We start from the raw sequence: 57671 nt of genomic DNA, 5'->3' as shown, positions 1-57671 counted from the left end.
CTGTCGGCATCCCTTTCGACGGCGGCATTTGCCCAGGCAGGGCGTGGCACGGACTCCGAGCAGAAGGCCTGCACGCGCGATGTGCAGAAGTTCTGCCGCCCGGTCATCGATCAGGGTGATTTCACCATCCTGGCCTGCCTGAAGGAGAACCGGGCCAAGATCTCGCAGGCCTGCGACCAGGTCCTGAAGAACCACAACCAGTAAGCTCGGCCACTGGCCCACAAGGGTGGCCCCCGGGCCGCCTTTTCGGGCCAGATCCGCCAAGGGCAGCCATCGACAGACAGGATTGGTTTTGCGGCCGTATTCCCCTATATGGGGGCCGCGGCGGCACCGCCGGCACGGGCCCGCGCGAGCAAAAAGCCCTTCCTGTCCAAACGATTGTTGACCAGCCCTCGATGACCTCTGCGAGCGAATTGCGATCCGGCAAGGGTGACCGCGACGAGAATTTTCCCGTCGCGTCCTGGATCATTCATCCGCGTCATCGCGCGCTGATTCTGGCCTATTACAATTTCGTCCGCACCGCCGACGATATCGCCGACCACGCGACGCTGCCGCCCGACGAGAAGCTCCGCTTGCTCGACCTGTTCGAGGCGGAACTGCTAGGCAAGGGCGATACCCAGGCCGAAGCCGTCACCTTGCGCCGTGCGCTGGCCGAGCGCGGCATGGCCCCCCGCCACGCGCTCGACGTGCTGATCGCGTTCCGCATGGACGTGAACAAGCTGCGCTACGAGACCTGGGACGAGGTCATCCATTATTGCCGCTACTCGGCGATGCCGGTCGGCCGCTTCATGCTCGACGTCCATGGCGAGAGCACCTCGACCTGGGCCGCATCGGATGCGCTCTGTGCAGGCCTCCAGATCAACAACCACCTCCAGGATTGCGGCAAGGATTTCCGCGAGCTCAACCGCGTCTATCTGCCGCGCGATGCGCTGGCCGCGAGCGGCGCCTCGGTCGAGCAGCTCGGGCTTGCCCAGTCGCCGCCGGAGATGCTGGCCTGCCTTCAAGCGCTCGCCGTGCGCAACGAAGCGCTGCTCGACGAGGGCAGGTCGCTAGCTGCGGAGATCCGGGATGTCCGCCTCGGCGTCGACGTCGCGGTGATCCAGGCCTATGCCGATCGCATCGTGCGCCTGCTCAGGGTGCGCGATCCCTTGCGGGAGCGCGTGCATCTGAACAAGTTCGAGCTCCTCATTTTCAGCCTCGCCGGCATGATCGGCGAAGTCGGCCGCCGCGCGATCGGGCGCAAGGCCATTTCCAGACCGGGGACTGCACATGACGCTTGAGGCGACCTCGCCCGGCGCCAATTATGGCTCGAGCGCATCCGGCAGCTCCTTCTATGCCGCGATGCGCATCCTGCCGCGCGACCAGCGCGAGGCGATGTTCCAGATCTACAGCTTCTGCCGACAGGTCGACGACATCGCCGATTCCGACGGCCCGCGCGACGAACGGCTCGCCGCGCTTCAGGAATGGCGCCACGACATCGATGCGCTCTATCAGGGCAATCCACCGCCGCGCCTTGCCGACTATGTCGGCTCGGTGAAGGCCTTTGGCCTCAAGCGCGAAGATTTCCTGGCCATCGTCGACGGCATGGAGATGGACGTGCCGCAGGACATCCGCGCGCCCGACATGGCGACGCTGGATCTCTATTGCGATCGCGTTGCGAGCGCGGTGGGACGATTGTCGGTGCGGGTGTTCGGCCTGCCCGAGGAAGACGGCATCCAGCTTGCGTATCATCTGGGCCGCGCGCTCCAGCTCACCAACATCCTGCGCGACATCGATGAGGACGCCGGCCTCGGCCGGCTCTATCTGCCGCGCGAGGCGCTGCTGCATGCCGGCATCACCTCTGATGATCCGAACCGCGTCATCACCGAGCGCGCGCTGCCGAAGGTCTGCCTGCCGCTGGCCCAGCGCGCGAAAGTCTATTTCGAGAAGTCGGACGAGATCATGAACCGCAACAGGCGCCGCGCCGTGCGCGCGCCGCGGATCATGTCGAAATACTACCATTCCATTCTGGACCTCCTGATCGCGCGCGGTTTCAACGCGCCGCGCGAGCCGGTACGTGTGTCGAAGGTCACACGCATCCTGATCCTGCTCCGTTACGCTTTCATCTGATGCAAAAGACAGCTCACATCATCGGCGCCGGAATTTCCGGCCTCTCCGCCGCCGTGCGGCTCGCCAATGCCGGCTTCAAGGTCGCCGTGCACGAAGCGACGCACCAGGCCGGCGGCCGTTGCCGTTCCTATTTCGACGGCGCGACCGGTCTCACCATCGACAACGGCAATCATCTGCTGCTGTCGGGCAACAGTCACGCGCGCGCCTATGCGCGCTCGATCGGCACCGAGGCGGGCCTCGTCGGCCCCGAAAGCGCGCAGTTTCCGTTCGTCGATATCAAGACCGGGCAGCGCTGGCAGATCGATCTCGGCGCCGGCCGGCTGCCGACCTGGGTGCTCGACGAGAGCCGCCGCGTTCCCGATACCGGGCTCACCGACTATCTGAAGCTGGCGCCGCTGATCTGGGCGTCGGAGGAGACGCTGGTCGGCAAGTCCATTCCCTGTGAAGGCACTCTCTACCAGCGTCTGGTGCAGCCGCTGCTGCTCGCAGCGCTCAACGTCGATCCGCCCGAAGGCTCGGCCGGGCTTGCCGGCGCGATCGTGCGCGAGACGCTGCTCGCGGGCGGGCAGGCCTGCCGTCCGCTGATCGCGCGCGACGGCCTCAGCGCCGTCTTGATCGAGCCTGCCGTGACGTTTTTGACTGAGCGCGGTCACTCCGTTCAGCTCGGTCACGAATTGCGTTCCTTCGTCAGCAATGACGGCAAGGTCGGCGCGCTGAATTTCGGCGGCGAGGATGTGATCCAGCTTGGCGCCGGCGATGTCATCGTGATGGCGGTGCCGCCGCGCTCCGCTGCGAGCTTGCTGCCGGGCCTGAAGACGCCGACCGAGTTCCGTGCCATCGTCAACGCGCATTTCCGCATTGAGCCGCCGCCGGGTTCGGCACCGATCCTCGGCGTGATCGGCGGCGTCGTGGAATGGCTGTTCGCGTTTCCGAACCGGCTGTCCGTCACCATCAGCAACGGCGACCGTCTCGTCGACATGCCGCGCGAGGAACTCGCGCAGGCGATCTGGAACGACGTCTGCAAGGCCGGCGGCGTGTCCGGCGAGTTGCCTCCCTGGCAGATCGTGCGCGAGCGCCGTGCGACGTTTGCCGCCACGCCGGCGCAAAATGCCCTGCGCCCGGGGCCGGTCACGGCGCTGAAAAACCTGTTTCTTGCCGGCGACTGGACTGCTACGGGATTGCCTGCAACCATCGAGGGATCGGTCCGGTCCGGTGATCGCGCCGCCGATCTGGTTCTGGCCGCCAAGGGATCCTGACGAGCGGCCCTGACGGGCATTGGTCCAAGTCACTTCAAGACAACTCAATTCAAATCAACTATCGGAGTAATCGAGCGAGATGGATTCCGTGAACGCGACCGCCCGCGAGGTCCTGGAATCGAGCATTGCGTCAGCCACGCAAGGCGTCCTCGGCTTTCAGCAATCCGACGGCCATTGGGTATTCGAGCTCGAGGCCGACTGCACGATTCCGGCCGAATACGTCCTGCTGCGCCATTATCTCGCCGAGCCGGTCGACACCGTGCTCGAAGCCAAGATCGGCAATTATCTCCGCCGCGTGCAAGGCGCCCATGGCGGCTGGCCGCTGGTGCATGACGGCGAGTTCGACATGAGCGCCAGCGTAAAGGCTTACTTCGCGCTGAAGATGATCGGCGATTCCGTCGACGCCCCGCACATGGTGCGTGCGCGCGAGGCGATCCACGCCCGCGGCGGCGCCATCAACAGCAACGTCTTCACGCGCTTCCTGCTTGCGATGTTTGGCGTCGTGACCTGGCGCGCGGTGCCGGTGCTGCCGATCGAGATCGTGCTGCTGCCGTTCTGGTCGCCGTTCCACATCAACAAGATCTCGTATTGGGCGCGCACCACCATGGTGCCGCTGATGGTGATCGCCGCACTCAAGCCGCGCGCGAAGAATCCGCTAGGCGTCGGCATCGACGAGCTGTTTCTGCAGGATCCGCGTTCGATCGGCATGACCGCGAAGGCACCGCACCAGAGCATGGCCTGGTTCGTGCTGTTCCGCGCGCTCGACGGCATTTTGCGCGTGGTTGAGCCGATGTTTCCGAAGAGCCTGCGCCAGCGCGCGATCGATGCGGCGCTTGCCTTCACCGAGGAGCGGCTCAACGGCGAGGACGGCATGGGCGCGATCTATCCGCCCATGGCCAACATCGTCATGATGTACGATGCGCTCGGCAAGGACGAGAATTTCCCGCCGCGCGCGATCACGCGCCGGGGCATCGACAAGCTGCTCGTGATCGGCGACGACGAGGCCTATTGCCAGCCCTGCGTCTCGCCGGTGTGGGACACGACGCTGACCGCCCACGCGCTGCTGGAAGCCGGCGGCGACAAGGCGGTGCCTGCCGCCAGGCAGGGCCTCGACTGGCTGATCCCGAAGCAGGAGCTCGAGGTGAAGGGCGACTGGGCGGTGAAGCGGCCCGACGTGCGCCCGGGTGGCTGGGCCTTCCAGTACAACAACGCCCATTATCCCGATCTCGACGACACCGCTGTCGTGGTGATGTCGATGGACCGCATGCGCCGGGAGCACGGCACTGCCGGGTATGACGCGGCGATCGACCGCGCCCGGGAGTGGATCGAGGGGATGCAGAGCGACGACGGCGGCTGGGCGGCCTTCGACGTCAACAATCTCGAATATTACCTCAACAACATCCCGTTCTCGGACCATGGCGCGCTGCTCGATCCGCCGACCGAGGACGTCACCGCCCGCTGCATCTCGATGCTGGGTCAGCTCGGCGAGACCGAGAAGACCAGCAAGCACGTCGCCGACGGGGTCGCCTATCTCAGGAACACCCAACACCCCGAGGGGTCCTGGTATGGCCGCTGGGGCATGAACTTCATCTATGGAACCTGGTCGGTGCTCTGTGCCCTCAACATGGCCGGTGTCCGCCACGACGACCCCATGATGCGCAAGGCGGCGGCCTGGCTGGCCTCGATCCAGAATCAGGACGGCGGCTGGGGCGAGGACGCCGTCAGCTACAGGCTCGACTACAAGGGCTGGGAAGCGGCGCCCTCGACGGCCTCGCAAACGGCATGGGCCTTGCTTGCCCTGATGGCAGCTGGCGAGGTTGATCACCCGGCCGTCGCCCGCGGGGTGGAGTACCTGATTGCAACACAGAACGAAAAAGGACTGTGGGACGAGCAGCGGTACACCGCCACAGGCTTTCCCCGTGTATTCTATCTACGGTATCATGGTTACCCTAAGTTCTTCCCGCTGTGGGCGTTGGCGCGGTATCGGAACTTGCGGAACACCAACAGCAGGGTGGTAGGGGTCGGGATGTGACTTTGGGGACGGGGGACTATGTTACCGCGGGCAATGCCATTGATCCGCGGCCCATATTGATCGTGACCGGTCTGGTTCAGGAGGCCCGCATCGCTGCCGGGCCCGGAATGGCGGTCATTTGTTCGTCGAGCAGCCCGACCCAGTTGCGGGCGCTCTTGACGGTCGTGGATCCCGAAACGATTCGCGGCGTGATCTCGTTCGGCGTCGCCGGCGGGCTCGACCCGACCTTGCGCTCCGGCGACGTCGTGCTGGCGACCGAGGTGCTCTCCGGAGACACCCGCTGGGCCGCCGGCCTCTCGCTCGGCGACGACCTGATCGACCGCCTGACATCCGACCGCCGCCGCGTCGTGCGCGGCAGCCTCGCCGGTGCTGAGGAAGTGGTCACCGGACGCTCCTGCAAGGCGGCGCTGCATTCGGAGACCGGCGCCTCCGCCGTTGACATGGAAAGCCACATCGCGGCCGCCTACGCCGCCGAGGCCGGGCTACCCTTCGCCGCCGTCCGCGTCATCAGCGATCCCGCCCATCGCGCGCTGCCGGCGCTCGCCCGCGCCGCCATCAAGCCGAACGGCCAGATCGACCTCGCCGCCGTCCTGCGCGGCATCGTCCGCAACCCGACCACGCTGCATGCCCTGGTCTCCACCGGCATCGACTTCAACCGCGCGCTGCGCTCCTTGCGCGGCTGCCGCGATTATCTGATCGGGACGGAACTCGTGGAGAGCGAGACCATGGTCTCCAAGGCGGCCTGAGCGATTTCCTTTCGGCAAAGAAAAAGGCCCGGTCGCCACTGGTGACCGGGCCTTTTCTATGGTTCGTGCCGGATGAAGCGAAGCCGCGTCGGTAAATTGCGTCAGGCGTGACCGTCAACTCACGTATAATAATTTCCAGCGACCGTAACGTCTCCCGCATGGCCACCGTAGAGATGTCAGGGAATGCCCGTTTCGCGTATCTGGAATGCATCTGAGCCATGCTCGCGCTCGCAGCGAGACCGGTCGGGTTCAGTCCGCTTCCTGGTCCATCAAGACTGCAAGCGGAGTTGGGATGAACAAACAGATCGTTGGAGAACCCTTGAATTCGGCACGGCTCTCACTTGAAAAGGCAATGCAATTCCATGCCGCCGGCAATTGGGTACGTGCCGAGCAGCACTATCTGGAGGTGTTGCTGGACGACTATCGCACCACGGATGTTCTCCCGCTCCTCGCAGCTGTCGTTGCCAATCGCGGACTTATCGACCGCGCCATCTATTACTGGGACACGCTGCTTTCGATGGAGCCGCATCACTTCAACGCCCTGGCTGCCAAGGGTGGGCTGCTCTACAGCAGCGGGCGTTTGGCCGAAGCGCTGAGCTGCTTTGAAGCCGCGGCCAGCCTCGCTCCCGACGATGCGCTCATCCGCAACAATCTCGCCGTTGCACTGGCCGATAGCGGGCGAAAGGATGAAGCGATCGTCGCGTTCGGCCATGTCCTTCGGCTTCAGCCGGATAATGTGAACGCCTACCACCAGCTGCGCCGGTTGTCGTCCGCTGTCGTTCCCTTCTGGCACATCCCCATGATGAACGACACGCGGCGCAACGACTGTTTCGAATTGGCGATCCGTCGCGCGCTGGCGATCCGCGGTTCGAGCGCGCAAATCCTCGACATCGGCACGGGCAGCGGTTTGCTGTCGATGATGGCGGCGCGCGAAGGCGCCACCAACATCGTCACCTGCGAAACGGTTCCGACCATCGCGCGCGTTGCGCAAGAGATCGTTGCCGACAACGGATATGGCGAGCAGATCACAGTCATCGGCAGATCCTCGACGGGTCTTTCCGTCGGCGAGGATATCCCGGCGAAAGCCGACATCCTGATCTCCGAGATCCTGTCCAGCGATCTCCTGGCCGAGGATGTGTTGATCACGTTCGAAGATGCGCGGCGCCGGCTGATTGCCGAAGATGCGATCGTCATTCCAAAGGCGGCAGCGGCCGTGGGCTGCCTGGTGGCAAGCGAAACGCTCGCCGCGTACAGCCATGTCAAAATGGCGTCCGGCTTCGACGTTTCGCGGTTCAACGGCCTTGCCCCGCTGCGTCTGCCCATCCATGGAACGATGACCGAATGGTCAAGGCTTTCGAACGATTTCGAAATCGTATCGCTGGATCTGACCTCTGATGCACATGAACCGGAACTGCGGGCCGTCTCGATCCCCGTGATCGCGTCCGGGACCGCCGTCGGCGTTGTGCAATGGATGCATGTCGATCTCATTGACGATATCGTCTTCACCAACCATCCGGACGACTATCATGACGGCGGCTGGCTCCAGGTGCTCCATGTCTTCCCAAGGCCGATGCCTGTCGAAGCGGGGGCGGTCGTGGATCTTCTTCTCGGCCATGACAGGTCCACGCTCATCGTGCTGCCGGCCGGCTTCGCAATCTCATGAGCGAGCAGGGCTTCGGAGCCGATGAGCTGCGGAAATCCGGTCTCATGCGATGGAAATCGGGAGAGCTGGACCTTGCGATCCAGTCGTTCGAGGCCGCCCTGGTCCTGGAGCCGGAACGTGCCTTGATCTGGGAGGACCTTTGCGGCGTGCAACTCGCCTCCAACAACAGCGACATGGCGCTTGGCTCGATCAGAAGAGCGATCGAGATCGATGACCGGCGCGCTCAATCCTGGCTGATGCTGGCAACCGTCCTCGACCGGATGCAGGATCAGGATCAGGCGGCGTCGGCCTACAGCAAGACCATCATGCTCGACGAAACCATTGCGAGTGCCCATTTCGGTCTCGGCATCATTCACCTCAGGAACGGAAAACCGGCGCAGGCCCTGCCATGCCTGCAGCAGGCCGTCACGCATGATCCGCAGAACGCCATCGCGCATCTTTGCCTTGGCCACGCCTGTTATGCGACCGGCGATTTTGTCGGTGCGGCGCAGTCGCTCGAGGCCGCCGGCAAGTTTGGCCCGCTGGATCCGGACAGCGCATTGGTCCACATCAAGGCGACGACCTTCCAGGCGATCATCGAGGGCAAGGTCGACGACGCTCTCGCAAATTACAGCCGGCTCGCCGACGCGGGTGATGGACCCCTCGACATTTCGCAGGAAGCATTTGCGCTGCTCAACGTGCACGGATACCAGGATGCCGCGCGCCTGGTCGGCCAATTTCGGCTTCGACGCGACCCCGATGACGTGGTTCAGCGCTATATGAACAGTGCGGTGGCCGGTGAACAGTTGCCCACGGCCCCCGCGGACTATGTCGAACGGCATTTCGATGGCCTGGCGCCCAGTTTCGACAGGAAACTCGTCGACTCGTTGCAATATCGCGGGCCCGAGATCATGGCGCAGATGATCGCCCCGCACCGCCGTCGTTTCGATCATATTCTCGATCTTGGCTGCGGCACCGGCTTGGCTGCAAAGCCCCTCTCTCGGTTTGGCGGCACGGCAATCGGCGTCGATCTCTCGGGAGCGATGCTGCTACAGGCCGAGGAGCGCCGCTTCTACAGGGAGTTGATAAAAGCCGAGGCCATCGGGTTCCTGGCGACGAGACCGGCAAACTTCGATCTCGTCTTTGCCGCCGATGTCCTGGTCTACATTGGTGACCTCGGGGCGTTTTTCAGTGCGGTCGCCGACGCCCTTGTAAAGGACGGCATCCTGGCGCTCAGCATCGAGACGACGACCGTTGCGGATTTCGAGCTGCGGGCATCTGGACGTTTCGCGCACTCCGTCTCTTATGTCGAGAGATTGGCGTCCGACCATTTCGCAAAACTGGAAGCGTTGACGGCGCCGCTTCGGCTTGAAATGCGACGTCCGATCGAGGGCGCGTTCATGATCTTTCGGAGGAGATAGTCGTTGCGTTGGAGAGGGCCAATGGAGTTTTGTTTCGGCCATTGATCAATTTCAAAGTGTCGAGAAGGTCATTTCTCTTCAGTTTTGCGCATATGCCCCACGATCGAGCAACGAGGTTGGCCGACGCCGCCTGAGGCGTCGGGCAAAACACCGGAACACCCGTCAATCCCCGTTTGCAAAAATATTCCACTTTTCAGAAATTCGGATTTGTGGCATAGAGCGGCCATCCCGGCCTCTGCTGGAGGGGCGCTTCGCGATCGTCACGAGATGCGGGCCGGGTTGCGGTGGACGCGGTAGCGCCGGCGCGGAGGCGATGGCAGGGCGGGCAACCCCGTGAGTCATGCGTGACGCGATACGACACGGCGCGGTCAAAGCGGCCAGGCTGGATATCGGGGGCGAGCACACGCGAGCCCCCGATGTTTCCGGCAGGGCCGTCCGCGGACGGAGAAGTCGTGTGGTCCCGGCGCCCGGGGTTCTGGCGCCAAACCTCGCGGTGATGTGGCAGCTAACCGGCTCGCGCATCGATCAGCGGCGAGGCGACGGGGGCAATAGTGCAACGCTCCCCGAGGAGAGCACGAAGGACACCGTTAAAACCATCCGCGCAGGGAAGGCCGGGCGACCGGCAACACCTGTGATCCACCCCGTGTGCATTTCTGTTGCGCACGGATTGCGGGTGCCGCCGGCGCCCGGTCTTCCCTGCGCCCTCTGGTCTTTCAAGGGCGGTGAACCGCAGCAGGCCCCGGGCGAAACGCGCCGCGGGACCGCGAAGGTGTGTCTGCGATGGAGAGAGGATTGCAAGAGCAGCCTGGTGCCACATACTCCGTCATTGCGAGCGCAGCGAAGCAATCCAGGCTGCCTCCGCGGAACGATTCTGGATTGCTTCGCTGCGCTCGCAATGACGATCGGACGGACAGTGTGGCTCAAACGCCAATCGAAAAGGCCCGATCGCATCAGCGACCGGGCCTTATTCGTTCGAACTTGCTGCCGCCCTTACGCCGCAGTCGAAGCCTTCCGAGCCGCCTTCTCCTGCGCAGCCGCCGCCTCGTCCTTGCGGATCTCCGACAGGCGCTTCTGCACTTCGGCCGAGAAGATGTACTGCGCCGGACGCTGCTTGCTCATATCGATCTCGGGCGCCATCGGACCGGTGGTCCTGATGCCGCGCAGCGACACCCACATCGCCTTGATCGGGTTGTTGAGCGCTGCGGTGGCCGCCGTCGGCTCGTAGCCGCAATGGGCCATGCAGTCGGCGCACTTCTCGTACTTGCCGGTGCCGTAGGTTTCCCAGTCGGTGGTGTCCATCAGCTCCTTGAAGGTTTTTGCGTAGCCTTCACCGAGCAAATAGCAGGGCTTCTGCCAGCCGAAGATGTTGCGCGCGGGCATGCCCCAGGGTGTGCACTCGTATTCCTGGTTACCGGCCAGGAAGTCGAGGAACAGGCCGGAATGCATGAAATTCCACTTCTTGCCCTTGCCCATCGCAAAGACGTCGCGGAACAGCTTCTTGGTCTTGGTGCGGTTGAGGAAGTGCTCCTGGTCCGGCGCGCGCTCATAGGCGTAGCCCGGCGACATCGAGACGCCGACACCGAGCTCGACGGTGAGGTCGAGGAATTTGGCGATCTCCTCGGCCGGATGGCCGTCGAAGATGGTGGCGTTGACGTTGACGGTGAAGCCGCGGGCCTTCGCCGCCTTGATCGCGGAGACGGCGCGGTCGAACACGCCCTTCTGCGACACCGCCTTGTCGTGATGGTCCTTCAGGCCGTCGAGATGCACCGAGAAGAACAGATACGGGGAGGGCGTGAACAGATCGAGCTTCTTCTCGAGCAGCAGCGCGTTGGTGCAGAGCGAGACGAACTTCTTGCGCTCGACGAGGCCGCGCACGATCTCGCCGATCTCCTTGTGGATCAGCGGCTCGCCGCCGGGAATGGCGACCATCGGCGCGCCGCACTCGTCGGCCGCGTCCCAGCACTCCTGTGCGGTCATGCGGCGGTTGAGGATCGCATCCGGATAGTCGATCTTGCCGCAGCCGACGCAGGCGAGGTTGCAGCGGAACAGCGGCTCCAGCATCAGCACGAGCGGATAGCGTTTGCGGCCAAGCATCTTCTGCTTGAGCAAATAGCCGCCGATACGCATTTCCTTGAAGAAGGGGATAGCCATTACAAAGTTTCTTTCTGGGCTTGGAATTCGGGTGGGTCAGCTCGCGGCCAATTGGGCCGGAAGCCGGAATTCGATGTTTTCCTCGCGGCCCGGCAGCACCTGGACCTTGACTGGTCCGATCCGCCGCATCGCTTCGATCACGTCATCCACGAGTACCTCGGGCGCCGAAGCGCCGGCCGTGACGCCGACGGTCCTGGCATCTTTCAACCACTCCGGATTGAGCTCGCTGCCATCGGCAATCAAATAACTCGCGACGCCGGCCTCAGTGCCGATTTCGCGGAGCCGGTTCGAGTTCGAGCTATTGGCAGCGCCCACCACCAAGATCACGTCGACCAGCTTGCTCAAGTCCCTTACCGCAGATTGGCGGTTCTGTGTCGCATAGCAGATATCCCGGATATCCGGGCCTTGAATATCTGTAAAGCGGGCCTGGAGGGCCGAAATGATGTCCCTGGTGTCGTCCACCGACAGGGTGGTCTGGGTGATGTAGGCCACTGGCGTATCCGCCGGCAGCGTCAGGGCCTTAACCTCTTCAACGCTTTGGACAAGCAGTACGGGGGCGGGAACCTGGCCCATCGTGCCCTCGACCTCGGGGTGGCCGGCATGGCCGATCAGGACCAGGGTGCGGCCCTTGGTGATGTAGCGCTTCCCCTGATTGTGAACTTTCGTGACCAGGGGGCAGGTGGCATTGAGCACCGGAAGGTCGCGCGCGGCGGCCTCTTCCTCGACGCTGCGGGCGACGCCATGGGCGCTGAAAACCGTCACCGCTTTCGGTGGAACCTCGGACAGCTCCTCGACGAAGATGGCGCCTTTGTTCTTCAGGCTCTCGACCACGTATTTGTTGTGCACGATCTCGTGGCGCACGTAGACGGGCGGGCCGTACTTCTCCAGCGCCCGCTCCACGATCTCGATTGCACGCACCACGCCGGCGCAGAAGCCGCGCGGTTGCGCTAGATAAACTTCCATAGGACGCCCATCACGCAAGTTGCACCAATCCGCTTCTTAGGTCCCCAGCGGCACCTCGATACTGACCAATGAGCTGCAATAACCGCACCATTGGCCTCGCGCACGCGGTAACCGCCCACCCCAACTGGGCCCAGCGCATGGAGGCACAGCACTTTGTGTCAAAAAATCGGCAGAAAGGAAAGTCGAATGAACCTTGGGTTCCCTATCGCCTCAGCACCGCGGTACTATAGTATGGGAATTGTCCTGAGCAAAATGGCGACATTTGTGCTCACCCCTTCGTCACTTTCCCGCCTCAACTCACCGGCTATACCGACCGCCCCGCATGATTTTGCCACGGTCTCCCGGCGTTTACTTCGAACCTTGTTCCCGTGAGAACCACTCAAACAGCAATAGGTTTCGCCCGGGAACTCCGATAAACAGCGGGCGTTTCCGGCAAGCTGTTAACACCAGAAAGAAAAGAAGTGCTGCAAAGCGTCGTCGTTGCCATCGTCAGGGCCTGCACCCGGTTTGCCTCCCTCGTCGTCGTTCTCGGGCTCCTGCTTTCGGTGGGGGCCGGCTATTACACGGCCCAGCACTTCGCCATCAACACCGACATCAATTCGCTGATTGCCCAGAATCTGGACTGGCGCCAGCGCGACCAGCAGTTCGACCGTGCCTTCGACCGCGACGCGACGATTCTCGCGGTCGTCGAGGCCAGGACGCCGGAGATGGCAACCGCAGCAGCGGATGCGCTCTTCGCCAAGCTGAAGGACAACAAGACCGACTTCCAGTCGATGCAGCAGCTCGGCACAGGCGAGTTCTTCGAGAAGAACGGTTTGCTGTTCCTGCCGACCGAGGAAGTCGGCAAGATCACCAGCCAGTTCGAATCCGCAGCGCCCCTGATCGAGATCATGGCGGGCGATCCCTCGATCCGCGGCCTGACCGGCGCGTTGGAAACGGGACTTGCCGGCGTCAAGCGCGGCCAGGTCAAGCTCGACAATACCGCGCGGCCCTTCAACCAGATCGCGCAGACGGTCGAGACCGTGCTCAACAAGGGCAATGCCAGCTTCTCCTGGCGTGAGCTCGTCAGCGACGAGCCGCTGTCGGATTCCGACAAGCGCGCCTTCATCGAGTTCAAGCCGATCCTCGACTACAACGCGCTGGAGCCCGGCAAGGGCGCGACCGACGCGATCCGCAAGGCGGCCGTGGATCTGGATTTTGCGACCAAATACCAGGCGCGCGTGCGGCTGACCGGTCCAGTCCCGATCGCCAACGAGGAATACGCCACCGTCCAGGAAGGCGCCGTCGTCAACGGCGTCGGGACTGTGCTGGTCGTGCTGCTCATCCTGTGGCTGGCGCTGCATTCGTCGAAGATCATTTTCGCGGTCTTCGTCAATCTCTTCGTTGGCCTTGCGCTGACGACCGCCGCCGGCCTGATGATGGTCGGCTCGTTCAATTTGCTGTCGATCGCGTTCGCCGTGCTGTTCGTCGGCCTCGGCGTCGATTTCGGTATCCAGTACAGCGTCCGCTACCGCTCTGAGCGCTACAAGCATAACGATCTCTCCGGCGCGCTGGTGCTTGCCGCCAAGCGCTCCGCGGTGCCGCTGTCGCTGGCGGCAATGGCGACCGCCGCCGGCTTCCTCTGTTTCCTGCCGACCGATTACAAGGGCATCTCCGAGCTCGGCCAGATCGCCGGCGTCGGCATGCTGGTGGCGTTCCTCTCCAGCATCACCGTACTGCCCGCGATGCTGAAGCTGTTGAACCCGCCCGGCGAGCAGGAGCCCGTCGGTTACGCTTTCCTGGCGCCGCTCGATTACTTCCTGGAGAAGCACCGCGTGCTGGTCGTGGGCGGCACGTTGCTGCTGGCGGTCGCCGGCCTGCCGCTGCTCTACTTCCTGAAGTTCGACTTCAACCCGATGAACCTTCGCAACCCGAAGGCCGAGTCGATCGCGACCTTCCTCGACCTGCGCAAGGATCCGAACACCGGCGCCAATGCCATCAACGTGATGACCACGTCCGAGGAGCAGGCAAAGCAGATCGAGGCGAAGCTGGAGAAGGTGCCGGAAGTGCTGCGGGTGATGTCACTCAACAGCTTCGTGCCTGAAGACCAGCAGCCGAAGCTGAAGCTGCTCGCGCAGGGCGCCAAGGTGCTGAACCCCGCGCTCAACCCTGACCAGGTCGATGCAGCGCCGACGGACAAGGAAAACGTCGAGGCGCTGAAATCCTCGGTCGACAATCTGCGCCGGACCGCCGGTGACGCCAAGGGCCCGGGCGCCGTCGCCTCGCGCCGGCTGGCGGACGCGCTCGAGAAGCTCGCCAATGGCGACGAGGCCTTGCGCAACAAGGCGCAGGACGTGTTCGTCACGCCGCTGAAGATCGTGTTCGATCAGCTCAGGAACGCGATGCAGGCCAGCCCGGTTACCCTGAGTTCGCTGCCCCCCGAGCTCGTCAGCGCCTGGAAGAGCAAGGACGGCATCATCCGCGTCGAGGCGCAGCCGAAGGGCGATCCCAACGACAACGACACGCTGCGCAAATTTGCGGCGGCGGTGCTCAATGCCGAGCCGACCGCGATCGGCGGGCCGGTCTCGATCCTGAAATCCGGCGATACCGTGGTGAAGGCGTTCATCCACGCCGGCATCTACGCGCTATTGGTGATCGGCCTGCTTTTGTGGATCACGCTGCGTCGGTTCGTGGACGTGCTGATGACGCTGGTACCGCTTCTGGTTGCCGGCGCGGTCACGCTCGAGATCTGCGTGCTGATCGGCCTGCCGCTCAACTTTGCCAATATCGTCGCGTTCCCGCTGCTGCTCGGCGTCGGCGTCGCCTTCAAGATCTATTATGTCGTGGCCTGGCGCTCGGGCAGGACAAACCTGCTTCAGACCAGCCTGACACGCGCGATCTTTTTCAGCGCGCTGACGACGGCGACCGCGTTCGGCAGCCTGTGGCTGTCGAGCCATCCCGGCACGTCCAGCATGGGCAAGCTGCTCGCCCTCTCGCTGGTGACGACGCTCGCCGCCGTGCTGCTGTTCCAGCCAGCCCTAATGGGCAAACCCCGCAATCTCAGGGAGTAGGCAGATATCGCCGACAGGGTCGGCGGCGCCTTTCTGCCCGGGCTTGGCTGCGGTGGCAGTCTTCGGGGCTGCTGCTGCAGGCGCAGGCGGTGTGGCACCCGTCGTGGCTGCCGCACCTTGGGCTCCCTGGGCTTTCGGCGCCGCGCCGGTGGGCTTTGGTGCGCCTTTGGCCATGGCGTTGGCGGGGCTCAGGGGAATCGGCGGGCCGACCCGGGTCCAGGTCTCGCCGCCGCAGAGGAAACCCATCACGCAGCCCTTGATCTCGAGCTGGTCGCTCCCGCTGGGCGTGATCGTCGCGCTGTAGAGCTGGCCGTCTTTTGCGTTGTAGACCTGTCCCTCCCACTGATCGGCGCCGGGCTTTTTCTTCATGTCGATCAGGGTCGGCATGCCCAATGTCGGCCTGTTCTGTTTCGAGACATCCGGATTGTTCTCGTCACGGCCGCCGGGCTGCTTTTCCCAGGAAACGGCGCCCCACATGCTGCCATTGCACTGGGCGACACGGATGTTGGCGACGCCGTCGGCGACCCGCCAGTCGCCGGTGGGATCGGCGGCGAGCGCAGGAGTCAGGCCGGTGTAGCCGCCAGCCAGTAGTATTCCGGTGTAAAGGGCCAAACGCATGAGTGTTCCTTGGCAGTGCAACATGGTTTAAAGCTGTGCTTGCGAAGATGGTCCGAAAAAGGGCAAAAGGCCGCACAGACCGTTTTCAGGAACGGTCCGTTTTCAGTTGACGAGACGGCCCTCAACCGAAGTATGTAGCGGATGCACAGCCCAAATCCAGACATGTCTCAACTGTTCGCGGACCGTCAGGCCCAGCGCAGTGCCCTGCATAATCGGCATCTGAACGAGCAGTTCGTTCGGGTCCTCAAGACCATCGGCTACGATGTCGGCTTCCAGAAGGGGCAGGGGCAGTACCTCTATGACCGCGACGGGGCGCGCTATCTCGACCTGTTGTCCGGATTTGGTGTGTTTGCGATCGGGCGCAATCATCCTGTCATGCGCGAGGCGCTCAAGAGCGTGCTCGATGCCGACATGCCCAACCTCGTCCAGTTCGACGTCTCGACGCTCGCCGGCGTGCTCGCCGAGCGGCTTTTGAAGTACGTCCCCTATCTCGACAAGGCGTTCTTCGCCAATTCCGGCGCCGAATGCGTCGAGGCCGCGATCAAGTTCGCGCGTGGCGCCACGGGGCGTCCCGGCATCGTCTATTGCGCCCACGGCTATCACGGCCTGACCTATGGCGCGCTGTCGCTGACCGGTGATTCGAATTTCCGCACCGGATTCGAGCCGCTGCTGCCGGGCTGCACCTCGATCCCGTTCAATGATCTCGCCGCGCTCGAAAAGGCGCTGGCCTCGCGCGAGGTGGCGGCCTTCGTCGTCGAGCCGATCCAGGGCAAGGGCGTCAACATGCCCACCGACGAGTTCCTGCCTGGTGCTGCCGCGCTCTGCAAGAAATACGGCACGCTGTTCGTCGCCGACGAGATCCAGACCGGCATGGGCCGCACCGGCCGCTTCCTCGCGGTCGAGCACTGGAACGTCGAGCCAGACATGGTGCTGCTGTCGAAGTCGCTGTCGGGCGGCCATGTGCCTGTTGGCGCGGTGCTGACGCGCAAGAGCATCTTCGACAAGATCTTCAACCAGATGGACCGCGCCGTGGTGCACGGCTCGACCTTCTCGAAGAACGACCTCGCGATGGCCGCGGGCATTGCCACGCTCGACGTCATGGAATCCGAGAAGCTGATCGAGTCCGCCGCCAAGCGCGGCGCCGAGCTGCGCCTCGCGCTGACGCGCATGGTGCCCGGCTACGAGCTGATGAAGGAAGTCCGCGGCAAGGGCCTGATGATCGGCGTCGAGTTCGGTCCGCCGAAGTCGTTGCGCCTGCGCGCGTCGTGGAACGTGCTCGAGGCCGCCAACAAGGGCCTGTTCTGCCAGCTCATCACCGTGCCGCTGTTCAAGGATCACAAGATCCTCACGCAAGTGGCCGGTCACGGCAGCCATACCATCAAGCTGCTGCCGCCGCTCACCATCACCGAGGAAGACTGCGGCTGGATCGAGCGCGCCTTCGACGACGTCATCGCCGGCAGCCACAAGGTCCCCGGCGCGATCTGGTCGCTCGGCAAGACGCTGGTGGACAACGCGGTGCGGCGGTCGGCATAATCTTTCGCCGACTACGTCGATTAGCAGCGCCCGGCGTAGTCCCAGATATGAAGCATATTCAGCGTGATCAGGCCGGCAAAGCTGGCAATGACGGACAGGAGCGCGAACCAGATCCATTGCTTGCGCTCCTTGAAGGCCAGCAATGCGCCCGCCGCGAACATCGATGGGAGCGTGGCGCAGATAATCAGTGACGGAACCATGTCTGTCCTCCTTGTGGAGCTGCAATCTGCCGAATTGCGCTCGCGAGGACTGTGAGAGGCGTCACCTCTCTGAACCATGGCGCGGAGCTTCGCCCGCTGCCGGCGATTACCCCTCCACATTCGCCTTCATTGCCGCTTCGAACTTGTCGACGAACTCGGTGAGCTCGTCGCCGCCGATGTCGCTGACGGCCCAGAAGTTCAGGCCGCGCTCGCCCCAGCGGCGGCAGTTGAAGCCCTGCATGGTCTGCGTCTTCGGCGGCCGGTGTTCGGTGCTCGAGGTCTGCGATACGAACAGGTTGATCACGTGCTGCCGGCGCTTGTAGACGACCGCGCCGATGGCGCGGGCGTCGATATAGTCGAGCCGGCCGCCGACCAGCGTAAAGCCTTGCGCGGTGAGATCGATCACGGGCGGGGCGACGTCGAGCTTGCCGTTGAACCAGGGCTTGACGGTGTGCTGGTCGGTCGAGACCACGTCGATGAGGTGGCCGGCCTGGAGCGAGCGCAGATGCGCGGAGACGACCTCCGACAGGATGCGCTGCTGGTCGTCCTGGCGCAACACCAATGCGACGACGCCGGAGGCGGCGAGCGCGGAGACGGCCGAGCCCATCGCAAAGCCGCGCAGCACGGAGCGGCGCGTCGGCTGCACGCGCTGCGGCTGCGGCAGCGAGGCCTCGATCCGGCTGCGCAGGCTTGCCGGCGCGGTGTAGCGCAGATTGGTGTCGGCGAGCACGCGCTGCATGTCGCGCTGTGCGGCAAGCTCCGCGGCGCAGTCCGGGCAGCCGGCGATATGGGCTTCGACCTCGCGCGCATGGCCGGCATCGAGCTCGTTGTCGAGCAGCGCGTGAAGCAGGATCTTTGCTTCGTCGCAGGTCATCTTGCTTGCTCCTCTTCCGCCGTCCAGGCCGCACGCAGCATGGCGCGGGCGCGGGCGAGGCGGGACATCACGGTGCCGACGGGCACGCCTGCGGCCTCGGCGATTTCACGATAGGACAGGTTGTTGATCTCTCGCAGCACGAAGGTTTCCTTGAACGGCTCGGCGAGCGCGTCGATCAGCTTGCGGATGGCGCCGGCATCGCGGCTGCGCAGCACTTCGGTCTCGGGGCTCGCCTCGCTCTCTTGCCAGATCGGCGTCTGGTCGGCGGCGCCGGGCGTATCCTCGATTGCGCTCGGCCTGTGTGCGCGCCGTGCATATTCGGCATTGCAGACGTTGCGCAGGATCGCGAACAGCCAGGGCTTCATCGCCGGTCCGCGATAACTGTCAAAATGCTTCAGCGCGCGCAGATAGCATTCCTGCACCGCATCCTCGGCATCGGAGGCGTCGCGCAGGAGATAACGCGCGAGCGTGTAGACGTCGTCGAGATAGGGCAGCGCCGCCTCGCGGAAGCGTTGCGCCTTCTGCAAATCGTCGCTCACGGGCATCGCTCCTCGCTTTGCCTCTTGTTCTCGTCGTTGCGTCGTTTCGTCCCCGATCGGGTCGTCCCTGTGTGTGACGGAAGGCACACGAGCCCGGCCGGCGTGGGACCACCGGCCGGGCAAGACGTTGATGCCTTGGTTGGAGACGTTACTCAACCTTGATCATCCCCGTCATGTGCGGGTGCAACGAACAAAAATATTTGTAGTCGCCCGCGTTGGTGAAGGTGAACGAGAACTTGTCGTCGGTGTCCAGGGTCTTGGACCTGAACTTGCCGGCCGACACCACGGTGTGGGGGATGTCGTCCCGGTTGGTCCAGGTCACGGTGGTGCCGAGCTTGATCTTGAGCTCGGCCGGTTGGAAAACGAAATTGTCGATATGCACTTCCATGTCGTCGGCAGCCCGGGCAGTTGTTGCGGGCAGCAGGATGGCCGCGGCCACAGCGACACCGAAGTCGCGGCGATTGAGTATCTTCATTGTCAGCTTCCGTTCAGCCTGCATCAACCCTGGATCGGCGTGTCGATGATCGCCAGCCGCTGCTCGTTCTGCTTGAAGTTGATGCTGGCAACGCCGAGCATGGAGCGCAGTTTTGCATCCTCGACCTTCATCGGTCCGGGAGAGGGAGCTGCCCCCGGCGCCGGCTGCGGGAAGGCGGTCGAGCGCGCGGTGTGGAAGGTGACGTTGCCCTCGACCTTCTGCATCACCTGGTGGATGTGGCCGTTCAGCACGGTGACCGAGCCAAAACCCTTGACGTATTCCAGTGCGCGGCCGCCGTCCTCGGTGCCCCAGCCCCACTCCGGATAGACGGTCCAGAGCGGAATATGGGCAAACAGCACGACCGGGGTGGATTTCGACTTGCCGCGGAGATCGTCCTCGAGCCAGGCCAGCTGCTCGGCGCCGAGATTGCCGAGGCCGCCAGCCTTGAGGTCGACCACGTTGACGAGCCCGATGAAGTGCACGCCGCCGGCGTCGAACGAGTACCAGCCCTGGCCCTTGGTGCCGCGGCCGTAGCGCTCGCGATAGAACTTCACCTCCTCGTCGAGGAAGTCATGCTCGCCGGGGACGTAGTGCACGTCGAGCTTGCTCTGCGAGATGATGCGATCGGCATTGTCGAACTCGGCGGCCTTCGACAGATGGGTGATGTCGCCGGTGTGGATCATGAAGGACGGCTTTGCCGGCATCGCGTTGATCTTGCCCACGGCTTCCTCCAGCGTGCCGAGCGCGTTGGGATTGGCCGGCTTGTCGAAGCCGACATGGCTGTCGCTGATCTGGAGGAAGGTCATGCCGGGCGCCGCTGAGGTCGCGGCCTGCGCGGAATCGATGATGCCGAGCGAACGCGGCACGCCGCCCGTGATGGTCCAGAGTACCCCGGTGCCGGCCCAGGTCATGCATTCCAGCACCTTGCGTCGGCTGACGCCGTCGTCCCCGTGATCGTGTCCGCTCATCCCACGTCTCCACTTCGCCCGGAATTGGGCTTCGGGGAGGTGATTGGGGGAGGGAGGGACTTATTCCCGGTTGTGATGACGTTTTCGTGAGGAGGGGGCTCGTGTCCCGGACGCGCTGTAACGCGTAGCGTTGCTGTGCAGAGCCGGGACCCAGGAAACCGCATGAGACGTGGTGAGATGGGCCCCGGCTCTGCGCAGCAGCGTTGCACGCTGCAGCGCGTCCGGGGCACGAGACCTATTTCGCGAATTCCCGCACGGCCTCTACCACAGCTGCCGGCACTTCCTGTGCCGCGCAGTGCCCGGCATTCTCAAAAACCATCGTGCTGGCGTGCGGAATCAGCGATAGGGCGCGTCGCGCCATCTCCCAGTAGATCGGCCCGGACTTCGCGGCGGTCGTGATGCGCACCGGGCAATCGATCTCGGCGAAGGCTCCAAACGGATTGCCGCGGGCATCGCCGGTATAAACCTGCGCCATCGCTTCGTAGATCGGCCGTAATATCGCGGACTCGATCTCGGGCGTGCAGCAGAGCCGGACCCGGCCATCGCCGAGCGGCACGAAGCCGTGTTGCACATAGGCCCGGAGCGAGGCCTCGGTCCAGTCGGCAAAGGCCGGCGCCGTGCGGTAGCGCTCGAACACGGCGGAGGCACTGTCGAACTCGGAGCGTCGGCGCAGCGTGCCCTCGACGCGGGCGAGAGAGTCTTCGTCCAGTCCTCCGGAGCGCGCCGCGCGCGGATCCATCACCGTCGGCTCCATCGCGAACAGGCGCGTGAAACGTCCGGGCCGGAGTCTCGCCGCGAGCAGGAGATCGGTCGCGCCCGCGCTGTGGCCGATGCCGTAGATCCCGCGCAATTCGAGCGCGTCGATCACCCGGCAGATATCGTCGGCGAAGTCGAGGAAATGAAAGGAGCCGGGCTTGTGGCTGGCGCCGTGGCCGCGGCGGTCGAGCGCATAGACGGTGTAGGTCGATGCAAGCTCGCGCGCGACCTCGTCCCAGACGTCGGCGACAAATCCGGTGCCGTGCACGAGCAGCGCGGGCGGTTTCCCACTCTCGCCCCATTGCAACATGGCGATCTCTGCGTCGGCGGGGCCGATTGAAAAGCGATGCTGACTGGTCATGGCTGGGACGCTACTTTGCATCCTCCAAAATCATCCCCGCACCCTTTTCCGCGATCATCGCTGTCGGTGTATTGGTGTTCCCCGATGTGATCGTCGGCATGATCGAGGCATCGACGATGCGCAGGCCGGAGAGGCCGTAGAAGCGCAGGCGCTCGTCGACCACCGCCATCGGATCGCTCGCTGCGCCCATCTTCGCGGTGCCGACGGGATGGAAGATGGTGGTGCCGATATCGCCAGCTGCTTTTGCGAGCGAGGCATCGTCGTCGCCGACGGTGGGGCCGGGCAGATATTCGATCGGGCGGTATTTTGCCAGCGCCTTCTGCTGCATCAGGCGGCGCGTGGTGCGAATGGCGTCGGCGCCGACCTGGCGGTCGTCGTCGGTCGACAGGTAGTTCGGCGCGATGATCGGTTTCTCGTCCGGCGTCGCCGCGCGCAACCGCACGGTGCCGCGCGAGGTCGGCTGGAGATTGCAGGCGCTCACCGTGATGGCGGGGAAGCGGTGCAGGGGATCGCCGAACTTGTCGAGTGACAGCGGCTGCACGTGGAACTGGATGTTGGCGCGCGCGCGTGTCGCATCGGAGCGGGTGAAGATGCCAAGCTGTGACGGCGCCATGGTCAGCGGACCTCGGCGGCGGAAGGCATAGTCGAGCCCCATCAAGCCGCGGCGGAACAGATTGTAATAGGTCTCGTTCAGCGTGCGGACGCCCTCGACCTTGTAGATTGCGCGCTGCTGGAGATGGTCTTGCAGATTGCGGCCGATTCCGGGCTTGTCCATCACGATGTCGATGCCGAGCGGCGACAGCCAGTCGGCGGGGCCGATGCCGGAGCGATGCAGCATCTGCACCGAGCCGATGGAGCCTGCCGAGAGCACGACCTCGCGTTTCGCACGCGCCTCGATGACCTCGCCGTTCTGGATGAAGCGCACGCCGACGGCGCGGCCCTGCTCGATGATGAGACGGTCGACCAGCACGTTCTTCTCGAGCCGCAGGTTGGGGCGGTTCAAGGCGGGCTTGAGGAAACCGCGCGCCGACGACCAGCGCCGGCCGCGCTTCTGGTTGACGTGGAAATAGCTGGTGCCTTCGTTGTCGCCGGTGTTGAAATCCGGGATGCGCTTGATGCCCATCTCCTCGGCGGCATCGCCGACCGCATCGAGAACCTCCCACGACAGCCGTGGCGCCTCGATGCGCCAGCCGCCGCCGGTGCCGTGATGCTCGCTCGCGCCAAGGAAGTGATCCTCCAGCCGCTTGAACACAGGCAGCACGTCGGCATAACCCCAGCCGGTCATGCCGAGCTGGCGCCAGTGGTCGTAATCGGCAGCCTGTCCGCGCATCGAGATCATGGCGTTGATCGCCGAAGAACCGCCGATCACCTTGCCGCGGGGATAGGAGAGCGAGCGGCCGTTCAGCCCGGGCTCGGCTTCGGTCTTGAACATCCAGTCCGAGCGCGGATTGCCGATCGCGAAGAGATAGCCGACCGGGATGTGGAACCAGATCCAGTTGTCGTCGCCGCCGGCTTCGAGGATGAGGACGCGGTTTTTCGGATCGGCCGAGAGCCGGTTCGCAACGATGCATCCCGCCGTGCCTGCCCCGACGACAATGTAGTCAAACTCACCTTCGAGCCGCCTTGGCATTCTGATTCCACCCGGATGGTCACTTAACGTTCTGCCCTAATAGGCAGACGCGGCGGACCGGGACAAGCCTGGCCATGCCGAGAGGGCAGGGCTACCCCCGATCCACGGTGGTTAGGTGGACTGGTGCTTGCATGGTAGACAGTCCTGTATTCCCAACAAAGCTCGAGACCTTCCATGCCCATCGTGAACCGCGTCGCCGATCTCCAACCCGATATTCAGGCCTGGCGCCGGGACATCCATGAGCACCCCGAACTGCTGTACGACGTCCACCGCACTGCAGCATTTGTCGCCGATCGCCTGCGCGAGTTCGGCTGCGATCAGGTCGTGACCGGCCTCGGCCAGACCGGTGTGGTCGGCGTGATCAAGGGCAACAAGCCGGCCGGTGACGGGCTCAAGGTGATCGGCTTGCGCGCCGACATGGACGCCCTGCCGGTCGATGAGCAGACCAACCTGCCTTACGCATCCAAGACGCCTGGCAAGATGCACGCCTGCGGCCATGACGGCCACACCGCGATGCTGCTCGGGGCGGCGCGCTACCTCGCCGAGACCCGCAACTTCGCCGGCGATGCTGTCGTGATCTTCCAGCCGGCCGAGGAGGGCGGCGCCGGCGGCGCAGCCATGGTCAAGGACGGGCTGATGGAGCGCTTCGGCATCGAGCAGGTCTACGGCATGCACAACGGCCCGGGCATCCCGATCGGCTCGTTCGCGATCCGGCCGGGCCCGATCATGGCGGCGACCGATGAGGTCGATGTCATGATCGAGGGCCTCGGCGGCCATGCCGCGCGTCCGCACAAATGCATCGATTCCGTGCTGGTCGGTGCACAGGTGATCACGGCCTTGCAGTCGATCGTCGCGCGCAGCGTCGATCCGCTGGAATCGGCCGTGATCTCGATCTGCGAATTCCACGCCGGCAACGCCCGCAACGTCATTCCGCAGACTGCGACGCTGAGGGGCACCATCCGCACGCTGTCGCCGGAGGTGCGCAAGCTGGTCGAGAAGCGCGTGCATGAGGTGGTGGCGGGCGTGGCGCAGATCACCGGCGCCAAGATCGACCTGCATTACAAGCGCAATTATCCTGTGGTGGTCAATCACGCCGCGGAGACCGAGGTGGCGAAGCGTATCGCCAAGCAGGTCGCGGGCGAGGCCAATGTGCACGAGATGCCGCCGCTGATGGGCGGCGAGGATTTTGCCTATATGCTGGAAGCGCGCCCCGGCGCCTTCATCTTCTGCGGCAACGGCGATAGCGCCGGCCTGCATCACCCCGCCTACAATTTCAACGACGAGGCGATCGTGTTCGGCACATCCTATTGGGTCAAGCTGGTCGAGGAATCGCTGGCTGCGTCGTAACCGTCGAGCTCGAAGCATAAATGAAAAGGGCCCGTGCATCGCACGGGCCCTTTGTCTTTGCGGGATCTGCGCGGCTCTTAGAAGATCCGCGAGAAGATCACGTACAGCGTGCCTGACAGCAGGATCGCGACCGGCAGCGTCAGCACCCAGGCCATCAGCATGTTCCTGAGGGTGGCGAACTGCAGGCCTGAGCCGTTGGCGGCCATCGCGCCTGCGACACCCGACGACAGCACATGCGTGGTCGAGACCGGCAGGCCGAACATGTCGGCGGCGCCGATGGTGGCGGCGGCGACGAGCTCGGCGGACGCGCCCTGAGCATAGGTGAGGTGGGTCTTGCCGATCTTCTCGCCGACGGTGACGACGATGCGCTTCCAGCCGATCATGGTGCCGAGGCCGAGCGCGATCGCCACCGCCACCTTCACCCAGGTCGGGATGAATTTGGTGGCGCTGTCGAGCCCGCCCTTATAGGCGTTCAAGGTCGCGACCTCTTCCTTGCTGAGGTCGTTTTCCTTGTCCTTCATCAGGAAGCGGATCGCTTCCGAGGTCAGGTACATGTCGTTACGGGTGTTGCCGACCACTTCTGCCGGCACCTTGTTGAGCGAGCCGTACTTTGCGACCTGATCGCCGACATCCTTCACCAGCACCGACAGCGAGGGATAGGTGCCTTCGCTGATGTGGTGCGAGGTGATGTACTGCGTGACCGCAGGACGGGGGTCGCCGATGATCGCGTGGCCGGCACCCTTGGCGGCAACCACCTTGGAGGCGGCGTCCGAGACCTTCTGGAACTGGGCGACCTGCGATTCCGGCAGGGCGCGGTTGAGCGCGTAGGCGGTCGGAACGGTGCCGATCAGGATCAGCATGATCAGGCCCATGCCCTTCTGGCCGTCGTTCGAACCGTGAGCGAAGCTGACGCCGGTGCAGGTCGCGATCAGCAGGCCGCGGATCCAGAGCGGCGGCGGCTTGTGGCCGTCCGGCGCGGCATACAACGCCGGGTTCTTGACGATCGTCTTGAGCAGCAGCAGGAGGACCGCGGCACAGATGAAGCCGACCAGCGGCGACAACAACAGCGCGTAGCCGATTTCGGTGGCCTTGCCCCAGTCGACGCCGGAGGTGCCGTCGCGGCCGCGCATCAGCGCGTTGGCAACGCCGACGCCGATGATCGAGCCGATCAGGGTGTGCGAACTCGACGCCGGCAGGCCGAAATACCAGGTGCCGAGATTCCACAGGATCGCAGCGATCAAGAGCGCGAACACCATGGCGAAGCCGGCGCTGCTGCCGACCTGGAGGATCAGCTCGACCGGCAGCAGCGAGACGATGCCGAAAGCGACCGCGCCGCTCGAGGTCAGGACGCCCAGGAAGTTGAACAGGCCGGACCACATCACCGCGGCTTCCGCCGGCAGCGAGTGAGTGTAGATCACGGTCGCGACCGCATTGGCGGTATCGTGGAAGCCGTTGACGAACTCAAAGCCGAGGGCAATCAAGAGCGCGACGAACAGCAGCATGTAGGGCAGATAGCTCGTGACCCTGGTGCCGGTCGCATCGACGTCGGCATAGATGCTGTAGGAAACGTACAATATGCCGGCGGCGAGGATCCCGAAGAACAGGATCATGGTCAGCGGGTTGAAACCCTTGTCGAGATTGGGCCGGGAGGCCGGCTGGATCGGCGCGCCATCGGCTACCGCCCCGTCAAATGCTACATCGGTCATGTCTGGACGCCCCTTAACTTTCTGTAAGGGCTATTGTCGGCGATGGATTTGAAGGCTGGATGACAAGCGGGGGTTGAAAGCCGTTTTCCCGCGTTATTTACGCGGCGCGCGCGGATTTCTTCTGCAAGCCGGCGGCAATCTTTAAATCTTCCACAAAGCGCTGATATTCCAGGACCTTGGCCTCCGGATCGGGCAGCCGCAGCAGATAGGACGGGTGCACCGTCACCAGCGCCTTGCGGCCGTCGGGCAGGTTTATGAGCCGGCCGCGGGTCTTGCCTATAGGGGTGATCTTGCCGAACACGCTCTGCGCGGCGGTGGCGCCCATCGCCACGATGAGATCGGGCTGAACGGCCGCCAGCTCCCGCTCATACCATTGCCGACACGCATTGATCTCCGGCGTCGCCGGTTTCTGGTGCAGGCGGATCTTTCCACGCGGCACGAATTTGAAGTGCTTCACCGCGTTGGTGACATAGACCGTCTTGCGGTCGACGCCGGCCTCCTCCAGCGCACGGTCGAGCATCTGGCCGGCCGGGCCGACGAAGGGATGGCCGGCGAGGTCTTCCTTGTCGCCGGGCTGCTCGCCGATCAGCATGATGGTGGCATGCTTCGGGCCTTCGCCGAACACGGTCTGGGTCGCGTCCTTGTAGAGCGGACAGGCGCGGCAATGGGCGGCCTCCTCGCGGAGGGCTTCGAGATCGTCGGCAGCAAGCTTGCGTGTCATCGGAGCCTCCGGCCGCTTCTGAGGCTTGTGCGGATCGGTTGCGGCATTGGCGATCATGGCGCCGGTCATGCGCTCGGCGTCCTCGATCAAGGGCTTAATGATCGAGGCCTCGGGCAGGTTCCTCCAGTATTTCTTCGGCATCTCCGTCTGCATCGCCTTCACTTTCAAGCGGGCCGGATTGAAGATGCTGGCATAGTAGCGCCGCCAGGTTTCCTCCAGCCGGTCTTCGCCCGGCGCCTCGCTCTTGCTCACGCCCGGCGTGAACGTGAGCGCGTGGCCATCCCAATGCGCGCAGAGGTCCGGCGTCAGGATCGACCAGGGCATGTCGGCAAAGCGTTTGGCGAAGAACGGCGCGGCGAGCTCCACGATGTGGTGCTCCGGCTCGAACCAGGCGACGTAATGCGCGGCGCGCTCGCGGCCGATCTCGCGGAAACGTACGAAGGCGTGCATCTTGTGCTCGTCGCGATGGACCGCTCGCGCCATTGCCGTGACCTGCGCAACATCAGGATCGGTCGCGACCTCGATGAGGTCGTGATTGTCCTTCAGCCGGAACAGCAGGCGATAAAGGATCGCAAAACGCTCGACATCGCGGTGCAGGATCGCGGCCTGGGCGAGGTCGACGAATTTGCCTGATACGTTGAACGTGCCCTCGTTCACCTCGAGAATTGAAGACGGCGCGGGCGGTGCGAACAACTCCGCTTCGCCGCCTTGCACGGTCCAGGTGACATCGGTGGGCTGCACATGATGAAGCACGAGGCTGCGTGCGGCTTTGCGCCAGCCGTCGAAATCGGTCTCGGTGTCGAGAGTGATGTACTGCATCAGAATCCAAACCCCAATTGTGTTGCCTTCGGCTTGAACCGTTCGATGAGCCCGGCGGCATCGAGACGATGCGGGGCGGGCCGGTGGTCGCTGAGGACGATGAACGGCAGTGCCTTGTTGCGGGGCACGTGCAGCCGCGCCAGATCGCAGAGGCGGATCGTCGTGGTGCGCCGCGTCGCAATGATGCGTTCGACCGCCTTGGTGCCGAAGCCCGGCACACGCAACAATTCCTCGCGGCTGGCGCGATTGACGTCGAGCGGAAAACGGTCGCGGTGACGCAGCGCCCAGGCGAGCTTTGGATCGATGTCGAGCGGCAACATCGCGCTGTCGTCGACGATCTCCGCAACGTCAAAACCGTAGAACCGCATCAGCCAGTCAGCCTGGTAGAGCCGGTGCTCACGCAGCAGCGGCGGCGCGCGCAGAGGAAGTGCGCGGCTGGCATCGGGGATTGGGCTGAAGGCGGAGTAATAGACGCGCCGCAGCCTGTAGGAGCCGTAAAGATTGGCGCTGGTGTGCAGGATGGTGTGATCGTTGGCCGCATCGGCGCCGACGATCATCTGCGTGCTTTGTCCTGCTGGTGCGAAGCGCTGCGGCCTTGCCTTCGTCTTCGTTGTACGGTCTTCCTCGGCCTCGTCCAGCTTCAGCCGCAGCCGGCCCATGGTGCGGCGGATCGCGCGCACGTCTTTCTCCGGTGCGAATTGCTGCAGGCTCGTCTCGTCCGGCATCTCGATGTTGATGGAGAGGCGGTCGGCATATTTGCCGGCTTCCGCGATCAACGCGTCGTCGGCCTCGGGAATGGTCTTGAGATGGATGTAGCCGCGGAAGTGATGCTCCTCGCGCAGCTTTCGCGCGACGCTGACCACCTGTTCCATGGTGTAGTCGGGGCTGCGGATGATGCCGGAGGAGAGAAACAGCCCCTCGATGTAATTGCGCCGGTAGAAGTCGAGCGTGAGCTTGACCACCTCGTCCACGGTGAAGCGGGCGCGCGGCACGTTCGAGGAAGCGCGGTTGACGCAGTAGAGGCAGTCGTAATTGCAGGCATTGGTCAGCAGCACCTTGAGCAGCGAGATGCAGCGTCCGTCCGGCGCGTAGGAGTGGCAGATGCCCATGCCCGGCGCGGTCGAACCCATGCCCTTGCCGTCGCTGGAATCCCGCTTCTCGGTGCCGCTGGAGGCGCACGACGCGTCGTATTTGGCGGCATCCGCCAGAATCTCCAGCTTGCGTTGTACATCCATCCCAGAATCCATTTGATTCAGCTCATGAATCCGGATGAGCACCAATTCGATTGACTCACCCGATCCCGTTAGCTTTATATTAGAACATATCATGAACAAATGAGCCAGCCGCAGGTTCTTATTTTTGAGAACCTCGGCAATCACCCCTGAAGGAGCGGCGAGCATGAGCGGCGCACGGATCAGCGCGCTTGCGACCCTGCGCGGCCAGATCGAGCGCATCGAGACGGCGGAGGTCGTGCATCAGCACGATCGCGTCGCGCTGGGCCATCGCGAGGTCGACAACGCGCTGAAGGGCGGGCTCGCGCGCGCGGTGATCCATGAGGTGTTTTGCGAGGGGCGGCAGGGGACGGCCGCGACGGGTTTCGTCATGGGTCTCGCGGGGCGCGTATCGGCGCGCCGGCCGCTGCTGTGGGTGCGGCAGGATTTTTCGGAACTGGAAACCGGCGCGCTGTCGATGAGCGGGCTCGTCGAGCTCGGCCTCGATCCGCGCCGCGTGGTGATGGTGCGCGCCGCCGATGTCGAGAGCGCGCTGCGCAGCTCGGCCGACGCGCTCGCCTGCGATGCGCTCGGGGCCGTCGTGCTCGAGCTCTGGGGCGAGACCAGACAGTTCGATCTGGTGGCGAGCCGCAAGCTGACGCTCGCCGCGCAAGGCTCCGGCGTCACCGGCCTGATGCTGCGCATGGCGGCGCAGCCGCTGCCGTCGACCGCGGAGACACGATGGATGCTGCGCGCGGCGCATTCGCCGCCGGGATCAGCATGGAGTGGCTGGGGTGCGCCGCGCTTCGATGCCGAGCTGTTGCGCAATCGTCATGGCCCGTGCGGCCGGTGGATCATGGAATGGAAATGTGATGAGTGCCAGTTCAGTGAACCGTCGGCGTATCCTCAGCCTGTGGCTGCCGCGCCTGCCCATCGACCGGATCCAGCGTTTCTTCAACAACGCCGGGTTGGGTAGGGCTAATGAGCCCAGCATCGTCGTCATCAAGGACAACAATGCGCTGGTGATCCACGCGCTCGACGATGCGGCGTCGCGTTTGGGCCTGCATATCGGTCAGCCCCTGGCTAATGCGCGGGCGATGTGTCCGGACTTGAAAGTGTTTGACGCCGATGTCGTGGCCGATGCCAAGACGCTCAGCGACATCGCCGACTGGTGCGACCGTTTCACGCCGCTGGTGGCGCTCGATCCGCCGCACGGGCTGTTCCTCGACATCACCGGCTGCGCGCATCTGTTCGGCGGCGAGGCGGCGCTGTTGCAGACGCTGGTCCGTGCGCTCGGCCGGCAGGGTTTTGCCGTCAGCGCGGCGATTGCCGGCACCTCGGTCTGCGCGCGTACGCTGACGCGGCAGACGTCCGGGACCATCGTTGCCGATGGCGGGGAAGCCGCGGCGATCGACCGGTTTCCGGTGTCCGCGCTCGGTGCCGGCAAGGCCATCACCACCGGTTTGCGCCGTGCGGGCCTGAAAACCATCGGCGATGTCGCCTCGCGCGCGCCGGGCGAGATCACGGCGCGGTTCGGCGCGCGGTTCTCCACGCTGCTCGCGCATGCGCTGGGGCAGGGCGATGCGCCGATCAATCCGCGCAAGCCGCTGCCCGACTACATCGTAGAGAAGCGTTTCGCCGAGCCGATCGCGACCGACACCATGATCGCGATGACGCTGTCGCGGCTTGCGGACACGCTGATCGCCTCCATGGAGAAGCATGGCAAGGGCGCCCGGCGGCTGGAGGCCGCCTTCTTCCGCACCGACGGCGTGGTGCGCGCGATCATGGTGGAGACCGGGCGGCCGGTGACGCGAAGTGCGGTGATCGACCGGCTCTTCCGCGAGCGGCTCGATGCGCTCGCCGATCCCCTCGATCCCGGCTTCGGTTTCGACATGGTGCGCCTGTCGGCCAGCCGCACCGAGATCGTGGTGCAGGAGCAGCGCGATCTCGACGCCCATGTCCATGACAATGACGAGCTCGCCGGGCTGATCGACCGCATCGCCGCGCGGATCGGCGGCAAGCGCGTCGTCGTGCACCTGCCGCAGGATACCCATATCCCTGAATGCGCGGTGCTGGCCGCGCCGGCGCAGCATCATCTCGCCGCCGCCATGCAGGCCGAATGGCCTGATCGTGTCGAGAGCGAGCCGCCGCTACGCCCGTTGCGATTGTTTGAGAAACCGGAGCCGATCAAGGTGCCGTTCGCGACCGTGCCTGATGGCCCGCCGCATCAATTCACCTGGCGCCGCGCGCTGCATGCGGTGGTGCGGGTGGAAGGGCCCGAGCGCATCGCGATGGAATGGTGGCGGCAGGACGGCAAGCAGCTGACGCGGGATTATTTCCGTATCGAGGATGCCGAAGGCCTGCGCTTCTGGATCTTTCGCGATGGTCTTTACGAAGGAGAAGTGTTCGACGGCGACGGCAAGCCCGCCTCTCCCGGCTGGTATGTGCATGGTCTCTTCGCATGAGTGCGCCAGCCTATGCCGAGATCGGCATCACCACGAATTTCTCCTTCCTGCGTGGCGGCTCGGATCCGCGTGCCTATGTGCATCAAGCGAGCAAGCTCGGCATTCCCGTGATTGGTATTGCCGACCACAACACGCTTGCCGGCGTGGTGCGGGCCTACAAGGAGCTCGACAATGACAAGGTGCTGCACAAGCCGAAGCTGTTGATCGGCGCGCGCATCGTCTTCATCGACGGCACGCCTGACATTTTCGTCTATCCGCGCGACCGCGCCGCCTATGGCCGGCTCTGCCAGCTTCTGACCCGAGGCAAGCGCGGCGACGACATCACGCGGATCGAGAAGGGCGAATGCCATCTCACTTTCGCTGATCTTCTCGCGTTCTCGGAAGGCCAGCTCCTCATTCTGACGCTGCCGCATCGCTTCGAGCCGGCACAGGCGTTTGATGTTCTTGCAAAGCTGAAAGCAAGCCGTGCCGAGGGCGTGTGGCTGGCGGCGAGCCTGATCTACCGTGGCGACGACCGCCGCCGCCTGGCGCGGCTCGACGACCTCGCGACGACGGCAAAGGTGCCGCTGCTTGCGACCAATGAGGTGCTCTATCACGATCCCGGCCGCCGGCCGCTTCAGGATGTTCTGACCTGCATCCGGGAAAAGACCACGATCGAAGCTGTTGGGCGGAAGCTCGAGGCCAACGCCGAGCGGTTCCTGAAAACGCCCCGTGAAATGGCACGGCTGTTTCGCGATTTCCCTGACGCGATCGCGGAGACCATGCGCTTTGCGAACCAAATCGACTTCTCGCTCGACCAGCTCAAATACCAGTATCCGGACGAGCCGGTGCCGCCGGGCAAGACCGCGCAAGGGCATCTGGAGGATCTGACCCGGGCGGGTGTACAAAAATACTTCGGCGGCGAGATCGACGACAAGCTTCGTACCACCCTCAAGAAAGAGCTCGCGCTGATCGCCGAGCTGAAATACGCGCACTATTTCCTCACCGTCCACGACATCGTCCATTACGCGCGCAGCCAGAACATCCTGTGCCAGGGCCGCGGCTCGGCGGCGAACTCGGCCGTCTGCTACGTGCTTGGCATCACCTCGGTCGACCCGACCAAGGTCGATCTGTTGTTCGAGCGCTTCATTTCCAAGGAGCGGCTGGAGCCGCCTGACATCGACGTCGATTTCGAGCATTCGCGGCGCGAGGAGGTGATGCAATATGTCTATCGCCGCTACGGCCGCCATCGCGCTGCGATCATCGCCACCGTCATCCATTACCGTCCGCGCAGCGCCATCCGCGACGTCGGCAAGGCACTGGGCCTGACCGAGGACGTCACGGCCGCGCTCGCCGATACGGTCTGGGGCAGCTGGGGCAGTGGTCTCAACGATATGCAGGTCAGGCAGGCCGGGCTCGATCCCAACAATCCCATGATCAACCTCGCGGTCGAGCTTGCGACCGAGTTGATCGAATTCCCGCGCCATCTCTCCCAGCATGTCGGCGGCTACGTGCTGACGCAGGACCGGCTCGACACCTATGTCCCGATCGGCAATGCCGCGATGGACGACCGCACTTTTATCGAATGGGACAAGGACGACGTCGACGCGCTCAATATGATGAAGGTCGACGTGCTCGCACTGGGCATGCTGACCTGTATCAGAAAATGCTTTGATCTGATCGCCGATCACAAAGGTGAGCGTTACGAGCTTGCGGACATCAAGGGGGAGGATGATGACGAAGTCTATCAAATGCTGCAGCGAGGAGAGTCGCTCGGTGTGTTCCAGGTCGAGAGCCGCGCCCAGATGAACATGCTGCCGCGCCTGAAACCGCGGACGTTCTACGATCTTGTCATCGAAGTCGCGATCGTGCGGCCGGGGCCGATCCAGGGCGACATGGTGCATCCTTATCTGCGGCGGCGGAACGGCCAGGAGAAGGTGAGCTATCCCTCGCCGTCGCCTGAGCATGGTCCCGCGGACGAGCTCTACAAGGTGTTGCACAAGACCAAGGGCGTGCCACTGTTCCAGGAGCAGGCGATGCGCATCGCGATCGAGGCTGCAAAGTTCACCTCCGAGGAAGCCAATGGCCTGCGCCGGTCGATGGCGACATTCCGTAATGTCGGTACCATCGGCCAATACGAGGAGAAGCTGATCGGCAACATGGTCGCGCGGGGCTACGATCCCAATTTCGCCCGAAGCTGCTTTGATCAGATCAAGGGTTTTGGCTCCTACGGTTTCCCGGAGAGCCATGCCGCAAGCTTCGCGCAGCTCGTCTACATCTCGTCATGGCTGAAATATCATCATCCTGATGCCTTCTGCTGCGGCCTGCTGAACTCGCAGCCGATGGGCTTTTACGCGCCGGCCCAGATTGTCAGCGATGCCCGCAAGAACGGCGTCGAGGTTCGCGACATCGATGTGTCCTACAGCTTTGCGCAGAACACGCTGGAGGAGGGGGGCGGCAAATACTGCGCGGTGCGCCTCGGTTTCCGCCAGATTGACGGCTTCCATTGGCTCGACCCTGATGAGGAACTGCTCAAAGAGCAACAGGCCGAGCGCCAAGGAAGAGAATATAAGCGTCCGGAAGACTGGGCCGACCGCGTCATTGCCGCGCGCAGCCGCGGTTCTTTCACCTCTCTGGAAGACTTCGCCCGCGACACCGGCCTGCCCAAGCGTGCGCTGATCCTGCTCGCGGATGCCGACGCCTTCCGCTCGCTCGGGCTCGATCGCCGCGAGGCGCTATGGCAGGTGCGGCGGCTGCCCGACGATGTGCCGCTGCCCCTGTTCGAAGCGGCCACCGCGCGCGAGCAGCCGGATGAGCACGCCAGGCCATTGCCGTTGATGCCGCTTCCCGAACAGGTCGTCGCAGACTACCAGACCATCCGGCTATCGCTCAAAGGCCATCCGATGGAATTTTTGCGCGAGATGTTTTCGCGCGAGCGCGTCGTCGCCTGCAAGGAGATCAGCCACGAGAACGAGCGCCGCCGCGTCCGCTGCGCCGGCGTGGTGCTGGTCCGGCAGCGGCCGGGCAGTGCCAGCGGTGTCGTGTTCATGACGCTCGAGGACGAAACCGGCATCGCCAATGTCGTGGTCTGGCCCAAGATCATGGAACAGTACCGGAAGGAAGTGATGGGCGCGCGCCTGATCCTGGTCGAGGGCTATATCCAGAGCAGCCCGGAGAAGGTGACGCATCTGATCGCCCAGCGCATGATCGACCGCTCGCACGATCTGGTCGGCCTTGCCAACGATGCCCTGAGCCGCAAGCATCCGGTGCCGTCAGGCGCCACCGTGGTCGAACCCCTCAACGACGACCGCCGCGACCATTTGGATGCACCAGCGCAAAAAATCCGCCACCCCCGCAACGTCCGCATCCTGCCGCCGTCGCGGGATTTTCATTGAAGCTGTCGTGCGCAGAATGTCGCCGTCATTGCGAGCGTAGCGAAGCAATCCAGAGTCTTTCCGCGGTGGCAGTCTGGATTGTTTCGCTGCGCTCGCGATGACGCGTTTATTGAGCCGGGCCGCGTCACATTCTCGGTGTCATACCCCGCGAAAGCGGGGTATCCAGTATGCTGCGGCTCCTCGGCTCTAGCCGAGCCGTCTCTGGAATACTGGGTCGCCCGGTCAAGCCGGGCGACGACAGTGTGCTCGCCTCAAAAATTCACCCGGTTCGAGATCGCCCCGTCCACGACGAGGTTCGATCCCGTGGTGAACCCTGATACCGGGCTGGCCAGAAACACCGCTGCGCTCGCGATCTCCTGCGGCGTCGCCATGCGGCCGGTCGGGTTGCGGCTCATCGCATCCTCGTAGCGCTTGGGCGCGTTCTGCTCGATCATGTTCCAGACGCCGCCCTTGAAATAGACCGTGCCGGGCGAGACCACGTTGACGCGGATCTTCTTCTTCGCATATTGCCGCGCCAGTCCCTTGGCCATGTGGATCAGCGCCGCCTTAACCGGGCCGTAGGAGCTGGCGAAATCGGCCTGTGCTGCCGCGATCGAGGAGATGATGACGAAGGCGGCATCTCCACTCTTTTCTCCGCTGGCCTCGAGGAACGGCTTCGCGGCATCGAACGCATGCACGGCGCCGAGCACGTCGAGCCGGAAATTCTGTTCCCACGATGCGGGATCGTGGCCTTGCGCCATCGCGCCGGCGTTGGAGAACAGCATGTCGGCGCCGCCGAGCTCCTTTGCGGCAGCCTCGACCCACGCCTTCAGCGCTGCGCCGTCGGTGACGTCGACCGGACCGCCGGTGGCACGGATCCCGCTCGCCTTCAGCTCAGTGACGGTCGCCGCGACCTGATCCGCATTGCGCGCGCAGACCGCGACATTGCTGCCTTCACCGGCCAGCGTTGCCGCAATCGCCCGCCCGATGCCGCGCGTGCCGCCGAGAACGATGGCGTTCTTTCCCTTGAGACCGAGATCCATTGTTTTGTTCCTTTTGTTGATCGTGCGGAGCTTGGCTGTTTGAGCGAAGATATCGAATTCGTTCTCGGTGTCATACCCCGCGAAGGCGGGGTATCCAGTACGCCGCGGCTTCTCGGTTCAATCACAACCATCTCACTCCGGCGACGCCCCCACCGGCGGGCCGCCGGGCGGGCGGTGCAGGAAGGTCAGCGAGGCGTAGGCGCCGGCCCAGGAGCCGATCGCAGCGAAGGCGACATAGAAGGCGTTTTCGGTGTAGCTGATCACGGCGTAGGAGGAGAGCAGATACCAGACCGCGCTCCAGTTCGCAGCCGGCACGCGCTTGCGCGCGATCACGGCTGACGTAAACATGACATAGACCGCGTCAGTGGCCGCCGTTGCGATGAACACGGCGCCTGCGGTGAGGGGATCGATGGCGGCCATTGCATTCCTTCTTGTGCTAATGAATGGTCGCAAAAACGTAAGGGAGAGAAGCGGCCATGCAAAGCCCCTCCGATATTCTCAAAGGCATCTGGACCTCCGCCGGCGGCGACGCGGCTGCGCTCGCGCACGTGCGGCTGACCGGCGAGGAGCCGCAGATCCCGTCCTCGTTTCGCGTCGCTGTCGCCGGACAGACCACGATTGCCGCGGCCGGCCTCGCCGCAGCCGAGATATGGCGATTGCGCAGCGGCGAGACGCAGGATGTCTCCGTCGACATGCGCCATGCCGTCGCCGAATGCCGTTCCGAGCGTTACCTGCGGCTCGACGACAAGCCGCCGCCGCCGGCCTGGGACGCCATCGCCGGCGTCTACAAGACCGGCGATAACCGCTTCGTCCGCTGCCACACCAATTTCCCGCATCATCGCGACGCCGTTTGCAAGGTGCTCGGCTGCGAGGCTGAGCGCGAAAAAGTGCAGGCCGCGCTGATGCAATGGAAGGGCGAGGATTTTGAGACCGCGGCCTACGCTGCAGGCGGCGTCGTTGCGTTGATGCGCTCCTACGACGAATGGTCGGCGCTGCCGCAGGCGCGTGCGCTCGCGCAATTGCCGCTGATCTCGATCGAGAAGATCGGCGAGGCCGAGCCAAAGTCTTGGTCTAAGAAGCCTTGTTGGTCTAAGAAGCCTTGGCCCAAAGGCGATCGTCCGCTCTCGGGCCTTCGCGTGCTCGATCTCTCGCGCGTCATCGCAGGCCCCGTCGCCGGCCGCACGCTCGCCGCGCATGGTGCGGATGTGCTGTTGGTATCGGGGCCTGAGTTGCCCGCCATTCCCTGGCTTACCATCGATACCGGCCGCGGCAAGCTCACCACCTTCATCGAGCTGAAGACCGAGACCGGCCGCGCGCAGCTGCGCGAGCTTCTGAAAGAGGCCGACATCTTCTCGCAAGGCTATCGTCCGCGCGCGCTTGCCGCCCTCGGCTTTACGCCCGAGGAGGCCGCCAAGATCAATCCGGGCATCGTCTATGTGACGCTGTCGGCCTACGGCCATGTTGGCCCCTGGGCCGAGCGGCGTGGTTTCGATTCGCTGGTGCAGACCACCACCGGCTTCAACCATGCCGAAGGGCACGCCGCCGGCATCGATAGCCCGAAGGAATTGCCGGCGCAGATGCTCGACCATGCCACCGGCTATCTGATGGCGTTCGGCGCGATGATGGCCAAAGCGCGCCAGTCACGCGAAGGCGGCAGCTGGCACGTGCGCGTGTCGCTGGCCCAGACCGGGCGTTGGCTGTGGAATCTCGGTCGGCTCGACGGCGGCCTGAACACCCCGGATATTACGGGTGAGGCCGTACATGCTGCATTCATCGAAGCCATGCCATCTGGCTTTGGCATGCTGAAAGCGGTGAGTCATTCGGCACTGCTGTCGAGAACGCCGGCACGATGGATCCGTCCGGCGATGCCGCTCGGCAGTCATCCGCCACAATGGCCAGAGTGAAGCTGACACTGAGCTGACGCGTCGCAAAATTTTAACTCAAACCGAAAGGTGCGAAGCGTTTTTTAGGTTGTTTGAAATCTCAATTCGGCACTATTAGCGCGACCGATGAGGCAGTCGTTTGCCGAGATCGTCGCAGACATGACCAGGCCCCATGGTAGTTGAAAATACCAAGCGATTGCAGGTGCTTACAAAACAACGGGTGATCACATCCGTAGTTTTACTGGCCCTCGCCGGCGCGGGTGCCTATGGCTTCCTCCATGCGGGGACCAAGGACAAGAGCCATTCGGAAGTCTCCAGTCAGTCGCGCAGGAATGCGCAGAATTTCACGCCGACACCGTCCGAATGGGCGACGCTGACGATCGAGCCGGTCAAGGCCAAGACCTTCCGGGCCGAATATGTCACCGAGGGCAAGGTCGCCGTCGACGAGGACCGCTCGACGCCGGTGTTCTCGCCCTATGCGGGCCGAGTCACCAAGCTGCTCGCCAAGCCGGGCGAGATGCTGACGCAAGGTCAACCGCTGTTCACAATCGAGGCCGCCGACACCGTGCAGGCCCAGAACGATTTCATCGCCGCGATGACCTCGCAGAACAAGGCGAAGTCGGCGATCGATCTCGCCGACATCCAGTTCAAGCGCGCCAAGGATCTCTATGAAGGTCACGCCATTCCGCTGAAGGATTATCAGCAGGCGGAAGCGACCCAGGTCCAGGCGCAGAACGACATGCGCTCCTCGGTGACGGCGCTGGAGGCCGCGCGCAACAAGCTGCGCATCCTCGGCTTCACCGACGAGACCATCAAGGTGTTCCAGGACAAGGGCGTCATCAATCGGGAGATCACGATCTACTCGCCGATCGCCGGCACCGTCGTGCAACGCAAGATCGGCCCCGGCCAGTACGTCAATTCCGGCGCCAGCGATCCGGTCTTCGTGATCGGCGATCTCTCCACGGTGTGGCTCACCGCCTTCGTGCGCGAGAGCGATGCGGCGGCGGTCTGCATCGGCCAGGACATCAGCGTCAACGTGATGGCACTGCCGGGCCGCCCGCTCACCGCCAAGATCAACTATGTCGCCACCGCGATCGATCCGAGCACCCGCCGCCTGCTGGTTCGCGCCACCATCGACAACAGGGACGGTCTGCTCAAGCCGGAAATGTTCGCCAACGTCACGATCTATTCGGCGGGCGACCGCGCCGCGCCGGCGGTGCCGAAACAGGCCCTGATCTACGAAGCCGACAAGGTCCGTCTCTGGGTTGCACGCGAGGACAAGTCGGTCGAACTGCGCGAGATCAAGATCGGCCTCATCAATGGCAACCTCGTCGAGGTCACCAGCAACCTGAAACCCGGCGAGCAGATCGTCACCAAAGGCAGCCTGTTCATCGACCGAGCGGCGTCCGGTAGCTGATCGACGACCCAAGAAATTGAAGACCTGAATGGATCGTCTCGTCGCCCTTGCCGTCAATCGGCGCTTCCTGATGGTCGGCATGTTCGTCGCCGTGCTGATCGGCGGCCTGATCGCGTTCAACCAGCTCAACATCGAGGCCTATCCCGACCCGACCCCGCCGATGGTCGACATCGTGACGCAGAGCCCAGGCCTGTCGGCGGAAGAGATCGAGCGCTACATCACGATCCCGATCGAGACCCAGGTCGCGGGCCTGAAGAACCTCACCACGATCCGCACCATCTCGCTCTACGGCCTCTCCGACGTCAAGCTCCAGTTCTCCTTCGCCTATACCTATGACGAGGCGCAGCAGCAGGTCTTGAACCGCCTGGCGCAGCTCGCGCCACTGCCGGGCAACGTGCAGCCGCAGATCTCGCCGCTGAGCCCGATCGGCGAAATCTTCCGCTACCGTCTGGTCGGTCCGCCGAACTACAGCGTGCTCGATCTCAAGACCGTCCAGGACTGGATCCTCCAGCGCCGCTTCCGCGCCGTGCCCGGCGTGATCGACGTTACCGGCTGGGGCGGCAAAAGCAGGACCTACGAGCTCCAGGTCGACAACAACAAGCTGGTCGCCAACGGCATGACGCTGCCGCAGGTGCTCCAGGCGGTCAGCAATTCCAACGTCAATGTCGGCGGCAACACCGTCAATATCGGCCAGCAATCGGCCGTGGTGCGCGGCGTCGGCCTGATCCGCTCGATCGACGATCTCGCCAACACCATGATCGCGCAGACCAATGGCAATCCGGTGCTGGTCAAGGATGTCGCCACCGTCACCGTCGGCCAAAAACCCCGTCTCGGCATTGCCGGCCTCGACGAGGCCGACGACATCGTGCAGGGCATCGTCCTGATGCGCCGCGGCGAGCAGAGCTCGCCGACCATCAAGCGCGTCGAGCAGCTCGTCCAGCAGATCAACAATTCGACCATCCTGCCGCCGGGCGTGCGCATCGAGCGCATCTACGATCGTGGCGACCTGATTGAGCTCACCACCCACACGGTGCTGCACAACATGGTGGTCGGCATTCTCCTGATCGTGCTGCTGCAGTGGATATTCCTCGGCGACCTCCGCAGCGCGCTGATCGTCGGCGCCACCATTCCGTTCGCGCTGTTCTTTGCCGTGATCATCCTGGTGCTGCGCGGGGAATCGGCGAATCTGCTCTCGGTCGGCGCGATCGACTTCGGCCTGATCGTCGATGCTACCGTCATCATGGTGGAAGCGATCTTCCGCCGCCTGACACAGACGACGCCGGTGTCGGAATCCGATCACATGTCGCCCGAGACGCTGTTCGGCATGAAGAGCCACGCTATCCTCAGCGCCGCCGCCGACGTGTCGCGCTCGATCTTCTTCGCCGCCGCCATCATCATCGCGGCCTTCCTGCCGCTGTTCACGCTCTCCGGCGTCGAGGGCAACATCTTCGGGCCGATGGCGCGCACCTATGCTTATGCACTCGCCGGCGGCCTGCTTGCCACCTTCACTGTAACCCCGGCGCTGTCCGCGATCATCCTGCCGGCGCATGTCCATGAGACCGAGACAAGGGTGATGCTGATCCTGCACCGGATCTACATGCCGGTGCTGAATTGGGCCGTCGCCAACCGCGGCATCATGCTCGGCGCCGCGATCGGTCTCGTGCTGATGACGGTGGCGCTCAGCCGGCTGCTCGGCCTCGAATTCCTGCCCAAGCTGGAAGAAGGCAATCTCTGGATCCGTGCGACGCTGCCGCCGACCATCTCGCTCCAGGAAGGCAACACCTACGTCAACGAGATGCGCAAGCTGATCCGCGCCCGGCCCGAGGTCGAGTCCGTGGTGTCGCAGCACGGCCGTCCCGACGACGGCACCGACGCCGCCGGCTTCTTCAACGCCGAGTTCTTCGCTCCGCTCAAGCCCGCGAGCCAATGGCCGGGCACGCATGACAAGGAAGAGCTGACTGCGCAATTGCTCAAGCAGCTCGACGACCGCTTTCCCGGCGTCGAGTTCAACTTCTCGCAATATCTCCAGGACAACGTCTCCGAAGCCGTGTCCGGCGTGAAGGGCGAGAACTCGATCAAGCTGTTCGGCAGCGATCTCCAGGCGCTGACGGACACCGCCAACAAGATCAAGCAGGTGCTGTCGACCGTGCAGGGTGTCACCGACCTTGCGGTGTTCACCTCGCTCGGCCAGCCGACCATCCAGATCGACATCGACCGTGCCAAGGCCGCGCGCTACGGCCTTGCGCCTGGCGACATCAACGCCACCATCAAGGTCGCGATCGGCGGCGACACCGCGGGCGATCTCTACGAACCGGGCTCCGACCGCCACTTCCCGATCATCGTACGCCTCGCGCCGGAATACCGCCGGAGCGCGGAGGTGATCCAGAATTTGCGCATCGGCGCGCCCGGGCCGAACGGCACCGTGACGCAGATCCCGCTCAGCGAAGTCGCCAGCATCAGCCTCGTCTCGGGCGCGGCCTACATCTATCGCGAGCAGCAGGAGCGCTATCTGCCGATCAAGTTCTCGGTGCGCGAGCGCGACCTCGGCAGCGCGATCCGCGAAGCGCAGCAGAAGGTCGCTGCCCAGGTGCAGCTGCCGCCCGGCGCGCACATGGACTGGGTCGGTGAGTTCGGCAACCTCCAGGATGCGATCCGGCGCCTGTCGATCGTGGTGCCGATCTCGCTGGCGCTGATCGGCATCCTGCTCTGGTTCAATTTCGGCTCGATGACCGACACACTGCTCGCGATGAGCGTGATTCCGATGGCGATCTTCGGTGGCGTGCTTGGGCTGTTGATCACCGGCACGGCGTTCAGCGTCTCCGCGGCGATCGGCTTCATCGCGTTGTTCGGCATTGCCGTGATGGACGGCATCATCATCCTTTCGCAGTTCAACCAGCTCATCGAAGAGGGCATGGACCGCGTGAGCGCGGTGATCCGTACCGGCGAATTGCAGCTCCGTCCCGTGCTGATGACCTGCGTCGTCGCAGGCATCGGCCTGTTGCCCGCGGCGCTGTCCGAAGGCATCGGCTCGCAGGTGCAGAAACCGCTCGCGGTCGTCGTGGTCACCGGCATGATGCTGGCGCCGGTCGTGATCCTGGTGACGCTGCCGGTGCTGATCTCCTTCTTCTCCCGCCGCGCACGCTAACGCGGTTAGCTGAGAATCCGCTGCGCGATCCGCGCCAGCATCATGGTGCCGAGCCCGAGCAGTATCAGGCTCGCGAACCGGCTGCTCAGCGACAGCATCCGTGGCGTCAGCCGTGACCGCGCGGTTGCGACGATTGTGCTGAGCATCATCCACCAGACCGCAGAGCCCACGAAGACTCCCGCGATGAGCGGCGCTGCCGCTGACTGCGTCGAGAATGCGTGCAGCGCCGCCAGAAACAGGATGACCGTGAGCGGATTGGTGAAGCCAAGCGCGATGGCACTGAGATAGGCGCGGGCGAGGCGCACCTTGTCGATCTCGTCCGTCGCCTCAAGCGCGATGGAACCGCGATGCGTCCGCATCGCGAACCATAGCAGTGTCAGAGCCGAGACGATGCCGAAGACCGCCGCATTGGCCTCGACCCATGGCTGTGCGAGCGAGCCAAGTCCCAAGACTGCAAGGGCGCTGTAGGTGAGATGCACAGTCGCAGCACCAAAGCCGGTTGCGAGGCCGGTCGCCATGCCCGATGCCAATGTGCGCTGGATGCACAGCATGCCCATGGGCCCGATCGGGGCGGCGACGGTGAAACCAATTCCCACGCCGGAAAAAAGCGCGGCAAGATAATGCGATAAAGGCATGCGACCGCACGAACAGATGAAATCTGCGTGCGTGCGTACCGGTGAAAATGAATCGTCGCCTCAACCATACGGGTGAAAGGCGAAAAGAAACTCAAACACGTTCGTGTGAGTCCAACGACGTTGTGCTCTTGCGACAACAGTTCCGCGACTCGATATGGAGCTGTGTCGCATTTCGTTGAACCTAATTGCGCGTGTCGCGACTCAGAAGCCGTAGAGTTGCGCCGGATTGTCGACCAGGATCTTCTTGCGCACATCCGCATCCGGCGCCCAGACCGGAAGCTGGTTGAGCAAGGCGCCGTCGTCGATCTGGTAGAGCGGTGCGATGTCGGTGGCTTTGCGTCCCTCGACGCGGCTCGAATCCGGATGCGGCCAGTCGGTTCCCCAGACGATGCGGTCTGCATTCGCCGTGATGAGTGCGCGCGCGTAAGGCACCATGTCCTGATAATCAGGCGCGAGCTTTGACGAGCGATAGGCGCCCGAAATCTTCACATAGGCTTTGCCGGACTTCACCAGGGCGACGAGATCGGAGAAGCCGGGCTGTTCCAGGCCCAGCGATGCTTCGAGCCCGCCGAAATGGTCGAATACGACGGGTACCGGCGCGCTCTCGACGAGGTCCTTGATCGCCGCGATCATGGCAAGCGTGGTGTAGAGCTGGACGTGCCAGCCGCGCGCCTTCATGCGCTCGACCGCGGCGGTGAAGCGCGACCGGCCGACATTGGGATCGTTGACGCCGCCGGTCGCGAGATTGAGGCGCATGCCGCGGAAGCCGTCCGCCTGCAGCGTATCGAGCTGGGCCTCGGTCGTCTTGTCATCGATCACCGCAACCCCGCGTGCGGTTCCGCCACGCGCCTTCATGCCGAATAGCGTCGAGGAATTGTCGGTGCCGTAGACGCTCGGCGTCACGATCACCACGCGCTCGATATGCAGCGCCTTGTGCAGCGCGGCCATTTCCTCGGGGCTGGCCGGCTCCGGCGTATAGACGCGTCCGGCGAAGAACGGAAACTTTTCGACATCGCCATGAATGTGGGTGTGGCAGTCGCAGGCGTGCGCCGGGACGTCGAAATTCACCGGCGTCGCGGGCTGCGCCGCGCGGGCCTGGGCTTTGCTGGTCATGGCTGCTCCGGCGGCAAGAGAGGCAAGCAGAACGCTGCGTCGATTGAGCATGGTTTCTCCCCCTGATTTTATTGTTTGGCAGTGGTGCCGGGAGAGTATCACATCAGCCCGGCAACCGCTCCGCTTCGCTGCATAGCTGCTCGACAAGGTCCGCAAGCGGGCGCGAGCCGTCAACGCGCGTGACCGGGCAGGGCAGGCCCGCAAGCCAAGCTTCATCTTTTGCCAGACTGCGGCCTTCGCGATCGCCAGCTTCGTAATGCGAGGCCCATTCGAGGAACGATTCCGTCTCCTCATGACGCCAGCCGCCCTGTGCGACGGCATCAGCTCCAAAATGCGCAGCCTCGCGGCCACGCAGGCGCTGCAAGCGAAGCTCGCGCGGCGTGGTCACGTACACGACCAGATCGAACAACGGAATGAGTTCGTCGCCCCAGCCGGTGACGGTTCCACTCAGCACCCAATCGAGCCGCGGCAGAAACATCTCGCGCATCAGGCGCAGGCGCTCGGCGGCGGGGCGCGTGGTCTGATAGGGCGGCGCGGTCGGCTGCCAGAAATAATCGTCGCTGTCGTGATGCGGCAGCGCAAGCCGGCCCGCGAGCGCGCGACCGAGCGTCGTCACGCCGGAGCCCGAAGCTCCCATCAGATGGAGGCGGCAGCTTTTCATCGGTACCAGGCCTATAGATTTGAAACGCCTACTGCCCCGACGGCGTGCGCAGGCCGTGCCAGGCGTCGCGGACTTGCTGGTAGTGCACCTCGGGCAGATAGTCCGGCGTGTTCAGGCTCAGGGTCTTGACGTCGAGATGGCCGACGGCGCTGAGCAGCGTGTAGGAGGCGATGACGCGGTCGCGCAATGCGCCGATCAGGCGGGCCTTGGCCTGGATCAGATCGGCCTGCGAGTTCAGCACGTCCACCGTCGTGCGCTGGCCGCCGGCGGCCTCGCGCTGCACGCCCTGGAGCGCGACGGTTGCCGCCTTCACCTCGGACTCCGAGGCCGAGACCGCGATCTTGGCGCCTTCATTGGCGACCCAGGCGCTGACCGCCGCCGTGCGCGCCTGGTTGCGAACCTGGTCGAGCACGAGCCGGCTTTGCGCCGTGATTTCCTTGGCCTGCCGGGTCTGCGCGGCGGCCTGGCCGCCGTCATAGATCGGCACGGTGACATTGGCGACGACCGAGGCCTGGTCCTCGGCGAAGGTTCCGAGCGTCGGGTCATTGTTGCGGCTTTTGCTGGCGCTGCCCTGGACGCTGGCGCTCGGCAGCAGCGCGCCCTCGGCAACGCGGATGTTGGTGGAGGCGACGTCGACGTCGAAGCCCGCGGCCATCACCGCGGGGTGCTGGCGGATCGCCATCGTCAACGCATCCTCGCGGCCCTTCGGCAGATAGCGATCGACCACCTCGGCAGGCCGCAGCTGCGACGGCGGATTGCCGATCACCTGCGCATAGGTCGCCTGGCTGATCGCGAGCGCGACTTCAGCGGCGTTGAGATCGGACAGCCCGCGATTGAGACGGGCCTCGGCCTGGGCACTGTCGGTCGGCGTGACATCGCCGGCGTTGAGGCGGCGCTGGGTGACGGACAGTGTCTCGCGCAGGAAGGCGACGTTGGAGCGCTGCGCCTCGACCAGCGACTGGTTGGCCAGCACGTTGGTGTAGGCGGTGACCGCGTCGAGCAGCACGCCCTGGCCGACATTGCGCAGCGCCTCGCGGCCTGACTGCACCTGGAGCTCGGCGGCGCGGACGTTGTTGGCGGTGCGGAAGCCGTTGAACAGGGTCTGCGTCACGGTGACGCCGATGATCCACGGCTTCAGATTGGCGGTCTGGATGGTGTTGTCGGGCAACAGGTTGCGCACCGATTGCAGGCCGGCGCTGAGGCTCGCCACGATCTGCGGCCGGTAGCCGGCGAGCGCCTGCGGCACGTTCTCGTCCGTGGCGCGTTGTCGCGCACGTTCGGCATTGAGCTGCGGATTGGTCTGATAGGCCTTGGCGAGCGCCTCGGGCAGGGCTTCGGCCCATGCGGCCGAGGGCAGGGCGCAACAGAGCGCCAGCGTGGTCCATGTCGCAAGCACAGGACCCACGCCCGATCGATGCCGCGTCATCACGCGACCAGCTCTGGCGGCACGCCCAATCATGTAATCCCGCTAAACCCCGGCTGTCCGCCCCCGCCGACGGTGGCCTCTTAACTGTTTAACCAGCCGAGGTCCCGCAGGCAAACTGCCGCGGGGAAAACCCCCATGTATTCCGTGCTTGTTGCAGGTGCGTCACAGGGTGACTGCGAGAAAGCGTCAGAGCCTTACACCAGCCTGACCAGGCGCTGCCTCAGCGGTTCTTGTTCACCGGCTTGCGCTTCTCGATGAACGCCGCCATGCCCTCCGAGCGATCTTCCAGCGCGAAGGTCGCGTGGAACAAATTGCGCTCGACGCTCATGCCTTCGGCGAGCGTGGTCTCGAAGGCGCGGTTCACCGCTTCCTTGGCCATGGCGACGGCCGGCCGCGACATCGACGCGATCTTTTCGGCGGCCGCCATGACTTCGTCCATGAGCTTGTCAGCGGGCACAATGCGGCTGACGAGGCCGCTTCGCTCGGCTTCCGCCGCGTCCATCATGCGTCCGGTGAGGCAGAGGTCCATTGCCTTGGACTTGCCGATCGCGCGGGTCAGGCGCTGGGTGCCGCCGATGCCGGGGATGGTGCCGAGCGTGATTTCGGGCTGGCCGAACTTGGCGGTGTCGGCAGCGATGATGAAGTCGCACATCATGGCGAGCTCGCAGCCGCCGCCGAGCGCGTAACCCGAAACCGCCGCGATGGTCGGCTTGCGGCAGCGCGCGACGCGGTCGCCGCCGATCGCGGCGAAGTCCTCGGAGAACATGTCGATGAAGCCCTTCGGCTGCATCTCCTTGATGTCGGCGCCGGCGGCAAAGGCCTTCTCGCTGCCGGTCACGACGATACAGCCGATGGTATCGTCGCCTTCAAGATCGTCGACCGCGGCGGCAATCTCGCGGAAGACGCCGAAGGAGAGCGCATTGAGCATCTTCGGCCGGTTCAGCTTGATGATGCCGACCGCACCGATGCTTTCGACGATGATGTGTTCGAACGTGCTCATGCTCCACCCACGCTTTTGATTGGGCGGGCAATGTGCCCGCTGGCGCGGTGGGCTTCAAGGGGGGCCCAAAAAGCCGTCGGAACAAGGCCGCCCGGAACGTGCGGCAAGGCGCACGTCCCGGGCGAGGTCCGTCAGGTCGGCATTCAGGCCAGAAAATCAGGCCAGAAAATCAGGCCATGAACATGCGCGCGGCGGAGGCCAGCGTCAGCAGCGTGCCGACGCCGATGAAGATCTTGCCGATCAGGGAGCTCTGGTCCCAGGCCGAGCTATGGTCGCTGCTCGCCATCACCGGTGCGGGCCGCGGCTGCGCGTCGGTTGCGGCAATCACCGCCTTCTGCGCGGGCTGAGTGTCCTGTTGCAGGGCTCGGTCGGGATCGCTCGCCTGATCGGGGGCCGCCGCCTGGCTCTCGGCATTCGGCGCGGCGGTATTATCGGCCGCTGCCTGGACGTTGTCGTTGGCGCGGCCCGTCATCGCGGAGGCCGCAGCCGCGGGCGGCGTATCGGCGGCGGCAAGCTGGGCGTGGGCGTTGGCGACCTCGGGCGGCATCTGGCTCGAGGCCGGCATGTCGCTATCGGCACTATTGTCGATCTTGGCCTCGTCGGCCTTTGCCGCGATGCTTGTCTTGCTCGCCTTGTCATCCGAGGACTTCTGCGCCGTCTTGCTGCTGGTGTGGCGAGAATAGTGGCGCCGCTGTTTGCCCGGCTTGACCGCGTCCGCCTGTTTGCTGGCGCTGTCCGATTTGCCGCTCGCAGCCGAACTCGGAGCCGCCTGTGCAGCGCCACCGAACAGCAGGAAAAGTCCGGCCAGAAGAATCAGGGCAGCGCGCCCGCTGGCTTTTGTCATGTTGACGATCTCCCCAATCCACCCATCCCGGGACCGAACAGAGACCTCGGCGCATGACGACAGCGGGGCAGAAAATGGGAATCTTCGGGCCACACCGGGCAAAAACGGGGCAAGCCGCCGCCTCCTGGCTGGCCGCCGGGTGCGAACGGGACCGATCGGTGTTATGAGCCGTCGCGGATTTCCACGGCCGCGTCGGACAGTGGGTGCGCAGATATCACGAATTCGTGATCTTGTGGTCGACGGCGTAACAAACTGAAAGAGCGGCCGAATTGCTTGGTGAGGGCGCGCGTGCGCGGACGTGAGGACGAATGGACCGGCCTGATGCGGTCGGCCATGGCGGGCGATGATGCTGCCTATCATCGCCTGTTGAAGGCGGTCACGCCAGTGCTGCGCGCTGCCGCGAGGCGGGGCCTGGCGCGGGCTGGGCAGCCTCCCGATCAGGCCGAGGATATCGTGCAGGAGATTCTGTTGGCGGTGCATCTGAAGCGGCACACCTGGGACAGCGAGGCGCCCTTCGCCCCGTGGCTGTTTGCGATCGCCCGCAACAAGCTGATCGATACGCTGAGGCGCCGGGGCAGGCGGGTCTTCGTCAACATCGACGATTTCGCCGAGACGCTGCCGGGCGAGGCGCCGCAGGAGACGGCCTCGGCAGGCGAGGTCACGGCGCAGCTGGGCACCCTGCCGCAGCGCCAGCGCGACGTGTTGCAATCGATCGCGGTCGAGAGCGCTTCGATCAAGGATACGGCGGCCAAGTTGTCGATGAGCGAAGGTGCGGTGCGGGTCGCGCTGCATCGCGGACTTGCAGCACTGACTGCCAAACTGCGGGACCACTAGTCATGGATACCGATCAACTCATTCGCTCTCTCGCGGCCGACAATGCTCACCGCGCCCCTCGCGTCGGCGCCATGCTGACCCTGGCGCTGCTGGTGGCCGCACCGTTCTCGATCCTGATCTTCGCCAGCTTCCTCGGCGTGCGGCCCGATGTGATGACCGCCATGCACAACCCGTTCTTCGACACGAAGTTCGCGGTGACGCTATCCCTCGCGATCCCCGCGATCATCGTCAGCCTGCATCTGTCGCGCCCCGAAGCCTTGATGCGTGGCTGGGGCTGGCTGCTGCTGCTGCCTGTCGGCCTGCTTGCGGTTGCGATCGGCAGCGAGGCGATGATGGCGCCGGCGATGCCGATGACGATGCGGCTGATGGGCAAGAATTCCAGGGCCTGCATGATGGCCATTCCCGCGATGTCGCTACCGCTGCTCGCGGGGGCGCTTTTCGGCCTGCGCCATGGCGCGCCGTCGCGCCCCGCGCTTGCCGGTGCGCTCGCCGGTCTGGTGTCGGCCGGCCTTGCCGCGACGCTCTACGCCTCGCACTGCACCGACGACTCGCCGCTGTTTGTTGCGACTTGGTACACCATCGCTACCGCGGTGGTGACGGCGATCGGTGCTGCGGTCGGCTCGAGGGTCCTACGGTACTGAGGGCGTTCCGCGTAAACTGATGTCGCAACGCAAATTCGCGACATCAGGGCTTCGATTGCGCCATCGCGCCTGCATTCATGAATGACAGGCATAAGCTCATGCCGTCGTGAACGGCTATTCCGGGCTCCGCCTAGAAACTAACTTCGGTTGGACGACTTCTATCCGGAGCGTCGATGGACGCTGCTGTAGCGAGGGATATGCCCAACCATGCGAAAATCCAGCGTATTCGAAATGTCGCGGCGGAACCTTCTGATCGGAACCGCGACGTCGGTGGCGATCGGAGCGACGTCACGTACCGCCGAGGCTCAGAATTCTGCCGCCGACCCTTCGAGGGCCGCAACCGCGGCGGAAGCACCGGCGATGGCGACGGTGTCGTTCAACGTCAACGGCGAGGTCCGCGCTCTGAAGCTCGATACGCGGACCACATTGCTGGATGCGCTGCGCGAGCATCTCCATCTCACCGGCACCAAGAAAGGCTGCGACCACGGCCAATGCGGCGCCTGCACGGTGATCGTCGGCGGACAGCGCATCAATGCATGCCTGACGCTCGCGGTCATGCATGAGGGTGACAGCGTCACCACGATCGAGGGGCTCGGTACGCCGGAGCACATGCATCCGATGCAGGCCGCCTTCGTCAAGCATGATGGCTTCCAGTGCGGCTATTGCACGCCGGGCCAGATCTGCTCGGCGGTGGCCGTGCTCGATGAAATCAAAGCTGGCATCCCCAGTCACGTCACGGGCGACCTCAACGCGGCACCGCAATTGACGAACGCCGAACTGCGCGAGCGCATGAGCGGCAACATCTGCCGTTGCGGCGCCTATTCCAACATCGCCGAGGCGATCACCGAAGTTGCCGGGAGGCCCGCATGAAGTCCTTTACCTATGAGAAGGCGAATTCGCCCGCAGCGGCCGCTTCTGCGGCCGTCCGCACCAGCAACGCAAAATTCATCGCCGGTGGCACCAATCTGCTTGACTTGATGAAGCTGGAAATCGAGACGCCGGCCCATCTGATCGACGTCAACGGCCTCGCCTTCGACAAGATCGAAGCGACAGCTGAAGGCGGCTTGCGCATCGGCGCGCTGGTGCGCAATACGACCCTGGCCGCCGATGAGCGGGTCCGGCGTGATTATGCCCTGCTGTCGCGCGCGCTGCTCGCCGGCGCCTCCGGCCAGCTGCGCAACAAGGCGACCACCGCCGGCAATCTGCTGCAACGGACACGCTGTCCCTATTTCTATGACACCAACCAGCCGTGCAACAAGCGCAGCCCCGGCAGCGGTTGCGCCGCGATCGGCGGCGTGACCCGCCAGCATGCGGTGATCGGCTCCAGCGACGCCTGCATCGCGACCCATCCGAGCGACATGGCGATCGCGATGCGCGCGCTCGATGCGACCGTCCAGACGGTTCGTCCTGATGGTACGACCCGAAACATCCCGATCGCCGATCTCCACCGTTTGCCCGGCGACACGCCACATATCGAGACGACGCTTGCGGCCGGCGAGCTGATCACGTCCGTGACGCTTCCGAAGCCTGTCGGCGGAACGCACATCTATCGGAAGGTGCGTGACCGCGCCTCCTATGCGTTCGCATTGGTCTCGGTCGGTGCGATCGTCCAGCGCGATGGTACGGGACGGGTCGCTGTCGGAGGCATCGCTCACAAGCCGTGGCGCGTTGAGGCAGCGGAAGCGGCGATGCCGCACGGCGCCAAGGCCGTAGCGACGCGTTTGCTCGATGGTGCCAAGCCGACCCGGGATAACGCATTCAAGCTGGCATTGGTCGAGCGCACGCTCGCCGCCGTGCTCACCGAAGCGAAGGGTTGAGTCATGAAGTTCGATACGCCCGCGACCACCAATCCGATCGATCAGCTCAAGGTCATCGGTCACGCGACCAGCCGCATCGACGGCCCTCTCAAGACGACGGGGAGGGCAACCTACGCCTATGAATGGCACGATGTCGGCTCGCGCCCTGCCTACGGCTACATCGTCGGCTCGGCCATCGCCAAGGGCCGCATCGCGTCGATCGACCTGTCGCGCGCCAAGGCCGCATCGGGCGTCATCTCAATCGTGACGGCCGAGACAGCCGGCAAGCTCGGCAAGGGCAGTTTCAATACGGCAAAGCTGCTCGGCGGCCCCGAGATCGACCATTATCACCAGGCCGTCGCGGTCGTCGTTGCCGAAACCTTCGAACAGGCCCGTGCCGCGGCCCAGCTTGTCCAGGTCAATTACAATGCGGCGAAGGGCTCGTTCGATCTGGCCGCCGGACGGGACGGCGCTGCAAAGCCGCCCGGTCGCGGCGAGAACCAGCCGGACACGAATGTCGGCGATTTTCCCGGTGCCTTCGCCGCCGCGCCGGTGCAACTCGATGCGACCTACACCACCCCGGATCAGGCCCATGCCATGATGGAGCCGCATGCGTCGATGGCGGCCTGGGACGGCGACAAGCTCACCCTCTGGACCTCCAACCAGATGATCGCCTGGACGACCGGCGACGTCGCCAAGACGCTCGGCCTGCCCAAGGAAAACGTACGCCTCATTTCGCCCTTCATCGGAGGGGGCTTTGGGGGAAAGCTATTCCTCCGTTCGGACGCGATCCTCGCAGCATTGGGCGCGCGTGCGGCCAATCGCCCGGTCAAGGTCGCCATGCAGCGACCGCTGATGTTCAACAACACCACGCATCGTCCGGCCACGATCCAGCGGATTCGCATCGGTGCCAACAGGGACGGCAAGATCACTGCGATCGGACACGAGAGCTGGTCGGGCAATTTGCCGGAAGGCAAGCCGGAGACCGCGGTCCAGCAGACCCGTCTGCTCTATGCCGGTGAGAACCGGATGACGGCGTTGCGTCTGGCCATGCTGGACCTGCCCGAGGGCAACGCGATGCGTGCGCCGGGCGAGGCGCCTGGCATGATGGCGCTGGAGATCGCCATGGACGAGATGGCGGAGCGGCTGAATCTCGATCCCGTCGAATTCCGCGCGCGCAACGACACCCAGGTCGATCCGGAACATCCGAGCCGTCCGTTCTCGCAGCGGCAGCTCATCGCGTGCATGAAGACCGGCGCGGAACGCTTCGGGTGGAGTGCGCGAAATGCCGAGCCCGGCAGGCGGCGGGAAGGCCGCTGGCTGGTCGGCATGGGCATGGCTGCCGCGTTCCGCAACAACCTTCTGATGAAGTCGGGCGCCCGCGTTCGTCTCGACAGAAGCGGGACCGTGACCGTCGAGACCGATATGACGGACATCGGAACCGGCAGTTACACCATCATCGCGCAGACCGCGGCAGAGATGATGGGGCTGCCACTCGAAAAGGTCGTGGTGCGCCTCGGCGATTCCAGCTTCCCCGTATCCGCCGGCTCCGGTGGGCAATTCGGTGCGAACAATTCGACCTCGGGTGTCTACGCTGCCTGCGTCAAGCTGCGCGAGGCGGTGGCACAGAAGCTCGGCTTCAATTCCGCGGACGTTGCGTTTTCGGACGGGCAGGTGTCCTCGGGCAACCGAAGCGTCCCGCTGGGACAGGCTGCGTCGGACGGCGAGCTCATGGCGGAAGATTCGATCGAGTATGGCGATCTTGCCAAGACGCATCAGCAATCCACGTTCGGCGCGCATTTCGTCGAGCTCGGTGTCGACGTGGCGACGGCCGAGATACGTGTCCGCCGCATGCTCGCCGTTTGCGCCGCAGGCCGGGTCCTCAATCCGAAGACGGCGCGCAGCCAGGTGATCGGCGCCATGACGATGGGCGTCGGCGCGGCGCTCATGGAAGAGCTGGCGGTGGACAAGCGCACTGGTTTCTTCGTCAACCATGATCTTGCCGGCTACGAGGTTCCGGTTCATGCCGACATCCCGCACCAGGACACCATCTTCCTGGACGAAACGGACCCGATGTCTTCGCCGATGAAAGCCAAGGGGATCGGTGAGCTCGGGCTATGCGGCGTCGCGGCGGCGCTGGCCAACGCCATCTACAACGCGACCGGGATACGCGTGCGCGACTATCCGATCACGCTCGACAAGCTGCTGCATCGCATGCCCGACGCATGACGATGAGGGCAATCAGGCCGCCGGTGTCGCGCCCTGCTGCATGCGGTGGAAGCGCAACACCTGCTGCGCGGTCGATGCGCGCAGGGCCTCGTAGGTATCACGCATCATCAGCATGTCGATCTGCGAGCCGCCTGAGAGCTTCTCGCGCATGGCGATGATCGCGCGCACGCTCGCCCACGATATGCCCGCGACCTTGGCGAGGATCATCACGCCCTCGGTGCGGCTCTCGATCATCATGGTCTCGGCGATCTCGACCGCCACGCCCGCGAGCGCCGCGAGCCCCGCATTGGTCTCGTCGAACTTGCCCTGTTCTGCGAAGGCCGTGACCTGGAACTCGTTGAGACGGCCGTCATCGTAGAGCGACTTCACCAGCGCGCGCGCCATCTCGGTCTGCCGCGTCATGGCGGCGGCGCGGACCCGCTGGGCCGCTTCCTGGACCACGCTCGACACCTCGTCGGCGAGCTCCGGATGCGCGGCCTCCAGCTTCCTGCGCACGCTCAGGGACGCCTTTGCGATCAGCTTCAAATAGTGATGGCGCGGCAAATCGGGCCGCAGGCCGATGCAGGTGGCAAGATCATCGTTGCGTTCGGCGCGCGCGACGAGGTCGGTGAGACTTCCCTCGGAGAGCTGCGCGCCCGGATTGCTGACGGTCGATTGCACCACGTCCTCGTCGCCGCGCGTCACCAGCACGTCGGTCAGTGCTTCCGACAGCACACGCCGCAGCGAGATCGCCTTCAGATGCGCCTGGCCGCGCGTGCGCGCGATATCGAGCAAGGTCGCCTCGTCCAGCCGTTCCGATTTCGACAGCACGGGGCCTGCGACCTCGATGACCTCGTCGAGCGCGAGCGTGCGGATGATTTTGGGCGGCGCGGCTGCGATTGGCGCGAGGCGGTCGGCCAGCAGCGCCCTGGCCGAGGTCTCGATCTGCTCGATCAGGCACTGGAATACGTCGTCGAACACGCGGATATGGTCGTCGGAATAGTCCACGGCGTTGCCGACGAAGAGATCGGTGACGCGGCGCAACGTCTCCACACGGCGCGCGACGGTGCCGTGCGAAAGTGCGGTCTGCAATTCCTCGAGAAGGTTCTCGGATGGTTTGGCGGATTTCGATCTCATTGCCCTGTCCTGGAGCGTTCGATCCGGCGGCGGCTTCTCACGCGCCGGGGAAATTGGATTGGTCAGCTCGTCGCAATACGGTTGCGCCCTTGCGCCTTGGCGGAATAGAGCGCGCGATCGGCGCGCGCGAGAAACGTGTCGGCAGTATCATTGTCGCGCAGCGTCACGACGCCCGCGGAAATCGTAACGCGCATGCCGGGGGAGAATGCGCTCCAGTCGAGATCGGCGACGATGCCGCGCAAGCGCTCGAGCATACGCGAGGCCGCCTCGGCCTCGGTGTCCGGCAGCAATAGCAGGAATTCCTCGCCGCCGTAGCGGCCGAAGCGATCGGCCGGGCGGATGTTGGCGAAAATGGTGATCGCGAAGGTGCGCAGCACCTCGTCGCCGACGGGATGGCCGTGGGCGTCGTTGATGCGCTTGAACCAGTCGAGATCGATCAGTGCGATCGCACAAGGCGACGACGCCCGCCGCGATCTTTCCATCTCGGCGTCGAGCAGCCGCATGATGCAGCGGCGGTTGTAGGAGCCGGTCAGCTCGTCGAGCTCGGCCAGCTCCTCGATGCGCTGATAGGCGGCCTTCAGCTCGATGCTGCGCTGATACAGGATCTTGCGCAGCGTGGCGCCAAACAGCCCGAGACAGGCGCACTGGCCGATCACCAGCACGAAGCACAGCATCGAGGCGGTTCGCTGCAGCCGCGTTGCAACGGGCATGCCGATCGGCAGGTCTGAGGCGAGGAAGACGGCGGCGAGGCCGCTTGCCGCGAGCGTCCAGGTCAGCATCGCCTGGGCCGAGGTCATGCGCAGCGTGCCGAAGGCGAAGATCAGGAACAGCACGCTGATGAAGGCGACGCCGACGGTCGGGACCGACAGCAGGAATATGAATTGCAGCGCCATATGCGCCGAGATCTGGAAGACGGTGAGGTAGTGGTCCGTGAACCTGTCACCGACGCCGGCCTCCGACAGCACGGTGAACGTGCCGATGATCAGCAGACCGCCGAACCAGAACAGCGAGGCAACGTCGAGCGAGATCGCGCCGTCATAGGCATAGAGCAGCAGGACCGAGGCGCCGAGCGAGTAGCTCGCGACCTGGCCGATATACATCTGGCGGCGCTGCCGGATCCGGCGCGCCCGGACGTGGGGCGCCGCGGCCTCGGACGTGAGGACGAGATCCGCGACCTCAGCGGCATTCCTCTCCGGAAAGGACGTCGCGGCCGTGTTCATGATCCCGCCAATGGTCGATGTCAGCCCAAAAATCTACGTGGCAAGCCTTTAGGTTTGGTATCCTTTGAAACCGAATCCGAACGGTGCAGTGCAGAACAGGATGATATTGGCCGGCAGGGGGAATTTGCCGGCGATTAGGCATCGTTTGCGATGCGGTCGAGCCAAAGCGGGGGTTCGTGAGACATACGTCGTGCAGGACTGCTATGGAACCAGACTTGGTCGGCCTGCCCGTGCCGGGCCGCCGCTCCGCAAAAGAGTGTTTCAGTATTATGTTACCGATCCCGATCGAGGCAGCCAACCGCCGCGCGTGCGACGAGAAAAATGCGCGTATGTGGGGTAGATCACACAAGGCCCCGTATGACTGCGGTAGGTTGAAGAATTTCGCGCCTCCCGTCGAACCGTCCGCCGCGCCGACCCGACCAACCTTGCGAGACGGGCATTGAGCGTGACACAGGCGGCTTCGGACGAGGTCCTGATCGCCAGGATCGCTCAAGGTGACCGGCTCGCTATGCAGGTGCTGTACGGGCGGCACCATGTCAGGGTCTACAGGTTCGGGCTGAGGCTCGTGCGAGACGAGCAGGCGGCGGAAGACCTCATCAGCGAGGTATTTCTCGACGTTTGGCGTCAAGCCGGCAAGTTCGAAGGCCGATCCGCAGTTTCCACCTGGCTGCTGGCAATCACCCGATTCAAGGCCCTCTCGGCGCTCCGGCGCAGGAAGGACGTTGGATTGGACGACGAAGCTGCAAACGCGATCGAGGATTCGTCGGACGATCCGGAAATCGCGGTGCAGAAAAAGGATACCAGTGAAGCGTTGCGGGAGTGTCTGACGGGCCTCTCGCCGGACCATCGGGAAATCGTCGATCTCGTCTACTACCACGAGAAATCCGTGGAGGAGGTGGCTGAAATCGTCGGCATTCCCGAGAACACTGTGAAGACGCGCTTGTTCTATGCGCGCAAGAAATTGGCCGAACTGCTGAAGGCAGCCGGCGTTGAGCGAGGCTGGCCATGATGGCTTTGAGCAAGAAGATGCTGGAGCAAGAGCCCAGTGAGATTGAACTGCTGCTGCCCTGGCACGCCGCCGGCACGCTGAACGCGCGCGACGCCCGCCGTGTCGAGGACGCGCTGGCGAATGATCCGGCGCTCGCAAGGCAATATGCCGCGATCCGCGGCGAGTACGAAGAGACCATCCATCTGAACGAGAGCCTGGGGGCTCCATCGGCGCGCGCGATGCAGAAGCTGTTCGCCGCGATCGACGCCGAGCCGGCACGGCCGGTCGGCTCGCTGCCGCTGTCAGCGCGCGTCGCCACGTTCTTCTCCAGCCTGTCGCCGCGTACACTGGCCTGGTCGGCGAGCCTGGGTGCCATCGCGCTGCTGCTGCAGGCCGGCATCATCGGCGCGGTGCTGATGAAGACCCAGACCGCGACCTATCAGACCGCCTCGCTCTCGACCGGCGCGCCGATCACACGCGAGCTCGGTGCATCCGCAGCACCGGCGCGCGCGCTGGTGCGCTTCACGCCCGAGGCGCGTGTTGCCGACATCACCGCATTGCTCGACAGCTACCAGGCGTCGATCATCGGCGATGCCAAGGGCGGCATGTTCCGCCTCCAGTTCGACAAGGCAATGAGCCAGGACGAGCTCGCCTCGCTGCTCGGCAGGATGTCGCGCGAGAAGTTCGTCAACCTCGCCGTCGGGGGGGGGGGGGGGGGGGGGGGGGGGGGGGGG

The 57671-nt window shown here is 64.4% G+C and carries 46 protein-coding genes and 1 pseudogene (1 of these 47 cut by a window edge); 24 read left to right on the top strand and 23 right to left on the bottom strand.

Going from position 1 to position 57671, the window contains the following annotated elements; all coding sequences use genetic code 11:
• From AC1RR3_RS05325 to AC1RR3_RS05290, 8 genes are all read left to right on the top strand, one after another.
• Nucleotides 1-204, top strand: partial view of a hypothetical protein gene (locus AC1RR3_RS05325; RefSeq protein ID WP_008144014.1) — the 3' portion only. The gene continues 30 nt to the left of window position 1, outside the view; the window shows 204 of its 234 coding nt (coding positions 31-234); its start codon lies beyond the left edge, outside the window; the stop codon is at nt 202-204.
• Between the two features lie 191 nt (nt 205-395).
• Entirely contained in the window at nt 396-1280 is an 885-nt protein-coding gene (gene hpnC, locus AC1RR3_RS05320; protein ID WP_492820096.1) for a squalene synthase HpnC, read from the top strand.
• Entirely contained in the window at nt 1270-2109 is an 840-nt protein-coding gene (hpnD, locus tag AC1RR3_RS05315) for a presqualene diphosphate synthase HpnD (RefSeq protein ID WP_492820094.1), read from the top strand. Before hpnC ends, hpnD begins: the two co-directional genes overlap by 11 nt.
• Nucleotides 2109-3365 (top strand): hydroxysqualene dehydroxylase HpnE, encoded by a 1257-nt coding sequence (gene hpnE, locus AC1RR3_RS05310; protein ID WP_492820092.1) that lies wholly within the window; start codon nt 2109-2111, stop codon nt 3363-3365. Before hpnD ends, hpnE begins: the two co-directional genes overlap by 1 nt.
• A gap of 79 nt (nt 3366-3444) precedes the next feature.
• Complete coding sequence (shc, locus tag AC1RR3_RS05305; RefSeq protein WP_492820090.1) at nt 3445-5397, top strand: squalene--hopene cyclase; 1953 nt, start codon at nt 3445-3447, stop codon at nt 5395-5397.
• Nucleotides 5394-6143 (top strand): phosphorylase, encoded by a 750-nt coding sequence (locus AC1RR3_RS05300; protein ID WP_492820088.1) that lies wholly within the window; start codon nt 5394-5396, stop codon nt 6141-6143. Before shc ends, AC1RR3_RS05300 begins: the two co-directional genes overlap by 4 nt.
• A 292-nt stretch (nt 6144-6435) precedes the next feature.
• A complete protein-coding gene (locus tag AC1RR3_RS05295; protein WP_492820086.1) occupies nt 6436-7806 on the top strand; it encodes a tetratricopeptide repeat protein in 1371 nt (456 codons plus the stop codon).
• Complete coding sequence (locus AC1RR3_RS05290) at nt 7803-9206, top strand: tetratricopeptide repeat protein (RefSeq protein ID WP_492820084.1); 1404 nt, start codon at nt 7803-7805, stop codon at nt 9204-9206. The genes AC1RR3_RS05295 and AC1RR3_RS05290 overlap by 4 nt, the downstream gene beginning before the upstream one ends.
• 990 nt (nt 9207-10196) lie before the next feature.
• Here the strand turns inward: AC1RR3_RS05290 and hpnH are convergent.
• Together hpnH and ispH are read right to left on the bottom strand one after the other, a co-directional pair.
• On the bottom strand, nt 10197-11357 hold the full coding sequence (gene hpnH, locus AC1RR3_RS05285; protein ID WP_492820082.1) for an adenosyl-hopene transferase HpnH: 1161 nt from the start codon (nt 11355-11357) through the stop codon (nt 10197-10199).
• Between the two features lie 36 nt (nt 11358-11393).
• The gene (gene ispH, locus AC1RR3_RS05280) at nt 11394-12320 is read right to left on the bottom strand and encodes a 4-hydroxy-3-methylbut-2-enyl diphosphate reductase (protein WP_492820080.1); all 927 of its coding nucleotides are present in this window, start codon (nt 12318-12320) and stop codon (nt 11394-11396) included.
• Nucleotides 12321-12781: 461 nt separating this feature from the next.
• Between ispH and hpnN the strand changes: the two genes are divergently transcribed.
• Nucleotides 12782-15370: a hopanoid transporter HpnN gene (gene hpnN / locus AC1RR3_RS05275; protein WP_492820078.1), complete on the top strand. Its 2589-nt coding sequence runs from the start codon at nt 12782-12784 to the stop codon at nt 15368-15370.
• On the opposite strand, the gene AC1RR3_RS05270 is transcribed toward hpnN, so the two are convergent.
• On the bottom strand, nt 15338-15988 hold the full coding sequence (locus AC1RR3_RS05270; protein ID WP_492820076.1) for a DUF2147 domain-containing protein: 651 nt from the start codon (nt 15986-15988) through the stop codon (nt 15338-15340). The genes hpnN and AC1RR3_RS05270 overlap by 33 nt on opposite strands.
• A 141-nt stretch (nt 15989-16129) precedes the next feature.
• On the opposite strand from AC1RR3_RS05270, the gene hpnO reads away from it, so the two are divergent.
• Nucleotides 16130-17521 (top strand): aminobacteriohopanetriol synthase HpnO, encoded by a 1392-nt coding sequence (gene hpnO / locus AC1RR3_RS05265; RefSeq protein ID WP_492820074.1) that lies wholly within the window; start codon nt 16130-16132, stop codon nt 17519-17521.
• A gap of 20 nt (nt 17522-17541) precedes the next feature.
• On the opposite strand, the gene AC1RR3_RS05260 is transcribed toward hpnO, so the two are convergent.
• The 7 genes from AC1RR3_RS05260 to AC1RR3_RS05230 form a co-directional block, all read right to left on the bottom strand.
• Nucleotides 17542-17721 (bottom strand): hypothetical protein, encoded by a 180-nt coding sequence (locus tag AC1RR3_RS05260; RefSeq protein ID WP_492820072.1) that lies wholly within the window; start codon nt 17719-17721, stop codon nt 17542-17544.
• A gap of 106 nt (nt 17722-17827) precedes the next feature.
• Nucleotides 17828-18595: an anti-sigma factor family protein gene (locus AC1RR3_RS05255; protein ID WP_492820070.1), complete on the bottom strand. Its 768-nt coding sequence runs from the start codon at nt 18593-18595 to the stop codon at nt 17828-17830.
• A complete protein-coding gene (locus AC1RR3_RS05250) occupies nt 18592-19140 on the bottom strand; it encodes a sigma-70 family RNA polymerase sigma factor (RefSeq protein WP_492820068.1) in 549 nt (182 codons plus the stop codon). The genes AC1RR3_RS05255 and AC1RR3_RS05250 overlap by 4 nt, the downstream gene beginning before the upstream one ends.
• 142 nt (nt 19141-19282) lie before the next feature.
• Entirely contained in the window at nt 19283-19609 is a 327-nt protein-coding gene (locus tag AC1RR3_RS05245) for a cupredoxin domain-containing protein (protein ID WP_492820066.1), read from the bottom strand.
• A gap of 23 nt (nt 19610-19632) precedes the next feature.
• Nucleotides 19633-20577, bottom strand: coding sequence for a metallophosphoesterase family protein (locus AC1RR3_RS05240; RefSeq protein ID WP_492820064.1), 945 nt, complete (start codon nt 20575-20577; stop codon nt 19633-19635).
• Between the two features lie 235 nt (nt 20578-20812).
• Complete coding sequence (locus tag AC1RR3_RS05235) at nt 20813-21694, bottom strand: alpha/beta fold hydrolase (protein WP_492820062.1); 882 nt, start codon at nt 21692-21694, stop codon at nt 20813-20815.
• A 10-nt stretch (nt 21695-21704) separates the two neighbouring features.
• A complete protein-coding gene (locus tag AC1RR3_RS05230; RefSeq protein ID WP_492820060.1) occupies nt 21705-23324 on the bottom strand; it encodes a GMC family oxidoreductase in 1620 nt (539 codons plus the stop codon).
• 174 nt (nt 23325-23498) lie between these two features.
• Here AC1RR3_RS05230 and AC1RR3_RS05225 point away from each other — a divergent pair, with 174 nt between their 5' ends.
• Nucleotides 23499-24671, top strand: coding sequence for a M20 aminoacylase family protein (locus AC1RR3_RS05225; RefSeq protein WP_492820058.1), 1173 nt, complete (start codon nt 23499-23501; stop codon nt 24669-24671).
• A 77-nt stretch (nt 24672-24748) separates the two neighbouring features.
• Here the strand turns inward: AC1RR3_RS05225 and AC1RR3_RS05220 are convergent, their stop codons facing one another.
• The 3 genes from AC1RR3_RS05220 to AC1RR3_RS05210 form a co-directional block, all read right to left on the bottom strand.
• The gene (locus AC1RR3_RS05220; RefSeq protein WP_492820056.1) at nt 24749-26377 is read right to left on the bottom strand and encodes an inorganic phosphate transporter; all 1629 of its coding nucleotides are present in this window, start codon (nt 26375-26377) and stop codon (nt 24749-24751) included.
• 97 nt (nt 26378-26474) lie between these two features.
• Nucleotides 26475-27917, bottom strand: a complete 1443-nt coding sequence (locus AC1RR3_RS05215; protein ID WP_492820054.1) for a UdgX family uracil-DNA binding protein — start codon at nt 27915-27917, stop codon at nt 26475-26477.
• Nucleotides 27917-29152, bottom strand: coding sequence for a putative DNA modification/repair radical SAM protein (locus tag AC1RR3_RS05210; RefSeq protein WP_492820052.1), 1236 nt, complete (start codon nt 29150-29152; stop codon nt 27917-27919). The genes AC1RR3_RS05215 and AC1RR3_RS05210 overlap by 1 nt, the downstream gene beginning before the upstream one ends.
• Nucleotides 29153-29315: 163 nt before the next feature.
• Here AC1RR3_RS05210 and AC1RR3_RS05205 point away from each other — a divergent pair, with 163 nt between their 5' ends.
• Genes AC1RR3_RS05205 through AC1RR3_RS05195 form a run of 3 tightly spaced genes read left to right on the top strand, consistent with a single transcriptional unit; the run spans nt 29316 to nt 34967 of the window.
• Complete coding sequence (locus AC1RR3_RS05205) at nt 29316-30104, top strand: ImuA family protein (protein WP_492820050.1); 789 nt, start codon at nt 29316-29318, stop codon at nt 30102-30104.
• Nucleotides 30001-31593 carry a Y-family DNA polymerase gene (locus AC1RR3_RS05200; RefSeq protein WP_492820048.1) on the top strand — a complete coding sequence of 531 codons (1593 nt, stop codon included), beginning with the start codon at nt 30001-30003 and terminating at the stop codon, nt 31591-31593. The genes AC1RR3_RS05205 and AC1RR3_RS05200 overlap by 104 nt, the downstream gene beginning before the upstream one ends.
• Nucleotides 31590-34967, top strand: coding sequence for an error-prone DNA polymerase (locus AC1RR3_RS05195; RefSeq protein ID WP_492820046.1), 3378 nt, complete (start codon nt 31590-31592; stop codon nt 34965-34967). The genes AC1RR3_RS05200 and AC1RR3_RS05195 overlap by 4 nt, the downstream gene beginning before the upstream one ends.
• A gap of 251 nt (nt 34968-35218) precedes the next feature.
• On the opposite strand, the gene AC1RR3_RS05190 is transcribed toward AC1RR3_RS05195, so the two are convergent.
• Nucleotides 35219-35989, bottom strand: coding sequence for an SDR family NAD(P)-dependent oxidoreductase (locus AC1RR3_RS05190; protein ID WP_492820044.1), 771 nt, complete (start codon nt 35987-35989; stop codon nt 35219-35221).
• 132 nt (nt 35990-36121) lie between these two features.
• Nucleotides 36122-36409 carry a hypothetical protein gene (locus AC1RR3_RS05185; RefSeq protein WP_492820042.1) on the bottom strand — a complete coding sequence of 96 codons (288 nt, stop codon included), beginning with the start codon at nt 36407-36409 and terminating at the stop codon, nt 36122-36124.
• A 56-nt stretch (nt 36410-36465) separates the two neighbouring features.
• Between AC1RR3_RS05185 and AC1RR3_RS05180 the strand changes: the two genes are divergently transcribed.
• The 3 genes from AC1RR3_RS05180 to AC1RR3_RS05170 all read left to right on the top strand — a co-directional run bounded on the left by AC1RR3_RS05180 (nt 36466) and on the right by AC1RR3_RS05170 (nt 42434).
• Nucleotides 36466-37893, top strand: a complete 1428-nt coding sequence (locus tag AC1RR3_RS05180; protein WP_492820040.1) for a CoA transferase — start codon at nt 36466-36468, stop codon at nt 37891-37893.
• 151 nt (nt 37894-38044) lie between these two features.
• Nucleotides 38045-39289, top strand: a complete 1245-nt coding sequence (locus AC1RR3_RS05175; RefSeq protein ID WP_492820038.1) for an efflux RND transporter periplasmic adaptor subunit — start codon at nt 38045-38047, stop codon at nt 39287-39289.
• 28 nt (nt 39290-39317) lie between these two features.
• Nucleotides 39318-42434: an efflux RND transporter permease subunit gene (locus AC1RR3_RS05170; protein ID WP_492820036.1), complete on the top strand. Its 3117-nt coding sequence runs from the start codon at nt 39318-39320 to the stop codon at nt 42432-42434.
• A gap of 5 nt (nt 42435-42439) precedes the next feature.
• Here AC1RR3_RS05170 and AC1RR3_RS05165 read toward each other — a convergent pair whose 3' ends face one another.
• From AC1RR3_RS05165 to AC1RR3_RS05140, 6 genes are all read right to left on the bottom strand, one after another.
• Nucleotides 42440-43069 carry a LysE family translocator gene (locus AC1RR3_RS05165; protein ID WP_492820034.1) on the bottom strand — a complete coding sequence of 210 codons (630 nt, stop codon included), beginning with the start codon at nt 43067-43069 and terminating at the stop codon, nt 42440-42442.
• Between the two features lie 201 nt (nt 43070-43270).
• A complete protein-coding gene (locus AC1RR3_RS05160) occupies nt 43271-44233 on the bottom strand; it encodes an amidohydrolase family protein (RefSeq protein ID WP_492820032.1) in 963 nt (320 codons plus the stop codon).
• A 52-nt stretch (nt 44234-44285) separates the two neighbouring features.
• Entirely contained in the window at nt 44286-44843 is a 558-nt protein-coding gene (locus tag AC1RR3_RS05155; RefSeq protein WP_492820030.1) for a P-loop NTPase family protein, read from the bottom strand.
• Nucleotides 44844-44871: 28 nt separating this feature from the next.
• The gene (locus tag AC1RR3_RS05150; RefSeq protein ID WP_492820028.1) at nt 44872-46302 is read right to left on the bottom strand and encodes a TolC family outer membrane protein; all 1431 of its coding nucleotides are present in this window, start codon (nt 46300-46302) and stop codon (nt 44872-44874) included.
• Between the two features lie 187 nt (nt 46303-46489).
• A complete protein-coding gene (locus AC1RR3_RS05145) occupies nt 46490-47269 on the bottom strand; it encodes an enoyl-CoA hydratase (protein ID WP_492820026.1) in 780 nt (259 codons plus the stop codon).
• Nucleotides 47270-47438: 169 nt separating this feature from the next.
• Nucleotides 47439-48113, bottom strand: coding sequence for a hypothetical protein (locus tag AC1RR3_RS05140; protein ID WP_492820024.1), 675 nt, complete (start codon nt 48111-48113; stop codon nt 47439-47441).
• Between the two features lie 288 nt (nt 48114-48401).
• On the opposite strand from AC1RR3_RS05140, the gene AC1RR3_RS05135 reads away from it, so the two are divergent.
• The 5 genes from AC1RR3_RS05135 (at nt 48402) to paoC (ending at nt 53613) form a co-directional block, all read left to right on the top strand.
• On the top strand, nt 48402-48947 hold the full coding sequence (locus tag AC1RR3_RS05135; RefSeq protein WP_492820022.1) for a sigma-70 family RNA polymerase sigma factor: 546 nt from the start codon (nt 48402-48404) through the stop codon (nt 48945-48947).
• A gap of 2 nt (nt 48948-48949) precedes the next feature.
• Nucleotides 48950-49588: an NrsF family protein gene (locus AC1RR3_RS05130; protein WP_492820020.1), complete on the top strand. Its 639-nt coding sequence runs from the start codon at nt 48950-48952 to the stop codon at nt 49586-49588.
• Between the two features lie 207 nt (nt 49589-49795).
• On the top strand, nt 49796-50458 hold the full coding sequence (gene paoA / locus AC1RR3_RS05125) for an aldehyde dehydrogenase iron-sulfur subunit PaoA (RefSeq protein ID WP_492820018.1): 663 nt from the start codon (nt 49796-49798) through the stop codon (nt 50456-50458).
• Nucleotides 50455-51405 carry an FAD binding domain-containing protein gene (locus AC1RR3_RS05120; protein ID WP_492820016.1) on the top strand — a complete coding sequence of 317 codons (951 nt, stop codon included), beginning with the start codon at nt 50455-50457 and terminating at the stop codon, nt 51403-51405. Before paoA ends, AC1RR3_RS05120 begins: the two co-directional genes overlap by 4 nt.
• 3 nt (nt 51406-51408) lie before the next feature.
• Nucleotides 51409-53613, top strand: coding sequence for an aldehyde oxidoreductase molybdenum-binding subunit PaoC (gene paoC / locus AC1RR3_RS05115; RefSeq protein WP_492820014.1), 2205 nt, complete (start codon nt 51409-51411; stop codon nt 53611-53613).
• A gap of 12 nt (nt 53614-53625) precedes the next feature.
• On the opposite strand, the gene AC1RR3_RS05110 is transcribed toward paoC, so the two are convergent.
• Entirely contained in the window at nt 53626-54729 is a 1104-nt protein-coding gene (locus AC1RR3_RS05110; RefSeq protein WP_492820012.1) for a DUF2336 domain-containing protein, read from the bottom strand.
• A gap of 62 nt (nt 54730-54791) precedes the next feature.
• Complete coding sequence (locus AC1RR3_RS05105) at nt 54792-55949, bottom strand: GGDEF domain-containing protein (RefSeq protein ID WP_492820010.1); 1158 nt, start codon at nt 55947-55949, stop codon at nt 54792-54794.
• A 439-nt stretch (nt 55950-56388) separates the two neighbouring features.
• Here AC1RR3_RS05105 and AC1RR3_RS05100 point away from each other — a divergent pair, with 439 nt between their 5' ends.
• On the top strand, nt 56389-56958 hold the full coding sequence (locus AC1RR3_RS05100; protein WP_008140099.1) for a sigma-70 family RNA polymerase sigma factor: 570 nt from the start codon (nt 56389-56391) through the stop codon (nt 56956-56958).
• Nucleotides 56955-57638, top strand: a pseudogene (locus AC1RR3_RS05095) (hypothetical protein); the annotation flags it as partial. The gene AC1RR3_RS05100 and the pseudogene AC1RR3_RS05095, both read left to right, overlap by 4 nt.
• Nucleotides 57639-57671: the final 33 nt, after the last annotated feature.

It is taken from the genome of Bradyrhizobium sp. GW821-FHT13H05 (genome assembly GCF_058804065.1).
The sequence above is the reverse complement of the archived record's forward strand: the minus strand, read 5'-3'. Positions and strand labels throughout refer to the sequence as shown.

Excerpts from the sequence above, each read along its gene's own strand:
- hpnC (WP_492820096.1), top strand. The coding sequence starts at position 396 with ATGACCTCTGCGAGCGAATTGCGATCCGGCAAGGGTGACCGCGACGAG.
- hpnD (WP_492820094.1), top strand. The coding sequence starts at position 1,270 with ATGACGCTTGAGGCGACCTCGCCCGGCGCCAATTATGGCTCGAGCGCA.
- hpnE (WP_492820092.1), top strand. The coding sequence starts at position 2,109 with ATGCAAAAGACAGCTCACATCATCGGCGCCGGAATTTCCGGCCTCTCC.
- shc (WP_492820090.1), top strand. The coding sequence starts at position 3,445 with ATGGATTCCGTGAACGCGACCGCCCGCGAGGTCCTGGAATCGAGCATT.
- AC1RR3_RS05295 (WP_492820086.1), top strand. The coding sequence starts at position 6,436 with ATGAACAAACAGATCGTTGGAGAACCCTTGAATTCGGCACGGCTCTCA.
- AC1RR3_RS05290 (WP_492820084.1), top strand. The coding sequence starts at position 7,803 with ATGAGCGAGCAGGGCTTCGGAGCCGATGAGCTGCGGAAATCCGGTCTC.
- hpnH (WP_492820082.1), bottom strand. The coding sequence starts at position 11,357 with ATGGCTATCCCCTTCTTCAAGGAAATGCGTATCGGCGGCTATTTGCTC.
- ispH (WP_492820080.1), bottom strand. The coding sequence starts at position 12,320 with ATGGAAGTTTATCTAGCGCAACCGCGCGGCTTCTGCGCCGGCGTGGTG.
- AC1RR3_RS05270 (WP_492820076.1), bottom strand. The coding sequence starts at position 15,988 with ATGCGTTTGGCCCTTTACACCGGAATACTACTGGCTGGCGGCTACACC.
- hpnO (WP_492820074.1), top strand. The coding sequence starts at position 16,130 with ATGCACAGCCCAAATCCAGACATGTCTCAACTGTTCGCGGACCGTCAG.
- AC1RR3_RS05260 (WP_492820072.1), bottom strand. The coding sequence starts at position 17,721 with ATGGTTCCGTCACTGATTATCTGCGCCACGCTCCCATCGATGTTCGCG.
- AC1RR3_RS05255 (WP_492820070.1), bottom strand. The coding sequence starts at position 18,595 with ATGACCTGCGACGAAGCAAAGATCCTGCTTCACGCGCTGCTCGACAAC.
- AC1RR3_RS05250 (WP_492820068.1), bottom strand. The coding sequence starts at position 19,140 with ATGCCCGTGAGCGACGATTTGCAGAAGGCGCAACGCTTCCGCGAGGCG.
- AC1RR3_RS05245 (WP_492820066.1), bottom strand. The coding sequence starts at position 19,609 with ATGAAGATACTCAATCGCCGCGACTTCGGTGTCGCTGTGGCCGCGGCC.
- AC1RR3_RS05240 (WP_492820064.1), bottom strand. The coding sequence starts at position 20,577 with ATGAGCGGACACGATCACGGGGACGACGGCGTCAGCCGACGCAAGGTG.
- AC1RR3_RS05235 (WP_492820062.1), bottom strand. The coding sequence starts at position 21,694 with ATGACCAGTCAGCATCGCTTTTCAATCGGCCCCGCCGACGCAGAGATC.
- AC1RR3_RS05230 (WP_492820060.1), bottom strand. The coding sequence starts at position 23,324 with ATGCCAAGGCGGCTCGAAGGTGAGTTTGACTACATTGTCGTCGGGGCA.
- AC1RR3_RS05225 (WP_492820058.1), top strand. The coding sequence starts at position 23,499 with ATGCCCATCGTGAACCGCGTCGCCGATCTCCAACCCGATATTCAGGCC.
- AC1RR3_RS05220 (WP_492820056.1), bottom strand. The coding sequence starts at position 26,377 with ATGACCGATGTAGCATTTGACGGGGCGGTAGCCGATGGCGCGCCGATC.
- AC1RR3_RS05215 (WP_492820054.1), bottom strand. The coding sequence starts at position 27,917 with ATGCAGTACATCACTCTCGACACCGAGACCGATTTCGACGGCTGGCGC.
- AC1RR3_RS05210 (WP_492820052.1), bottom strand. The coding sequence starts at position 29,152 with ATGGATGTACAACGCAAGCTGGAGATTCTGGCGGATGCCGCCAAATAC.
- AC1RR3_RS05205 (WP_492820050.1), top strand. The coding sequence starts at position 29,316 with ATGAGCGGCGCACGGATCAGCGCGCTTGCGACCCTGCGCGGCCAGATC.
- AC1RR3_RS05200 (WP_492820048.1), top strand. The coding sequence starts at position 30,001 with ATGAGTGCCAGTTCAGTGAACCGTCGGCGTATCCTCAGCCTGTGGCTG.
- AC1RR3_RS05195 (WP_492820046.1), top strand. The coding sequence starts at position 31,590 with ATGAGTGCGCCAGCCTATGCCGAGATCGGCATCACCACGAATTTCTCC.
- AC1RR3_RS05190 (WP_492820044.1), bottom strand. The coding sequence starts at position 35,989 with ATGGATCTCGGTCTCAAGGGAAAGAACGCCATCGTTCTCGGCGGCACG.
- AC1RR3_RS05185 (WP_492820042.1), bottom strand. The coding sequence starts at position 36,409 with ATGGCCGCCATCGATCCCCTCACCGCAGGCGCCGTGTTCATCGCAACG.
- AC1RR3_RS05180 (WP_492820040.1), top strand. The coding sequence starts at position 36,466 with ATGCAAAGCCCCTCCGATATTCTCAAAGGCATCTGGACCTCCGCCGGC.
- AC1RR3_RS05175 (WP_492820038.1), top strand. The coding sequence starts at position 38,045 with ATGGTAGTTGAAAATACCAAGCGATTGCAGGTGCTTACAAAACAACGG.
- AC1RR3_RS05170 (WP_492820036.1), top strand. The coding sequence starts at position 39,318 with ATGGATCGTCTCGTCGCCCTTGCCGTCAATCGGCGCTTCCTGATGGTC.
- AC1RR3_RS05165 (WP_492820034.1), bottom strand. The coding sequence starts at position 43,069 with ATGCCTTTATCGCATTATCTTGCCGCGCTTTTTTCCGGCGTGGGAATT.
- AC1RR3_RS05160 (WP_492820032.1), bottom strand. The coding sequence starts at position 44,233 with ATGCTCAATCGACGCAGCGTTCTGCTTGCCTCTCTTGCCGCCGGAGCA.
- AC1RR3_RS05155 (WP_492820030.1), bottom strand. The coding sequence starts at position 44,843 with ATGAAAAGCTGCCGCCTCCATCTGATGGGAGCTTCGGGCTCCGGCGTG.
- AC1RR3_RS05150 (WP_492820028.1), bottom strand. The coding sequence starts at position 46,302 with ATGATTGGGCGTGCCGCCAGAGCTGGTCGCGTGATGACGCGGCATCGA.
- AC1RR3_RS05145 (WP_492820026.1), bottom strand. The coding sequence starts at position 47,269 with ATGAGCACGTTCGAACACATCATCGTCGAAAGCATCGGTGCGGTCGGC.
- AC1RR3_RS05140 (WP_492820024.1), bottom strand. The coding sequence starts at position 48,113 with ATGACAAAAGCCAGCGGGCGCGCTGCCCTGATTCTTCTGGCCGGACTT.
- AC1RR3_RS05130 (WP_492820020.1), top strand. The coding sequence starts at position 48,950 with ATGGATACCGATCAACTCATTCGCTCTCTCGCGGCCGACAATGCTCAC.
- paoA (WP_492820018.1), top strand. The coding sequence starts at position 49,796 with ATGCGAAAATCCAGCGTATTCGAAATGTCGCGGCGGAACCTTCTGATC.
- AC1RR3_RS05120 (WP_492820016.1), top strand. The coding sequence starts at position 50,455 with ATGAAGTCCTTTACCTATGAGAAGGCGAATTCGCCCGCAGCGGCCGCT.
- paoC (WP_492820014.1), top strand. The coding sequence starts at position 51,409 with ATGAAGTTCGATACGCCCGCGACCACCAATCCGATCGATCAGCTCAAG.
- AC1RR3_RS05110 (WP_492820012.1), bottom strand. The coding sequence starts at position 54,729 with ATGAGATCGAAATCCGCCAAACCATCCGAGAACCTTCTCGAGGAATTG.
- AC1RR3_RS05105 (WP_492820010.1), bottom strand. The coding sequence starts at position 55,949 with ATGAACACGGCCGCGACGTCCTTTCCGGAGAGGAATGCCGCTGAGGTC.